Annotated in this window: 45 protein-coding genes and 1 rRNA gene; 19 read left to right on the forward strand and 27 right to left on the reverse strand. The window is 66.8% G+C overall.

What is annotated here, in order from left to right:
- Window positions 1-448 precede the first annotated feature (448 nt).
- The 4 genes from AC5P9F_RS18425 to AC5P9F_RS18440 are packed head-to-tail and all read right to left on the reverse strand — an operon-like array spanning window position 449 to window position 7269.
- Window positions 449-1162: a M15 family metallopeptidase gene (locus AC5P9F_RS18425; protein ID WP_049440784.1), complete on the reverse strand. Its 714-nt coding sequence runs from the start codon at window positions 1160-1162 to the stop codon at window positions 449-451.
- Window positions 1095-2648, reverse strand: a complete 1554-nt coding sequence (locus AC5P9F_RS18430; protein ID WP_111173663.1) for a serine hydrolase domain-containing protein — start codon at window positions 2646-2648, stop codon at window positions 1095-1097. The genes AC5P9F_RS18425 and AC5P9F_RS18430 overlap by 68 nt, the downstream gene beginning before the upstream one ends.
- Before the next feature lie 55 nt (window positions 2649-2703).
- Window positions 2704-5727 (reverse strand): TonB-dependent receptor, encoded by a 3024-nt coding sequence (locus tag AC5P9F_RS18435; RefSeq protein ID WP_062606938.1) that lies wholly within the window; start codon window positions 5725-5727, stop codon window positions 2704-2706.
- A gap of 51 nt (window positions 5728-5778) precedes the next feature.
- A complete protein-coding gene (locus AC5P9F_RS18440) occupies window positions 5779-7269 on the reverse strand; it encodes a transglutaminase-like domain-containing protein (protein ID WP_111173664.1) in 1491 nt (496 codons plus the stop codon).
- Between the two features lie 132 nt (window positions 7270-7401).
- Here AC5P9F_RS18440 and AC5P9F_RS18445 point away from each other — a divergent pair, with 132 nt between their 5' ends.
- The 6 genes from AC5P9F_RS18445 to AC5P9F_RS18470 all read left to right on the forward strand — a co-directional run bounded on the left by AC5P9F_RS18445 (window position 7402) and on the right by AC5P9F_RS18470 (window position 13796).
- Window positions 7402-8838: a C40 family peptidase gene (locus tag AC5P9F_RS18445; RefSeq protein WP_308679728.1), complete on the forward strand. Its 1437-nt coding sequence runs from the start codon at window positions 7402-7404 to the stop codon at window positions 8836-8838.
- Entirely contained in the window at window positions 8839-9933 is a 1095-nt protein-coding gene (locus AC5P9F_RS18450) for a dipeptide epimerase (protein ID WP_005412042.1), read from the forward strand.
- A 505-nt stretch (window positions 9934-10438) separates the two neighbouring features.
- Complete coding sequence (locus AC5P9F_RS18455; protein WP_100438297.1) at window positions 10439-11287, forward strand: MurR/RpiR family transcriptional regulator; 849 nt, start codon at window positions 10439-10441, stop codon at window positions 11285-11287.
- Window positions 11288-11302: 15 nt separating this feature from the next.
- Window positions 11303-12064: a L,D-transpeptidase family protein gene (locus tag AC5P9F_RS18460; RefSeq protein WP_495232016.1), complete on the forward strand. Its 762-nt coding sequence runs from the start codon at window positions 11303-11305 to the stop codon at window positions 12062-12064.
- Complete coding sequence (locus tag AC5P9F_RS18465) at window positions 12061-13362, forward strand: APC family permease (protein WP_005407814.1); 1302 nt, start codon at window positions 12061-12063, stop codon at window positions 13360-13362. Before AC5P9F_RS18460 ends, AC5P9F_RS18465 begins: the two co-directional genes overlap by 4 nt.
- 110 nt (window positions 13363-13472) lie before the next feature.
- On the forward strand, window positions 13473-13796 hold the full coding sequence (locus AC5P9F_RS18470) for a hypothetical protein (protein WP_005412038.1): 324 nt from the start codon (window positions 13473-13475) through the stop codon (window positions 13794-13796).
- 87 nt (window positions 13797-13883) lie between these two features.
- Here the strand turns inward: AC5P9F_RS18470 and yiaA are convergent, their stop codons facing one another.
- A complete protein-coding gene (yiaA, locus tag AC5P9F_RS18475) occupies window positions 13884-14336 on the reverse strand; it encodes an inner membrane protein YiaA (RefSeq protein WP_012478947.1) in 453 nt (150 codons plus the stop codon).
- Between the two features lie 168 nt (window positions 14337-14504).
- Here yiaA and AC5P9F_RS18480 point away from each other — a divergent pair, with 168 nt between their 5' ends.
- Window positions 14505-15674 carry a PQQ-dependent sugar dehydrogenase gene (locus AC5P9F_RS18480; protein WP_043035504.1) on the forward strand — a complete coding sequence of 390 codons (1170 nt, stop codon included), beginning with the start codon at window positions 14505-14507 and terminating at the stop codon, window positions 15672-15674.
- Window positions 15675-15738: 64 nt separating this feature from the next.
- Here AC5P9F_RS18480 and AC5P9F_RS18485 read toward each other — a convergent pair whose 3' ends face one another.
- The 4 genes from AC5P9F_RS18485 to folB form a co-directional block, all read right to left on the reverse strand.
- Complete coding sequence (locus AC5P9F_RS18485; RefSeq protein ID WP_062606927.1) at window positions 15739-16284, reverse strand: hypothetical protein; 546 nt, start codon at window positions 16282-16284, stop codon at window positions 15739-15741.
- A gap of 130 nt (window positions 16285-16414) precedes the next feature.
- Window positions 16415-18589, reverse strand: coding sequence for a glycoside hydrolase family 3 N-terminal domain-containing protein (locus AC5P9F_RS18490; RefSeq protein ID WP_043035501.1), 2175 nt, complete (start codon window positions 18587-18589; stop codon window positions 16415-16417).
- Between the two features lie 128 nt (window positions 18590-18717).
- On the reverse strand, window positions 18718-19989 hold the full coding sequence (locus tag AC5P9F_RS18495; protein WP_005407808.1) for a mechanosensitive ion channel family protein: 1272 nt from the start codon (window positions 19987-19989) through the stop codon (window positions 18718-18720).
- 91 nt (window positions 19990-20080) lie between these two features.
- Entirely contained in the window at window positions 20081-20434 is a 354-nt protein-coding gene (gene folB / locus AC5P9F_RS18500) for a dihydroneopterin aldolase (RefSeq protein ID WP_164225541.1), read from the reverse strand.
- A 356-nt stretch (window positions 20435-20790) separates the two neighbouring features.
- Here folB and AC5P9F_RS18505 point away from each other — a divergent pair, with 356 nt between their 5' ends.
- Complete coding sequence (locus AC5P9F_RS18505; protein WP_062606925.1) at window positions 20791-21456, forward strand: hypothetical protein; 666 nt, start codon at window positions 20791-20793, stop codon at window positions 21454-21456.
- A 33-nt stretch (window positions 21457-21489) separates the two neighbouring features.
- Here the strand turns inward: AC5P9F_RS18505 and tsaD are convergent, their stop codons facing one another.
- The gene (gene tsaD, locus AC5P9F_RS18510; protein ID WP_043035499.1) at window positions 21490-22515 is read right to left on the reverse strand and encodes a tRNA (adenosine(37)-N6)-threonylcarbamoyltransferase complex transferase subunit TsaD; all 1026 of its coding nucleotides are present in this window, start codon (window positions 22513-22515) and stop codon (window positions 21490-21492) included.
- Window positions 22516-22681: 166 nt separating this feature from the next.
- Between tsaD and rpsU the strand changes: the two genes are divergently transcribed.
- The 6 genes from rpsU (at window position 22682) to AC5P9F_RS18540 (ending at window position 27833) form a co-directional block, all read left to right on the forward strand.
- Window positions 22682-22897: a 30S ribosomal protein S21 gene (rpsU, locus tag AC5P9F_RS18515; RefSeq protein WP_002808376.1), complete on the forward strand. Its 216-nt coding sequence runs from the start codon at window positions 22682-22684 to the stop codon at window positions 22895-22897.
- Between the two features lie 134 nt (window positions 22898-23031).
- On the forward strand, window positions 23032-23475 hold the full coding sequence (locus AC5P9F_RS18520) for a GatB/YqeY domain-containing protein (protein WP_005412032.1): 444 nt from the start codon (window positions 23032-23034) through the stop codon (window positions 23473-23475).
- Between the two features lie 105 nt (window positions 23476-23580).
- Window positions 23581-24501 (forward strand): YihY/virulence factor BrkB family protein, encoded by a 921-nt coding sequence (locus AC5P9F_RS18525; protein WP_049396179.1) that lies wholly within the window; start codon window positions 23581-23583, stop codon window positions 24499-24501.
- 60 nt (window positions 24502-24561) lie between these two features.
- Window positions 24562-26301 carry a DNA primase gene (dnaG, locus tag AC5P9F_RS18530; protein ID WP_033833640.1) on the forward strand — a complete coding sequence of 580 codons (1740 nt, stop codon included), beginning with the start codon at window positions 24562-24564 and terminating at the stop codon, window positions 26299-26301.
- Window positions 26302-26329: 28 nt separating this feature from the next.
- Window positions 26330-26830 (forward strand): protein tyrosine phosphatase family protein, encoded by a 501-nt coding sequence (locus AC5P9F_RS18535; protein ID WP_076739838.1) that lies wholly within the window; start codon window positions 26330-26332, stop codon window positions 26828-26830.
- Window positions 26831-26861: 31 nt separating this feature from the next.
- Window positions 26862-27833 carry a bile acid:sodium symporter family protein gene (locus tag AC5P9F_RS18540; protein WP_043035496.1) on the forward strand — a complete coding sequence of 324 codons (972 nt, stop codon included), beginning with the start codon at window positions 26862-26864 and terminating at the stop codon, window positions 27831-27833.
- A gap of 116 nt (window positions 27834-27949) precedes the next feature.
- Here AC5P9F_RS18540 and AC5P9F_RS18545 read toward each other — a convergent pair whose 3' ends face one another.
- The 5 genes from AC5P9F_RS18545 to AC5P9F_RS18565 all read right to left on the reverse strand — a co-directional run bounded on the left by AC5P9F_RS18545 (window position 27950) and on the right by AC5P9F_RS18565 (window position 32366).
- The gene (locus AC5P9F_RS18545; protein ID WP_043035495.1) at window positions 27950-28756 is read right to left on the reverse strand and encodes a hypothetical protein; all 807 of its coding nucleotides are present in this window, start codon (window positions 28754-28756) and stop codon (window positions 27950-27952) included.
- A gap of 146 nt (window positions 28757-28902) precedes the next feature.
- On the reverse strand, window positions 28903-29796 hold the full coding sequence (gene cyoE, locus AC5P9F_RS18550; RefSeq protein ID WP_043035494.1) for a heme o synthase: 894 nt from the start codon (window positions 29794-29796) through the stop codon (window positions 28903-28905).
- Window positions 29797-29800: 4 nt separating this feature from the next.
- Entirely contained in the window at window positions 29801-30964 is a 1164-nt protein-coding gene (locus tag AC5P9F_RS18555; protein WP_005407797.1) for a COX15/CtaA family protein, read from the reverse strand.
- Between the two features lie 10 nt (window positions 30965-30974).
- Window positions 30975-31544 (reverse strand): redox-active disulfide-containing membrane protein, encoded by a 570-nt coding sequence (locus AC5P9F_RS18560; protein ID WP_005412027.1) that lies wholly within the window; start codon window positions 31542-31544, stop codon window positions 30975-30977.
- Window positions 31545-31652: 108 nt separating this feature from the next.
- Window positions 31653-32366 (reverse strand): SURF1 family protein, encoded by a 714-nt coding sequence (locus AC5P9F_RS18565; RefSeq protein WP_024958179.1) that lies wholly within the window; start codon window positions 32364-32366, stop codon window positions 31653-31655.
- Window positions 32367-32423: 57 nt separating this feature from the next.
- On the opposite strand from AC5P9F_RS18565, the gene AC5P9F_RS18570 reads away from it, so the two are divergent.
- A complete protein-coding gene (locus AC5P9F_RS18570) occupies window positions 32424-32642 on the forward strand; it encodes a twin transmembrane helix small protein (RefSeq protein ID WP_005412025.1) in 219 nt (72 codons plus the stop codon).
- A gap of 20 nt (window positions 32643-32662) precedes the next feature.
- On the opposite strand, the gene AC5P9F_RS18575 is transcribed toward AC5P9F_RS18570, so the two are convergent.
- Genes AC5P9F_RS18575 through AC5P9F_RS18600 form a run of 6 tightly spaced genes read right to left on the reverse strand, consistent with a single transcriptional unit; the run spans window position 32663 to window position 37489 of the window.
- On the reverse strand, window positions 32663-33538 hold the full coding sequence (locus AC5P9F_RS18575; RefSeq protein ID WP_005412024.1) for a cytochrome c oxidase subunit 3: 876 nt from the start codon (window positions 33536-33538) through the stop codon (window positions 32663-32665).
- 13 nt (window positions 33539-33551) lie between these two features.
- Window positions 33552-34142, reverse strand: a complete 591-nt coding sequence (locus tag AC5P9F_RS18580; RefSeq protein ID WP_005412023.1) for a cytochrome c oxidase assembly protein — start codon at window positions 34140-34142, stop codon at window positions 33552-33554.
- Window positions 34139-34369 carry a hypothetical protein gene (locus AC5P9F_RS18585; protein WP_005407791.1) on the reverse strand — a complete coding sequence of 77 codons (231 nt, stop codon included), beginning with the start codon at window positions 34367-34369 and terminating at the stop codon, window positions 34139-34141. The genes AC5P9F_RS18580 and AC5P9F_RS18585 overlap by 4 nt, the downstream gene beginning before the upstream one ends.
- Window positions 34370-34377: 8 nt before the next feature.
- Window positions 34378-35985 carry a cytochrome c oxidase subunit I gene (ctaD, locus tag AC5P9F_RS18590; RefSeq protein ID WP_005407790.1) on the reverse strand — a complete coding sequence of 536 codons (1608 nt, stop codon included), beginning with the start codon at window positions 35983-35985 and terminating at the stop codon, window positions 34378-34380.
- A gap of 59 nt (window positions 35986-36044) precedes the next feature.
- Window positions 36045-37001 (reverse strand): cytochrome c oxidase subunit II, encoded by a 957-nt coding sequence (gene coxB / locus AC5P9F_RS18595; protein ID WP_161771875.1) that lies wholly within the window; start codon window positions 36999-37001, stop codon window positions 36045-36047.
- A gap of 11 nt (window positions 37002-37012) precedes the next feature.
- On the reverse strand, window positions 37013-37489 hold the full coding sequence (locus AC5P9F_RS18600; RefSeq protein ID WP_014035721.1) for a DUF2244 domain-containing protein: 477 nt from the start codon (window positions 37487-37489) through the stop codon (window positions 37013-37015).
- A gap of 274 nt (window positions 37490-37763) precedes the next feature.
- Between AC5P9F_RS18600 and putA the strand changes: the two genes are divergently transcribed.
- Window positions 37764-40982: a bifunctional proline dehydrogenase/L-glutamate gamma-semialdehyde dehydrogenase PutA gene (putA, locus tag AC5P9F_RS18605; RefSeq protein WP_111117860.1), complete on the forward strand. Its 3219-nt coding sequence runs from the start codon at window positions 37764-37766 to the stop codon at window positions 40980-40982.
- A 117-nt stretch (window positions 40983-41099) separates the two neighbouring features.
- Here the strand turns inward: putA and AC5P9F_RS18610 are convergent, their stop codons facing one another.
- The 3 genes from AC5P9F_RS18610 to AC5P9F_RS18620 all read right to left on the reverse strand — a co-directional run bounded on the left by AC5P9F_RS18610 (window position 41100) and on the right by AC5P9F_RS18620 (window position 44252).
- A complete protein-coding gene (locus AC5P9F_RS18610) occupies window positions 41100-42173 on the reverse strand; it encodes an AAA family ATPase (RefSeq protein ID WP_111117861.1) in 1074 nt (357 codons plus the stop codon).
- Window positions 42160-42759 carry a nicotinamide riboside transporter PnuC gene (gene pnuC / locus AC5P9F_RS18615; RefSeq protein WP_164225540.1) on the reverse strand — a complete coding sequence of 200 codons (600 nt, stop codon included), beginning with the start codon at window positions 42757-42759 and terminating at the stop codon, window positions 42160-42162. Before pnuC ends, AC5P9F_RS18610 begins: the two co-directional genes overlap by 14 nt.
- A gap of 140 nt (window positions 42760-42899) precedes the next feature.
- Window positions 42900-44252, reverse strand: a complete 1353-nt coding sequence (locus AC5P9F_RS18620; RefSeq protein WP_049417761.1) for an outer membrane protein transport protein — start codon at window positions 44250-44252, stop codon at window positions 42900-42902.
- A 228-nt stretch (window positions 44253-44480) separates the two neighbouring features.
- Here AC5P9F_RS18620 and AC5P9F_RS18625 point away from each other — a divergent pair, with 228 nt between their 5' ends.
- The gene (locus tag AC5P9F_RS18625; RefSeq protein ID WP_005407784.1) at window positions 44481-45173 is read left to right on the forward strand and encodes a rhomboid family intramembrane serine protease; all 693 of its coding nucleotides are present in this window, start codon (window positions 44481-44483) and stop codon (window positions 45171-45173) included.
- Window positions 45174-45256: 83 nt separating this feature from the next.
- On the opposite strand, the gene AC5P9F_RS18630 is transcribed toward AC5P9F_RS18625, so the two are convergent.
- Together AC5P9F_RS18630 and AC5P9F_RS18635 are read right to left on the reverse strand one after the other, a co-directional pair.
- Window positions 45257-46705 (reverse strand): S41 family peptidase, encoded by a 1449-nt coding sequence (locus AC5P9F_RS18630; RefSeq protein WP_180881315.1) that lies wholly within the window; start codon window positions 46703-46705, stop codon window positions 45257-45259.
- Window positions 46706-46813: 108 nt separating this feature from the next.
- Window positions 46814-48115: a murein hydrolase activator EnvC family protein gene (locus AC5P9F_RS18635; RefSeq protein ID WP_099605582.1), complete on the reverse strand. Its 1302-nt coding sequence runs from the start codon at window positions 48113-48115 to the stop codon at window positions 46814-46816.
- A 94-nt stretch (window positions 48116-48209) separates the two neighbouring features.
- On the opposite strand from AC5P9F_RS18635, the gene AC5P9F_RS18640 reads away from it, so the two are divergent.
- Window positions 48210-48872: a DUF4097 family beta strand repeat-containing protein gene (locus AC5P9F_RS18640; RefSeq protein ID WP_005407780.1), complete on the forward strand. Its 663-nt coding sequence runs from the start codon at window positions 48210-48212 to the stop codon at window positions 48870-48872.
- 86 nt (window positions 48873-48958) lie between these two features.
- A complete protein-coding gene (locus tag AC5P9F_RS18645) occupies window positions 48959-50674 on the forward strand; it encodes a M28 family metallopeptidase (RefSeq protein WP_274850016.1) in 1716 nt (571 codons plus the stop codon).
- A 317-nt stretch (window positions 50675-50991) separates the two neighbouring features.
- Here AC5P9F_RS18645 and rrf read toward each other — a convergent pair.
- Window positions 50992-51069 (reverse strand): 5S ribosomal RNA (gene rrf, locus AC5P9F_RS18650); the annotation flags it as partial.

Consider the following 51069-nt stretch of genomic DNA (forward strand, 5'->3'; position numbering starts at 1 on the left):
GGCGGTTCAGGGAGAATCCGGCGTGGGGACCCAAGCTACTTCTCGGTCGCAAGACCTGGATCCACACGGTCGCCCACGCCGGGCTCTCGGCACCCAAGGTGCCAGATTGGCAAGAGATAAGATCCACGCCATGCGTGGATGAATCTCCATCGAAATCGAATATCGCGAGAATTGAACAAGAAGCAGCCGACGAACAAAGAGCAGCCGAGTATGGGCTCGGCTCTACAACGGACCGCGCGGGAAACTGTCAGAGGCTGGGCGGTGCCGGAGTGCGGGGTGTCAGCCGCATGGATGCGGCTGCCAAGCCTCCATGGACGGATTTACGGCGTCCCCGCACTCCGGCACCGCCCAGCCAACTCACGGAACGCACGCTGTTGCTGTTGCGTCTGATGTTGCCGGCCAGCGGCCGGCACTACTGCGGGTGCAGGGCGCAGCCCTGCCGATACCCCTACCGTACCGGGACGTCGTACGCGGTGCCAGGATCCGGTTCGGGCTGCAGGGTGTAGTGCCACCACTCCTGCGGATAGTTGACGAAGCCGTGGCGTGCCATCGCCTGCACCAGCTGCTGGCGGTTCGCCTGCTGCACAGTGCTCAGCCCGCTCGTCCGGGTATGCGCGCGCGGGCCGAAGAAATCGAAGTCGGTGCCCATGTCCAGCGGCGTGCAGGCGCCAGTGCGGCAATCCAGCAGGCCAAGATCAACCGTGGCGCCACGACTATGGCCAGAACGCTCGGCGATGTAGCCGTCGGCCAGCAGCCGTGGCTTGTCCAGGTCCGGGTACTGCTGTGCCTTGCGCGAGAGTTCGCGCGGATCGTTCACCCAGGCCATGAAGGCCTGCACCGAGCGCACCGGCCGGTAGCAGTCGTAGAGGCGCAGGCCAAAGCCCTGCGCGCGCAGATCCTGTTCTACCTGCGCCAGCGCTTTCGCCACCGGCGCCAGCAGGTAGCAGGACGGCGCCTCATAGCCGGGCACGCGCGCGCCGGTGAAGTTGTTGGCATTGGCGTAGCGGATGTCCATGTCGATGCCTGGCGACAACGTGCGGATCTCCACCAATCCGGCGCTGGCCGCATCGGTGGCCGGCGAAACGCGCGGTGGCTCAGCGGCGTTGGCGGTCGCCGCCAGGGCAGTCGCCAGTACGAGTGAAATGCAGGTCCTGGAAGTCATAGCTGAAGTCGATGTCCGGATCGATGGCGCGCAGGTCCAGTGTCGGCGCCGGGCCCTGGCCCGGCTGCAGCCACGCCTGCGCCTCGTCACCCAGCGTATCCCAGCGCAGCAGCCAGCGCCCCTGCAATTGCAGCACCGAGGCCTGCAGCCGGGGCGACTTGTCCACGCTGAAGCGCAGGCCATCCTTGCCCGGGCACAGCGAAGCCGGGCCCAGCCAGGGGTCGGAGTAGCGGCCCTGCCAATGCGGCAGGTCATTGCCGCGTGCCGGCTGTGCGGCGGTGGTCGCTGGCCGTTGATGGCCAGATGCTGCCTGTGCTGCCCGGTCAGCCTTCAGTTCGGCCAGGTACTCCATCGCAGGGGGCGCATCGTCTGGTGCGGTGAAGCGCTTCAGCGTGGCCTGCATCAGCGCCGTGCGTGCATCCTCGCCTTCGCCGTTGATCAGCATCACCACGCCGACCCTGCGATCAGGAAGCAATGCCAGCGACGAGTACATGCCCGACAACGTGCCGGTATGCGCCACCTTCCACTGCCCGTCCATGTCCGACACCCGCCAGCCATATCCATAGCCGTAGAAATGCGCGTTGTCCCAGCGCCGCTGGCGTTCACCCAACGGCATCGGCATGTGCAGGGTCCACAGCGTGCGCCGCTGCTCGCTGCCCAGCCAGTCCGGCACCAGCGCGGGATCGAGCAGCACCTGCATCCAGCGTGTCATGTCGCGCAGCGAACAACGGATGCCTCCCGCCGCCATCGAGGGCAGGTCCGGGCTGATCGCAGCATCGGCGTTCACCACCTCGTTGCGTTCACCACGCCAGGCATGCGGCTGTGCCACGTTGCCCACGCGTTTCACCGACCACGCACCCACCTGGCAGCGCGTCATGCCCAGTGGTTCGAACACCTGCTCGCGCATCAGCTGGTCATACGGCTTGCCACCCGCTGCCGCCGCCACTTCGCCGGCCACCACATACATCAGGTTGTCGTAGGCGTAGTGACTGCGGAAGCTGCTGACCGGCTTGAGATGCGCCAAGCCGGCGATGATGTCGGCGCGGGTGAACGCGTTCGGCTCCGGCCACAGCATCAGGTCCCCGGCGCCCAGGCCAAGGCCACTGTTGTGGATCAGCAGGTCGCGCACCTGCATCTGCTCGCCCACCCACGCATCGTGCATGCGGAGGCCCGGCAGATGCCGCTGCACCGGATCATCCCATCGCAGCGTGCCCTGCTGCACCAACCGCGCCAGCAACGCAGCGGTCATCGCCTTGCTGTTGGAAGCGATCTTGAACAGCGTGTCCTCGTCGATGCGGCCGCCATCGCCGCGCGCCCCCTCTGCATGGCGATGGACCAGCTGTCCGTTCTCGACCACCGCCAACGCCAGCCCGGGCAGATGCTCGGCCCGGACCACGGTCGCGATGTCGGCCTCGATGGCTGCACTGTCGGCCGACGAAGCGGACGGTGCGGCCAGTGCCGCCGCGAGGATCAGCAGGTGGTGCATGCGGGCAGCCCCTCCATTGCCCGCGCCGTCACGGTGGACGGCGCGGATCGTGGCCTCAGAAGTTCCAGGTCACCACCAGCTGGGTGTAGCGCGGTGCCTGCCAGCGCGTACCGGTAGCGAACGTCGCCTCGCGATACTGGCCGGGCTGCGCCTCGTAGCGCTGGTGCACGTTGATGGTCTTCTGGTTGTTGAACAGGTTGTACACCGACAACCGGGCGCTGAGGTCGATGCCCTCCACCGGCAGGCGCCAGGTGACGTTGGCGCCCATGGTCCAGGTCCACGGCAGGCGACCAAACGCGCCGCGCGGGCTGTACTCGAACTGGCGCTGGTTGTACGGGCCCGAACAGTTGGCCACGCACAGCCAACCGGTGCCACCACCACTGCCTTCACTGGACGTGCTGCCACCGGCGATGGAGTCGTTCGGCCACATCACGCCGTAGGCGGTGATCGGGCCACCGGACTGCACCTGCAGCGTGGTGCCGAACGACCACTGCTTGTTCAGCGCATACGCGGCACGCAGCTTGAACTGATGGCGGAAATCGTTGAACAGAACACCATAGCGTTCATTGGTGGCCGGGTGGTCCCAGAACTGCACCATGCCGGTGTCGCCGTAGTTGGTATCGGAGTTCACCGGGCCTTCGAAGTTGCCCTCGCTCTTCGACCACAGGTAGGACGCGTTGAACATCCACTTCTCGTCCCAGGCGCGGTCGATCTGGAACTCCAGCGCCTTGTAGGTGCGCTTGGGCTTGGAGTAACCGATCACCTCGCCGCTGCCGCCCTTTCGATAGCCGCTGTTGGCGGTGTCGATGGTGATCCAGCCCTCGTTGGCGCAACCGATGCTCTTGTCGCCCCAGATCGTCAGGCTCTCGCCCGGGTTGGCGATCGGCCACAGCGTGCTGGGGGTCGGTCCGCACGGGGTGTAGTTGATGCGGATGTCATCCAGCGCGCGGGTCATGCGCCGGTAGGTGGCGTTGACACCCCACGACCAGGCCTGGTTGATCATGTTCTGGAAGCCCAGGATGTATTCGTCCTGGTAGACCGCCTTCAGGTCGCGGTCCACGCTCTGGCGCAGGTCGGCACCGCCGGTGTTCATGCGGGTGTCGGTCGGCCCGATCTGCTGGCCGACGATCGGTGCCATGTACGGCGAACCGGTCGGCGAGGTTTTCTGCTCCCAGCCGTTCAGCACGTAATAGCTGTATTCGTCGGTCAGGCCACCGGCGAAGTTCACGTTGATGTTGTTGGTGACCGGCAGGTAATAGCGGCCGGCGTTGCCGAACAGCTTGGTGCTGCCATCGCCGCGCATGTCCCACGAGAAGCCGACGCGTGGCGCGATCAGGTCGTCCATCTTGATGAACGCCTTGCCGGCGGCGGTGCGGTTCTCGAAGCGGTCCCAGCGCACGCCGAGGTTCAGCATCAGGTTCGGGGTGATGTTCCAGATGTCTTCCAGGTAGAAGGCATTGGCCTCGGTCTCGAAGGTGCCGCCGGAGCGGCGGTTGCGAGCGCGCAGCATCTCGGTGACGCCAGCCGGTACGTAGGCGTTGGCGCCATCCCACACTTCATCGCCGGGGCGCGCCACGTAGGCGGTGTAGCTCAGCTCGGTCGGCCCTGGGTAACGGGTGGACTGCTTGGTGGTCATCAGTTCGCGGTCGACACCGAAGCGCAGCAGGTGATCACCGAGCTGCCATTCGAAATCCAGGCGCGCGACATCGCGGGTGTCATCGCGCTCGGCCACCGCCGCGCCGGTCGGGTGGCAGCCCGCGCGCAGCCCCTGCAGCTTGCCCAGCCGCGGGCCGTAGGTGCTGTCGGTGAACACCGGGCTGCAGGCCTGGTCCAGCGACGAATTGGTGAAGGCACGCTGCTTGTTCTGGCCGACCATGGCGCGCGCGGTGAAATTCTGGCCGAAGTGGCCGGTGTAGGTGGCCGACCAGTTGCGGCCGCCGGTCTCGGTGACCGAGTCGCCGCCCCAGGAACCGATCCGGTCCGCATTCCAGTTGTAGCCGTACGACGCGTTGGTGACATCGCCCTCGTCGGAGAACGCCAGCAGCGCCAGGCTGTGGTTGTCGTTGATGTTCCAGTCCAGCTTGGTGCCCCAGAAGCCGTTGCCGGAGTCGTTCTTGAACCAGGTACTGCCATCGGACGAGGTGTTGTGGCCCTTGTCGCTGCGGTCCTCGTACATCGCGAACAGGAACAGCTTGTCCTTGACGATCGGCCCCGAGCCCCAGACGTTGGTCTTCAGGAAGGAGTTGTTGTCGCGGCTTCCGTAGGAATGCGGGGTGCCGTCGCGGTGGAAATGATCGCCGCCACTGGCGCGCCACGCACTGGGCTCGGCGGTGAGTTCAACGCCGCCTTCGAACTCGTTGCTGCCCGAACGGGTCACTGCATTGATCACGCCACCGGTGGAGCGGCCGAACTCGACCGAGTAGCCACCGGTCTTGACCTGGAATTCCTTGAAGAAGGCGAACGGCGCGGTGCTGAAGCCACGACGGGTATACATGTCGGTGACATTCAGGCCGTTGATGAAGACCGCATTCTCGGCCACCGATGAACCGGCGAACGACAGGCCTCCGAATGACGAGTTGCCGCCGACCACGCCCGGCGCCATCAGCGCGACCGCGGACAGGTCCTGCGCTACCGGCAGCCGCGAGATCTCCTGGCGGTTGATGTTGAACGAGGTTTCGGTGGAGTACACATCCACGCGGTTGACCACGCGGGTGCCAACCACCTGCAGTGCATCCAGGTTGGTGACACCGCCGCCGCTGCCCAGGTTGACCGTGGTGGTACCGCCGACGGCAACGCTCACCGACACCTGATCGCCCAGCTTCTGGCCATCGCGGCTGAGCTGCAGCTGGTAGTCGCCCACCGGCAGCTGGCCGAGGCGGTAGCTGCCATCGGCACCTACGGTGACGGTACGGGTCAGGCCGGTGCTGCTGCTGACCACGGTCACCTGGTCACCGGCGGTTGCACGGCCGGCGACTGCACCGCTCACGTTCTGTGCCATCGCGATGCCGGGCAGCACTACGCCCAGACACGCCCCGAGGGCGACGCACAACGCCGCCCGCTTGATGCTGTAAGCCTTCATCCCCTGCTCTCTCCTGCAAGAATTGAATGGTGTGGAATGCGATGTGTCGCGCTAGCGTTGCCTGGCTGGCAGTACCCGCCACTGGAAGTCGTAGCTCCATTGGTCGAAGTACAGGTTGCCGCCTGCCCACTCGGCCTCGCCGCGCTGCGAGTCGACCGTTTCCGAGCGGAAGTGCTGCTTGGCCGGCACGAAGGGCTGGCCGAAATCGTCGTTGAAAGCAATGCGGTAGCCGTCGAGGCCACCCAGATAGAAATCGCGCAGTGCAGGCACATCGCTGGCAAGCGCGCCGGTGGTCACGTCCATCGGCAGCCAGCCGTATGGCGCCAGGTAGACCTGTCCCCAGTCATGCAGGTTGTTGTAGCCGCTGCCATCGTCGGAGAACACCATGCCCGACTGCCAGCGTGCAGGAATGCCGTTCATGCGCAGCAGCGCAATCAGCAGCAGGGTCTGCTGGCCACAGTCGGCATGGCCGGCGCGCAGCCCGTAATCGCTGATGTTGCTGAGCGTCGAGTATTCGCGCGCACCGGCCCATGGAATGCGGTCCACGGCAGCAAACAGCTTGCGCACCACTTCATAGGGGCGAGTCTCGCCCTGCAGCACCTGGTCGGAGAACAGCTTCAGCGCCGGGGTGAAGCGCACATGTGGCAGCTGCTCGGCCAGATAGGGCTTCAATGCGGGATCATTCGGGGTGGCCTGCACCTTCGCGGGATCGATCGCGGTGTGTCGCGCGAAGACCGTTACCGCATAGCGGATCTCGAACCGGGTCGGCTTGCCGGCTACGGCTTTGGCTTCCAGATAGGCGGTGCGCTGCAGGGTACTGGCCGGTGCCACCCGTGCCTTGGCCGGGGCGCTGCCCAGCCACTGCACCTGTTCCTGCTGGCCCGGGATCTCGCGCGGGTATGGAATCCAGGCGCGTACGGTTTCACCCGCCGGGACGGCATCGGCTTTCACCGTGAGCGACTGGGTGAACTCAATGCGCTGCGGCAATACGGACGCCTGGCCACTCTGTTCGGCTGCGGCAAGCACGCGCGCGTGGTGCGCGTTGAGCACTTCGTTCGGGCCCGGCGCCGGCATCGGTGCATCCGCGCGGCGGCGTGCGCGTGCTTCGTCACTGAGCAGGAACAGGTTCGACGGTGCGCGCTTGAAATACCGACGCGTACCATCGATATCGAGATGCTCGATCAGGCCGAGTTGATCCCAGCGCGCGAACTCCTCGGCGGTCAGGTCGGGAATCCAGCGGCGCACGGCCGCCTTGGCGGCGGTTTCGTCGAGGGAAAAATCCAGGCGGATGCGGCGCATGCGTTCTTCCTGGAACGCGATGTCGTCGAAACTGACGCCAGGCTCCGCCGCGTCGGCGGCCGACCAGGTGTTCAGTTCGCTGTGAGCTTCAAAGAACCGTCCCGCGTCGATCATCTGCACGACGCGCGCAAACTGGACGGCCGAGGGCGGCGGTTCCGCTCCCGCCGACCACACCCACAGCAGCAGCGCGGCACACAGGCCGGCAGCAGCAGGCAGACGCGGTTTGCGAACGGCAGACTCCACAGCGACACTTCCCCAGCGCGGGTGGTAACGGCTGTGTAACACGGGCCGGGATGCCGGTCAATAATTTATTCTTGCTTTCGATGCCAAAAGGAATAAATATTCCAACAGGCATTCGAGGAGGGTGTGCACCGCATGAGCCTGGCTTCCCGCGAACCGCACCGGCGTTGGCCGCGCCGGTTGACCCTGGCCCTGTGCCTGCTGGCCGCACCAGCCTTTGCACAGGCGGCACCACCGCCCGACCCGGGTGCGCCGCTGCCCTATGTGATCGGCCTGCACGAGGCCTACCTCACCCCGCAGTACTGGGCCGCGCGCCTGGACAACGCTGATGCGCAGATTCTGGATCGCGCGCAGATCGAGGCGCAGAACGCGCGGATGCGTGCGCAGGACAGCCATATCCAGGACATCGCCACACTGCCCGCCCAGCTTGATGCGGCGACGGTGCGTGCCAGCATCAGCGCGCTGTCCAGCTGGCCCACGCGTGCACTGTTCAACGAGACGGGCCAGGCCATCGCCCCCGCGCTGCGCAGCGGCATCGAAGCCAACCTCGGCCTCGATGCGATTCCTGCCCAGGTGGCACCGGCCTATGGGCTGGTGGTGAAGCGCGCGGCACTGCGTACCTTCCCCACCCGCGAGCGCGTCTTCAGCACCGCCGGTGACACCGACATCGACCGCTTCCAGGAATCGGCGCTGTTCCCCGGCGACAAGGTCGCGGTGGTTCACCGCAGTGCCGACGGCCGCTGGCTGTTCGTGCACAGCGAGCGCTACAGCGCGTGGATCGAAGCCGACGCCATCGCCAGCGGCGACAAGGCCACGGTGCTCGGCTATGGCGCGAAGGGCCCGTACCGCATTGTCACCGGCGCCACCGCGCAGACCGCCTACACCCCGGAGGAACCGCGCGTATCGCGCCTGCAGCTGGACATGGGCGTACGCCTGCCGGTGCTGGCCGACTGGCCCGCTTCAGAACCCGTGAACGGCCAGCAGGCGCATGCCTCGTGGGTGGTGCAGCTGCCGGTGCGCGAGGCCGACGGGCGTCTGAAGCTCGTACCGGCGCTGCTGCCGCGCTCGCAGGACACCGCCGCCGACTACCTGCCGCTGACCCCGCGCCTGCTGCTGCAGCAGGCCTTCAAGTTCCTTGGCGAACGCTACGGCTGGGGCCACGACTACGACACCCGCGACTGCAGCGGGTTCGTCTCCGAGATCTACCGCAGCTTCGGCGTGCTGCTGCCGCGCAATACCAGTGCACAGGCGGTCAGCCCGGCACTGGATCGCCTGCCGTTCACCGACAAGGTCGGCAAGGCCGCGCGCGACCGTGCGGTCACCGAACTACAGGTCGGCGACCTGGTCTACATCCCCGGCCACGTGATGATGGCCATTGGCCACGTCGACGGCCGCACCTGGGTGATCCACGATACGGCGGGCGGCAGCTGGTTCGGTGCCGACGGCACGCGCGTGCAGGCCCATCTCAATGGTGTTTCGGTCACGCCGCTGGAGCCGATGATGGCCAGCGATACCGTCCGCTACATCGACCGCATCACCAACATCCAGCGCCTGCGGGCCAAGACCCCCTGAATGAAGATCACTGCCATCGAACTGGGCATGCTGCGCGTGCCGCTGAAGACGCCGTTCAAGACTGCCCTGCGCACGGTGGAAACCGTGGAAGACGTGGTCGTACTGATCCGCACCGACACCGGCAACACCGGTTACGGTGAAGCCCCGGCCACCGCGGTGATCACCGGCGATACGCACGGCTCGATCATCGAAGCGATCCGCCACTTCATCGCCCCGCGCCTGATCGGCCAGGACGTGGTCAACCTCAACCATCTGTGCACGCTGGTGCAGACCGCGATGGAGCGCAACACCAGCGCCAAGGCAGCGGTGGAGATCGCGCTGTACGACCTGTGGGCGCAGCTGCACGGTGCGCCGCTGTACCAGATGCTCGGTGGTGGCGACCCGGTGATCACCACCGACATCACCATCAGCGTGGACTACATCGACAAGATGGTGGCCGATTCGCTGTCGGCCATCGAGCGCGGCTTCGAGTCGCTGAAGATCAAGGTCGGCAAGGACATCGGCCTGGACATCGAACGGGTCAAGGCCATCCATGCCGCCGTGGAAGGCCGCGCCCTGCTGCGCCTGGATGCCAACCAGGGCTGGACCGCCAAGCAGGCGGTGCATGCGATGCGTACGCTGGAAGAGGCCGGCGTGGTACTGGAGCTGCTGGAACAACCGGTGAAGGCGGCTGACATCAGCGGCCTGAAGTACGTCACCGATCGCGTCAACACGCCGGTGATGGCCGACGAGAGCGTGTTCAGTCCCAGCCAGGTGATGGACCTGATCCAGCAGCGCGCGGCCGACATCATCAACATCAAGCTGATGAAGACCGGCGGCCTGTCCAACGCGATCCGCATCGCCGACATCGCCGGCATCTACGGCGTGCCGTGCATGATCGGCTGCATGATCGAGTCGAGCATCAGCGTGGCCGCCGCCGTGCACCTGGCCGTGGCCAAGAGTGATGTGATCACCAAGGTTGACCTCGACGGTCCCTCGCTGGGCCAGTTCGACCCGGTTAGCGGCGGCGTGCATTTCAACGAATCGGAGATCAGCATCAGCGACGTGCCGGGGCTGGGCATTACTGAGGTGCGTGGGCTGGAGATGCTGGGGTGATTTGCGCCTTGCGGCTGGCTTGGTCCTCAACTGATCCTGGGTCGCGCGTTACTTTTCTTTCCGCGGAAAGAAAAGTAACCAAAAGAAACGCTCCGCCGGCCGCGAGCCGACGTGCTGCGCACGCCGGTACCCTGCGCTCCTCGGTCCGTCGAGGGACGGCGCGGAACTCGCTGCGCTCAAACACCCGCGCCTCTTCGCCCTCGCCGGACCTGCGGTGCTCGGCTCGCTTGAAGGCGGACTCAACGACAGCTCCGGGTAGATCCACGCCACGCGTGGATGCTCCTGCTTCTGCTCTACCTCGTATCCTCTTCGCGGCTGGCACGCGCGCGATCTGTCCGGGGTCGGGCGGGCGGGGCTTGCGGGGGTGTCCGCCGCATGGATGCGGCGGCCAAGCCTACACGGACGTACTTGCGGCGTCCCCCGCAAACCCCGCCCGCCCGAGCCACCACATAATCTGCTCTATGCTGCCAACCGCAACGCGCCTACACATGCCCGGACACCCCGCATGCCGCCCCTGCTGAAGATCCGTTCCGAGCGCGGGCAGATGTCGGCCATCGAGCGCCGCATCGCCGACTTCATCCTCGACAACGCCCACCTGCTGCGCGACTACTCGTCCCAGCAACTGGCCAGTGCGCTCGGCATCAGCCAGTCCAGCGTGGTGAAGTTCAGCCAGAAGCTTGGCTTCAAGGGCTACCCGGACCTGAAGTACTCGATCGGCCAGGACGTGGCTCGCGCCGGTGTCGATCCACAACAGGCCCCCAGCGAACCCGACAGTGGCGATGACTACCTGCGCCTGGGCGACGCCCTTCGCCGCAGCAAGGCGCAGGCTGAGGAGGAAACCCGCCAGGCCAACCCACGCGAGGAAATCGAGCGCATCGTGCAGCTGCTCGACGGCGCTCCCAAGCTGTTCGTGTACGGCCTGGGTGACGACGGCCTGTATGCCCGCGAGTTCGCCATGCGGCTGTCGCTGCTCGGCCTGCTGGTGGTGCCGCATACCGACCCGATCCTGATGCTGGCCAACCTGTCGGCCGCGCGCCCCGGTGATGCGCTGCTGGTGTTCTCCGAATTCGGCAACCTGCCTCAGCTTTCGCAGCTGTCGCGCCAGTTCCAGGACATGGGTGGCAAGGTGATTTCCATCACCCGCCATACCGCCAACCCGCTGCGCGCGCATGCTGACGCAGCGCTGGTGGTGTGCGCGCACGAGCGCACGCCGCAGGTCGCGCAGCTGCTGTACCGTAGCGCCATGCACGCCCTGCTCGACTTCCTGTTCGTGCTGCTCTGCCACACCAATCCGGACCGCCAGCAGCAGCTGGCGGTGAACCTGGAGCGGATCGACCACCTGCTGGATTCCTGACCGGAGCACCTGTTGATGAAATCGCTGGTCCGTCTCGCTACCGCTGCACTGCTGCTTGCCGCGGCGGCATCCGTCCACGCTGCGCCGCTGCAGGGTGCGCGCCAGCTGATCGTGGTCACCAGCGAAAGCTGGGACAGCACACAGGGCCAGCTGCAGGCCTATGTGCGTGATGGCGAGGGCTGGCACGCACATGGAGAGGCGTTCCCGGTGGCACTGGGCCGCACCGGCAGCGCCTGGGGCCTGGGCCTGCACCCGGCGCAGGCCGATGGCCCGCAGAAGCAGGAAGGCGATGGCCGCAGCCCGGCAGGCGTGTTCGCGCTCGGCAGCGCGTTCGGCTATGCCGTCACCCGCCCCGGCACCGCCATCCCCTACCAGCCGATGCTCGACAGCAGCTACTGCATGGATGTGCCGGCGTCGCCGTTCTATAACCGCATCGTCGACGCGAAGAAGGTCGGCAAGGCAGCTGTGGAAGGCTCCACCGAGCCGATGCGGCTGGATCTGCACAACAAGGGCGACGTGCGTTACCAGGAGGGCTTCGTGATCGCCCACAACCCGGACAACCAGCCCGGCAAGGGCAGCTGCATCTTCGCCCATCTGTGGCGCCAACCCGGTGAGGCCACGGCCGGCTGCACCGCCATGCCGCAGGCCCGCATGCAGGCCCTGCTGGACTGGTTGCGGCCGCAGGATGCGCCGCGCTTCGTGCTGCTGCCGCGCGCCGAGTACACGCGCCTGCAGGCCCAGTGGCAACTGCCCGCACTGCGTGGAGACGCCCGTTGAGCGCGCAGGACGAACCGCAGCTGCAGCGCGCGGTCAGCCGCTGGCAGATCGTCGGCTTGTCGATCAACGATGTGATCGGCAGCGGCATCTACCTGCTGCCGGCCGCCACCGTCGCCCTGCTCGGCCCTTTCAGCCTGTGGGGCGTGGTCGCTGCCGGCATCGTGGTCGCCCTGCTGGTGCTGTGCTACGCGCAGGCCGCCAGCTACTTCGATGAACCCGGTGGCAGCTACCTGTATGCACGCGAGGCGTTCGGGCGCTTCGCCGGATTCGAGATCGGCTGGATGATCTGGCTGACCCGCATCAGCTCGGCGGCCGCACTCAGCAACGCGCTGGCCGATGCCGTCGCGCGTTTCTGGCCGTGGGCCGGTGCCGGCATGGGGCGCATCGCGGTGATCGTGGTGTCGCTGGGCTTCCTGACCGGCGTCAACATCATCGGCGTGCGCTCGGCCGCGCGCACCGGCGTGGTGCTGGTGATCGGCAAGATGTTGCCGCTGCTGCTGTTCGTGGCCATCGGTGCGTTCTACATCGACCCGCAGCTGGCCTTCTCCGGCCAGCGCCCCGACCCGCACGACCTGCAGCGCATGGGCGAGGCCGCGTTGCTGCTGCTGTACGCCTACGCCGGCTTCGAGAACATCCCGGCCGCCGCCGGCGAGTACCGTAATCCGCGTCGCGATATTCCGTTCGCGCTGATCACCATGATCATCACCGTCACCGTCATCTACGGCGCGGTGCAGGTGGTGGCACAGGGCACGTTGGCCGGCCTGGCCAGCTCGGCCACGCCGCTGGCCGATGCCGCTGCCGGCTTCGGCGGCGAAGCACTGGCGCTGATCCTCACCGTAGGCGCGACCATCTCCATCCTCGGCACCAACAGCAACACGATGATGATGGGCCCACGCTTCCTGTTCGCACTGGCCCGCGATGGCTATGGGCCGAAGATCCTGGCGCAGGTGCATCCGCGCTTCCACACGCCGGCCGCGTCGATCCTGTGCCAAGGCCTGATCGCGCTGGGCCTGGCCCTGTCCGGTTCGTTCGTGCAGCTGGCCCTGCTGTCGATGACCACGCGCCTGTTCGCCTACATCGGAACGGCCGCTGCGGTACTGGTGCTGGCCAAGCGCTACGCGGACCGGCCGGGCGCACTGAAACTGCCGGGTGGCCCGCTGATTCCGGTACTCGCGCTGCTGCTGTGCCTGGCGCTGTTCGCCAGTGCCAGCTGGCAGAACATCGCTGCTGCGCTGGTGGCGTTCGCCATCGGCGCGGTGATCTACAAGCTGCCGCGAAAAGATGCCGACGCCGGATGACCGATAGCGCCGGGCCATGCCCGGCGGATTGATCTGGTGATCACGCTGCCGGACCGGGCCGTTAACCGCCACGCAGGCAGGATCAGGCTTCGTCCACAACGGAGCCTTCCATGACCGAGTACCAGATCCCCGGCCGCGTACCGGACGACAGCACGCCGCGCGATGCGGTCAGCAACTACTGGCGCGAACGCTACACCGCCGAACCGTACTACGACGACCAGCTGTTCTTCGAGGACTATGAACCGGCCTACCGCATCGGCCATGCCGCGCGTGCGCAGGACATGATCCGCGCCTACGAACAGGTCGAAGCTGAACTGGAGTCGCGCTGGGCCAGCGAGCGTGGCCGCAGCCGGCTGGAATGGGCGCAGGCACGCAATGCCGTGCGCCGTGGCTGGGAGGACGCGCAGCAGGCGGATCCGCTGTTGAAGCGATAGCGCCACGCTTTTGTCGGGCCGAGCCTACGCTCGGCTCGACTCAACAAACGCCGCAGGACAGCCGAGCATGGGCCCGGCTCTACACATTCACTCCTGTTCCGGCAGCGGCGGCGCGACCGCGCTGCGCTTGCTCTCACCGCCACCGGCGGCGATCAGGTCGCGGGTGTTCTTCTGCACCGCCACCGCGCCGAACAGCGACAGTGCATACGCCATGCCGTAGAAGCCCTTCTCGCTCGGTGCCAGCGTGGCATTCCACAGGCCAACCAGCAGCAGCATCAACGCCGACAGCAGTGCGAACCAGCACAGCGCGTAGTACAGGCCACTCACCGGAATGCCCTCGACGCGGTCACGCACGCTCTTCTGCAGCGACACCGCCGCGAACAGGCCGAACAGCAGCAGGGTCAGGTAGTAGCCCTTTTCGTTGAGCGCCATCGTGGCGTTGAACAGACCGATCAGGTAGGCCGCCGCACCCAGCAGCAGGGCCACCCATGAGGCGGCGATGAAGGCGGTAGAGGGCTTGTGGGGCATGGCAGTGTTCATTGCAGATCCTTGGCAGGCAGACGGGCACGCTTTGCCCGGGCGTGCCCACCCTAGACGATCCCGCCGCGCTCGCACAGGGGTCGCAGGACCTTCGGGCCACGACGCTCACGGCGCCGGTGGTATACAAGGGACAGCCCGGCCATCCGCATCCCCGCACTGGAGATACCCATGACCCGCACGCCCCTGCTGCTCGCCCTCGGCCTTGTGCCGATCCTTGCCACCTCCGCCTGCAATGCCGCCGACCCGGCCGCCAACGGCGCCCAGACCGCAGCGCCCGCAGCCTCCACCACTGCCGACCAGCGCCCGTTCACCGCCACCGAAATCAGCCGGTTCGACCAGCCGTGGGCGATGACCTTCCTGCCGGACGGCAGCCTGCTGGTCACCGAAAAGCGCGGCAAGCTGCAGCACCTGGACCTGGCCAGCGGCCAGAAGCACGAGATTACCGGCGTTCCGAAGGTCGCTTACGGCGGCCAGGGCGGCTTCGGTGACGTGATCCTGCACCCGCAATTCGCGAGCAACCACGTGATCTATCTCAGCTATGCCGAGGAAGGCACGCTGGACACCCGCGGCGCTGCCGTGGCCCGTGCCACGCTGGCGCTGGATGCCAACGGTGCCGGCCAGCTGAAGGACCTGAAGGTGATCTGGCGACAGAGCCCGAAGGTGAGTGGTGAAGGCCACTACGGCCATCGCCTTGCTTTCGGCCCGGACGGCAAGCTGTGGATCAGCTCCAGCGAGCGCCAGAAGTTCGATCCGGCGCAGGACATGGGCGGCAACCTCGGCAAGATCATCCGCCTCAACGATGATGGCAGCCTGCCCGCCGACAACCCATTCGCCTCGCAGGGCGGCGTGGCCGCGCAGGTGTGGTCACTGGGCCACCGCAACATCCTCGGCATGGCCTTCGATGCCAACGGCAAGCTGTGGGCACACGAGATGGGCCCGGCCGGCGGTGACGAACTGAACCTGATCGTGCGCGGCGCCAACTACGGCTACCCGATCGTTTCCAATGGTGACCATTACGACGGCCGGCCGATTCCCGACCACAGCACCCGCCCGGAATTCGCCGCGCCGAAGGTGACCTGGACGCCGGTGATCTCGCCGGCCGGCTTCGTGATCTACAGCGGCAACCTGTTCCCGCAGTGGAAGGGCAGCGGCTTCATCGGCGGCCTGTCCTCCACCTCGCTGGTGCGCGTGGCCTTCGACGGCGACAGCGCGCGCGAAGCCGAACGCTTCAACATGGGCGAGCGCATCCGCGAAGTGGAACAGGGCCCGGATGGCGCCCTGTGGCTGCTGGAAGACGGCAGCAAGGCGCGCCTGCTGAAGCTCACCCCGAGCACCTGAGGTAGTGCCGGCCGCTGGCCGGCACGTTTGTCCGCAACGGCCCCGCACGCGGGGCCGTCTGCGTTCATTGGATGGTGATGACCTTCACCTCGGTCTTCGTGCAGGCCTGGTCCAGGCACTGCCCGTTCAACCACACCTGGCCGCTGCCGATCATCACGCCCTGCTGGTTGACGAACACCTTGCCGAAATCCTGCTCGGACACCGCCTTGACCACCGCCGGGGTGATGATCTTCTCGTAGTTGCGCTGGAACTCACCGGGGCCGGTGATCTTCTTTCCGCCACCGACGTTCAATGGAAAGCGCACTTCCTCGACCACCGCAGCGCGATCGCCGCCAACCACGGCGGCCTTGAACGCATTGAAGACCTTCTCGAACTGCGCCGCATCGCCAAGCAGCGTTTCGATGCGTGCGCGTGCGTCTTCGGCGGGCGCTTCCGCTGCGGCCGCGGCCGGTGCCGAAGCAGCGGGTTCAGTGGCAGATGCCGCAGGCGTTGCCGGGGCGCTGGCCTCCATCGGCGGCGGTGCATCCGCCGCAGGCTCGGCCGGCGGTGCCGCCGGCTGCGAACAGGCGGCCAGCATCAGGGCGGGAATCAGACAAGCCATCCGGCGCATGCGCGCACTCCATCGAAACAGGGAGCCCGATGGTAGCGCCGCCGCGGTGAGGACAACAAAAAGGGGACGGAGGGGATTAAGTCGTCAGTGGCACAAACGACTTAATCCCCTCCGTCCCCTTTTTCTTCGATCAGGCCTTCAGCAGCTCGAACTGCACGGCTTGGCCGGCCGCCGAGGACGCGCAGACCCACAGGTCAAAGTGGCCCGGTTCGGCACGCAGCACGCCGTCGCGGCCGGTGAAGGCCAGTTGCTCGCGGGTGAGGGTGAACACCACGTCGGTCGACTCGCCTGGCTGCAGTGCCACCTTGCGGAAGTCCTTCAGTTCACGCACCGGACGCACGCGGCTGGCCACGCGGTCGTGGATGTACAGCTGCACCACTTCCTCGCCGGCCACGTCGCCGCTGTTGGTCAGCGTGGTGGTGATAGTCAGGGTGTCGTCCCAGCCGAGCTGCGCCGCACTCAGCTGCGGCACGCCGTAGGCGAAGGTGGTGTAGCCGATGCCGTGGCCGAACGGGTACAGCGGCTCGTTCGGGATCTCGCGCCAGCGAGCCTTGAACTCCGACATGGTCGGCAGTTCCGGGCGGCCGGTGCGCGGGTGGTTGTAGAAGTACGGCTGCTGGCCGGACACCTGCGGGAAGCTGACCGGCAGGCGGCCGGACGGGCTGTAGTCGCCGAACAGCACATCAGCCACGGCATGGCCGGTCTGCGTGCCCAGGTACCAGGTGACCGCCACCGCGTGCGCGTTGCGCACCGCGCCCTGCAGTGCCAGCGCACGGCCGTTGCGCAGCAGCACCACCAGCGGCTTGCCGGTCATCGCCACCGCCTCGGCCAGTGCCTGCTGTGCCGGCGGCAGGGTGATCTCCACGCGCGACTGCGCTTCACCGCTGTAGCGCTGCGGTTCGCCCAGCGCCAGCACCACCACGTCGGCGCGCAGCGCGGCAGCCACCGCTGCTTCGGTGCCGCCCGGAATGGCAGTTTCCAGTTCGCAGCCCGGCACGATCTCCAGCAGCGCTTCATCGCCGATGGCGGCGCGCACGCCGGTTTCCAGGTCCACGTAACGCTGCTTGTCGCCGAACAGGGTCCAGCAGCCTTCAATGTTCTCGCGGTCCTGCACGAACGGGCCGATCAGCGCGATCTTCTGCCCGGTCTTCTGCAGCGGCAGCACGTTGTCACGGTTGTTCAGCAGCACGATCGAACGGCGCGCGGCATCGCGCGACAGTTCGTCATGCGCGGCGAGGTACGAGGTATCGGCTTCGCGCGCCGGGTCCAGCGAACGGTACGGGTCGTCGAACAGGCCGATGGTTTCCTTCAGCCACAGGATGCGGCGCACGCCCTCATCCAGCACCGCCATCGGCACCTCGCCGCTCTCGACCAGGCCCGGCAGGTGCTCGGCGTAGAAGCCGCTCTGCATGCTCAGGTCCAGGCCGGCGGTGAACGCCTTGGCAGTGGCATCGCGGTCGTCGGCGGCATAGCCGTGCGCGACCAGTTCCATATCGGCGGTGTAGTCGGAGATCACCACGCCCGGGAACTTCCATTCACCGCGCAGGATGTCGGTCAGCAGTTCGGCGTTGGCACTGGCCGGCACGCCGTTGATGTCGTTGAACGAGGACATCACGGTGATCGCGCCGGCGTCGAAGGCGGCCTTGAACGGTGGCAGGTGCACGTCGCGCAGGGTCTGCGGCGAGATGTCCACCATGTTGTATTCCATGCCGGCCATCACCGCGCCATAGGCGGCGAAGTGCTTCGGCGTGGCCAGCAGCGAATCGGCGGCGCGCAGGTCGCTGCCCTGGAAGCCGCGCACGCGGGCGGCGGCAAAGGCACAGCCCAGCACCACGTCCTCACCGGCACCTTCGGCGCCACGGCCCCAGCGCTGGTCGCGGGCGATGTCCACGGCCGGGGCATAGGTCCAGTGCAGGCCAGCGGCCGTGGCCTCGATGGCGGTGGCGCGCGCGGTGCGCTCGGCCAGCGCCGGCTCGAAGCTGGCGGCCTCGCCCAGCGGGATCGGGAACACGGTGCGCATGCCGTGGATGACGTCGGCCGCCAGGATCACCGGGATGCCCAGGCGGCTCTCTTCGGTGGCGACCTGCTGGATCCGGCGGCCCAGTTCGGCGCCCACACCATTGAACAGCGAGCCGACCTTGCCCTCGCGCACCTGCTGCAGCACCTGGTCGGCATTGCGCACGTTGGCTTCCGGGTTCACGTCCGGGGCGAACGGGCGGACCATGTCCGCGAAGACACCCAGCTGGCCGACCTTTTCCTCGACGGTCATCTGGGCAATGAGGGATTCGATGCGATCGGAGGCCACCGGCAGTCCTTGATGAAAACGTTTACAAGCCCGGCATTCTAGCGATCCCGGACGATTTGGCGAGGGGTTTGTTCATTCAGTTTCAGCCACCAGCGGGGTCCGTATGGCCCCGCCGGGGGCACCGCAGCTTACTCCGAGCCAGCCAACTGGCGCTGCCCGGCCATCAACATGGCGTCGCTGGAGGCCTGGAACACCCGCAGGCCGAAGGCCGGTAGGATCGCCAGCAGGTGGTCGAAGATGTCCGACTGCACCGCCTCGTACTCGCCCCAGGCGGTGCTGCGGGTGAAGCAGTACAGCTCCAGCGGCAGGCCTTCGGTGGTCGGCTGCAGCTGACGTACCAGCAGGGTCATGTCGGTATGGATGCCCGGGTGGCTGCGCAGGTAACGCTCCACATAGGCCCGGAAGGTACCCAGGTTGGTCACCCGGCGGCTGTTGACCTCGGCCACGCCCTGCTCGCGCAGGCGCCCGTTCCACTGCCCCAGTTCCTGCTCCTTGGCCTGCAGGTAGTCGCGCAGCAGCGCGAATTCACCGAGGAAGGCCAGGTCGCCCTCATCCAGGAAGCCGACGCTGTGCTGGTCCAGGTACAGCGCGCGCTTGATCCGGCGCCCACCCGCCTCCTGCATGCCGCGCCAGTTCTTGAACGACTCGGTCACCAGCTTCTTGGTCGGGATGGTGGTGATGGTCTTGTCGAAGTTCTGCACGGTGATGGTGTGCAGGGCGATGTCGATCACATCGCCATCGGCGTTCTGGCTGGGCATCTCGATCCAGTCACCGATGCGCACACGACCATCGCCACTGATCTGTACGCTGGCCACCAGCGACAGGATGGTGTCCTGGAAGATCAGCATCAGCACTGCGGTGGCGGCGCCGAGACCGGTGACCAGATAGCGGAGGTCGACGCCGGCCAGGGTGGCAACGATCGACAGGCCGGCGATCACGAAGATGACGATCTTGGCGACCTGCAGGTACCCCTTGATCGGCTTGTTGCGTGCCTCGGGGCGGCGCTCGTAGAGATCATTGGCCGCATCCAGCGCATGCGAGATGGCCAGCACCACGGTCAGGATCGCCCACGCCTGGCAGGCGCCGATGATGAAGCTCACCAGCCCCGGCGGCAGGTCCGGCACGATGCGGATGCCCGAGGCGATCACCTGGCTGGGCACCACATTGGACAGACGCGAGATCACCCGCATCAGGTGGCTGCCGCGGCCGGTATCAGCGCCCGGCAGGCGGCTGAGCAGGCGTCGCAGCCCGCGCAGCAGGATGCGCTTGGTCACCCAGTTGGCCAGGCCAGCGGCGATCAGCAGCGCCGAGATCATCAACGCCAGGTAGGCGCCAGGATAGGGTTCCAGTGTGTTCTGCAGCCGTTCCAGCCACTGTACCGCCACCACCGCGTCCACCATCGGTTGTCTCCTGTCTGTTTCGTTGTTGCCAAGGTTGCCGGCCAGCGGCCGGCACTACCGGGGTTGCCGGCCAATGGCCGGCGCGACCGGGTCAGTCCCGCGTGCGTTCGATGATCACGCCCACCGCACGCGCGCCGCGCACCGCGCCCGGCTTGCTCAGCTTCAGGCGCAGCCACTTCACGTCGAATTCGTCCAGCACGATCTGCGCGCAACGTTCGGCCAGGGTCTCGACCAGGCCGAACTCCGACTCGCGCACGAAGTGTTCCAGGCGCTTGCTCACCGCCTTGTAGTTCAGGGTGTGGGCGATGTCATCGGTGGCTGCGGGGCGACGGTTGTCGAAGCCCATTTCCAGGTCGAACACCAGGTCCTGGCGGATCCGCCGCTCCCAATCGTAGATGCCGATCAGGGCGTCGATCGTCAGCCCCTCGATGAAAACCTTGTCCATTGCGGTTACCAGCCGAATACAGACGGCCATGGTACCGGCACGGCGGTGAGCCTGCCCGGAACGGGCGGCGGGCCACCGGCGTGGGGCGGTCCGGAAAAAACAAAGGGCCCTGCTAGCGGGGCCCTTTGGTACTACCGTTTGTCCCCGGGGGGAGCTGAAATCCAGCCGCGAGTCCCGGTGGCGCAGGCACGCAGATTAGGCAAGGACCAGATCGCCGGTCAAGGCCAAATCCGACAGGACAGGTCAGGTATTCGTCCGAGGCAAAACGCAGAAAATCAGCCGCGCGGACAAGGACGTTCCCTGATGGTCGCCGCCGCCCACTCTCGCGAACATCGATTCCTCCTTCACCACCGCACATGACGATGGCTCCATACGATGTACTGCGGCGCGCGTTGTCAGCGGAGCGTCTGTCTACTTACGAGAGAATCGCATCGAGCTGCAGCCCCGACGTCACAGCCGAATCCCTGTACCTGTGGAACATGCGGATGTGCAGTGCACTGATGATGCCGGTCCATCTGTGCGAAGTGGTCACCCGCAACGCCGCTGCAGCTGTGCTCGCCAGGCAGCATGGCCCGCGTTGGCCCTGGAATAATGCCTTCCGACGGAGGCTGCCAACCTCATCCAGTACTTCTCCGCGCACGGTACTGGAACAACTTGCCAGCCGCGTAACCGATACACCTGGGATCGTCGCCAACCTGCCGATGGTGTTCTGGCAGCAACTCTTTACCTGTCGCTTCGACTCCACGCTTTGGATACCCGCACTCAGCAGGGTTCTGCAGCATGCTCCCTCTGCTCATCCCAGTGCCGTCAGGAAAGCCATCCATGCGGATATCGGACGCATCCGCCACCTGCGCAACCGCATCGCCCATCACGAGCCCATCCTCGAGCGCGACATCGGCGCCGACCTGGCCGCGATCGGGCGGCTGATCCATGCCCGCTGCCCACACACGCTGGGCTGGCTGCAACGCCATGAGCGGGCGACGACGGTGTTGGCCGCGTCGCCGTTGGCAGTGCATTGGTAATGCGTCCGCCGGCCGTGGCCCGGCGCAACCGGTTCACACCGCCGGCAGGGTCGCCATGTCCCAGCGCGGGGTCACATCCACTTTCGGCGGGCTGTGCTGGCCGGCCTGCAGGCGCAGGGCGCCGGCGAAGGCGATCATCGCGCCGTTGTCGGTGCACAGCGCCGGCCGCGGGAAACAGGCGCGGCCGCCGAGGCGCTCGGCCATCTGCTGCAGGCGGGCGCGCAGGCGCTTGTTGGCGCCGACGCCACCGGCCACCACGATCACGTTGGTCCCCGCCGCGTCCAGCGCGCGCTCGCACTTGATCGACAGGGTCTCGACCACCGCATCTTCAAAGCCCCGGGCGATGTCGGCACGGGTCTGCTCGCTCTGGTCGCTGTCGCGCCAGGCCATCAGGACCTGGGTCTTCAGGCCGGAGAAGCTGAAATCCAGCCCCGGGCGGTCGGTCATCGGCCGCGCGAAGCGGTACGCGCCCGGCGTGCCCTGCTCGGCCAGCCTGGCCAGCTGCGGGCCGCCCGGGTACGGCAGCCCCATCAGCTTGGCGGTCTTGTCGAAGGCCTCGCCGGCCGCATCATCCAGGGTTTCGCCCAGCAGGCGGTACTGGCCAATCGCATCCACCGCCACCAGCTGGGTATGGCCACCGGACACCAGCAGTGCCACGAACGGCGCTTCCGGCGGGTCGTCTTCCATCAGCGGGGCCAGCAGGTGGCCTTCCATATGGTGTACGCCCACGGCTGGTACCTCCAGCGCCCAGGCCAGCGAACGCGCCACGCCCGCGCCCACCAGCAGCGCGCCGACCAGGCCGGGACCGGCCGTATAGGCCACGCCATCGATATCGTCTACCCCCAGACCGGCTTCGGCCAGGGTCTGGCGCACCAGCGGCAGAAGCTTGCGGACGTGGTCGCGGCTGGCCAGCTCTGGCACCACACCACCGTATTCGGCGTGCAGGGCGATCTGGCTGTAGACCGCATGGGCGCGCAGGGCCGCGCTGCCGGACAGGCCGGTGTCATACACCGCCACGCCGGTCTCATCACAGGAAGATTCGATGCCAAGGACTCGCATGCCTGCTATTATGACGCCCCTGCCGCCCCCTCGGGGGATGTGCAGATCTCACTGCTTTCGAACTTCCGGCCCGTATTCAGGGTTGGCCGCTTGCAGTTTGTCTATTCGCCGCTATAATGTGCGGCTCGCCGGGCGTGACCCGGTTCTACTGTGTCCCGGAGATTCCATGCCCAGCGTCAAAGTCCGCGAGAACGAGCCCTTCGAGTTTGCTCTTCGCCGCTTCAAGCGCACTTGCGAAAAGGCCGGTGTGCTGGCCGAAACCCGCAAGCGCGAGTTCTACGAAAAGCCGACCCAGGAGCGCAAGCGCAAGGCCGCCGCTGCTGTGAAGCGTCAGCTGCGCCGCTCGTCGCGCGACGTCACCAAGCGTCAGCGCCTGTACTGATCGGACGCATCTTCATTGCGGCGGGCCTGCCTGTCGCGATGGAGCCGAAGCCGGCACGCGCGAGCGTCGCCGGCTTTTTGCGTTTCCGGGTTCGGGCATCCGCCCCCGCCCCACCTACCACCACGAGGTTCCTCATGAGCATGAAGCAGCAGCTCACCGAAGACATGAAGGCCGCCATGAAGGCGGGCGAGAAGCACAAGCTGGGCGTGATCCGCCTGATCAATGCCGCCATCAAGCAGCGCGAAGTGGACGAGCGCATCGAACTGGACGACACCGCCGTGATCGCCGTGCTCGACAAGATGGTCAAGCAGCGCAAGGACTCGGTCAGCCAGTACGAAGCCGCCAACCGCGAAGACCTGGCCGAGATCGAGCGCGCCGAGATCGTGGTCATCGAAGCCTACCTGCCGGCCAAGATGGGCGAAGCCGAGATCGTGGCCGCCATCCAGGCCGCCATCGCCGAAACCGGCGCCTCCGGCCCGGCCGACATGGGCAAGCTGATGGGCGCACTGAAGCCCAAGCTCGCCGGCCAGGCCGACATGGGCCTGGTCTCCAAGCTGGTCAAGCAGCTGCTGGCGTAATCCAGCACTTGCGGTCGGATCCCTTCCGCGACGCGGAAGGGCTCTGACCCCATTGATGCACCCGCTTCACCGCACCTTCGTCGGTCGCCTGCTACAACCGCACACATGGTTGAACCCGAGCCCAACGTTCCCGTGTCACTGCACAAGTACATCAAGCGCCTGCAGGACAGCTTCCCGATGGCGGTGGCCAAGCGCTTCATCGACGTCGACGTGCTGACCCAGGCAGCTTCCGTCTCCTTCTACGCCCTGCTGTCGATGGCACCGTTGCTGGTGCTGCTGCTGTGGCTGACCGCCTCGCTGTACCCACCGGCCCAGCAGGCACTGATCGACCAGATCAGCTCGGTGGCCGGCAGCAGCGCGGCCACCGTGGCCGAAACCGTTCTGAAGAACGCCGACAACCAGCCGGATGTCGGCTCGCTGGCGGGTGTGTGGAGCACGCTGCTGCTGTTCGTCGGCGCCACCGCCGTGTTCGCCCAGCTGCAGAACGCACTGAACCTGATCTTCCGCACCAGCGGCGAGCGCCTGGAAGGCCTCAAGGCCTGGCTGCGCAAGCGCGTGTTCTCGTTCGGCGTGGTGCTGGCGCTGGGCTTCCTGCTGATCCTGTCGATGACCGCCACCACGGTGCTGCAGGTGGCCTTCGCGCAACTGCCCTCGATCCTGCCCGCGCTGGGGTACGTCACGAGCCTGCTGCTGTACGCAGTCGGCTTCGCCTTCATGTACCACTACCTGCCCGACCGTCGCGTGGCGTGGCGCCAGGCCTTCATCGGCGGCGTCATCACCTCGGCACTGTTCGCACTGGGCCGGTACGGCATCGGCGTCTACATCGCCACCGTGGCCCCCGGCAGTGCCTACGGCTCGATGGGCGCGCTGGTGATCTCGCTGGTCTGGATCTACTACGCCACCGTCGTGTTCTTCGTTGGCGCCCTGATGACGGCGGTGATCGATGAGCGCCTGCGCGCGCGTCATCACCTGGCCGCAGCCGGCATTGATCCGGCAACCGCCAGCCAGGTGCCCGACAGGGGGTAAACTAGGCCAACCGCCCCGGTTCCGTCACGTGGTCCTGCACCGCGCCCTGCCCTGTTGCCCATGGCCCGTATCCCCGACGCTTTCATCGACGACCTGCTCGCCCGCACCGACATCGTCGAGGTGGTGGGCAGCCGCGTGCCTTTGAAGCGCCAGGGCAAGGAGTACGCCGCGCGCTGCCCGTTCCATGACGAGCGCTCCGCGTCGTTCACGGTCTCGCCCACCAAGCAGTTCTATCACTGCTTCGGCTGCGGCGCGCACGGCACCGCGATCAGCTTCCTGATGAACTACGACCGCCTCGAGTTCCTCGACGCGGTGGATGAGCTGGCCAAGCGCGCGGGCATGGAAGTACCGCGCAACGAGAACCCGCGCAGCCCCCAGCAGCAGGACGACAGCCGCGAGCTGTATTCGGCACTGGATGCCGCCGCCCGGTTCTTCCAGAAGAACCTGGAAGGCAGCGACAAGGCACGCAGTTACCTTGATGGGCGTGGCGTGGACGAAGAGAACCGCGCGCGCTTCCAGATCGGCTATGCGCCGGATGGGTACAGCGGCCTGCGCGATGCACTGGGCAAGGACGAGCGGCGCATGAAGCTGCTCGACCGCGCCGGCCTGTTCTCCAAGAACGATCGCGGCCATGTCTACGACAAGTTCCGCGACCGGGTGATGTTCCCGATCTTCGATCGTCGCGGCCGGGTGATCGCCTTCGGCGGCCGCGTGTTCGAGAAGGACGACGGCCCCAAGTACCTCAACTCGCCCGAAACCGCGCTGTTCCACAAGGGCCGCGAACTGTACGGCCTGTGGCAGGTGCGCCAGGCCAACCAGAAGATCGAGCGGTTGATCGTGGTCGAGGGCTACATGGACGTGGTCTCGCTGTTCCAGTTCGGTGTCACCCAGGCGGTGGCAACACTGGGTACCGCAACCACGCCGGACCATGCCGAGCTGCTGTTCCGCAACGCGCCGGACGTGTTCTTCTGCTTCGACGGCGACGCCGCCGGCCGCCGCGCCGGCTGGAAGGCGCTGGAGTCGGTGCTGCCGCGCATGAAGGATGGCCGCCAGGCCTTCTTCCTGTTCCTGCCCGATGGCGAGGACCCGGACACCATCGTGCGCAAGGAAGGCGCCGAGGCCTTCAACGAGCGCCTGAAGCAGGCCACGCCGCTGTCGCAGTTCTTCTTCGACGAACTGACCCGCGAGATCAACCTGGGCACGCTCGATGGCAAGGCACGCCTGGCCGAGCGCGCAAAGCCGATGCTGGCGCAGATTCCCGACGGTGCCTTCGGCGACCTGATGAAGCAGCAGCTGGCGCAGCTGACCGGGCTCGGCGGCAACGCCCAGGCTGCACGCACGCCGATGCCGCAACGCCAGCCTTCGCGCACGATCCAGCCGGTGGCCAGGCGCAGCCTGGTGCGCGGCGCGATCGCCGTGCTGCTGCAGCAACCCTCGCTGGCGCTGACCCTGGGCGGCAAGCATCACTTCCAGGGCCTGCGCCTGCCCGGTGTGGAACTGCTTCTGGAGCTGCTGGGGCTGGTCGAACAGCGCCCGGACATCAGCACCGGCGCCCTGCTGGAACACTTCGACGGCCGCGAGGAACAGGCCTCGCTGCATACATTGGCCGCACAGACGCTGCCCGGCACCGAAGCCAGCTGGACCCAGGAACTGCACGACGCAGTGGCCCAGCTGGAGAAACAGCTGCTGGTGCAACGTCTGGAGGAGTTGTTGGCAAAGCAGCGCCAGCAGGGTCTGGACGATACTGACAAATACGAACTGCGCGAGCTGCTGAAGGCCCGCGCCGGGCTGCGCCTGTAGCAGCAGAACGTTTCACGGAGAGAGGACCATGCTGCTGCGCCTGACCTGCCTGCTGTTGTTGTCACTCTGCCTGTCACTGACGGCCCTGGCCGAAGACACGCCCCTCAACGAAGTCCGCTCTGGCCTGTATGCCGGCGGCCAGCCCAGCGCCGCACAGCTGCAGGCCCTGGCCGCGCAGGGCGTGCGCACGGTGATCGACCTGCGCCAGCCTGGCGAGGACCGGGGCTTCGATGAAATCCACGCGGCCGAATCGCTGGGCCTGCGCTATGTGCGCATTCCGGTGGCCGGCGCCGAGGGCCTGGACGCGGCCAATGTGCGCGCCGTGCACCAGGCCCTGCAGCAGAGCCAGGGGCCGGTGCTGCTGCACTGCGCCTCCGGCAACCGCGCCGGTGCCGTGCTCGGCCTGGTCAATGCCCGCTATGAGCATGCCAGCCCGGAGCAGGCGCTTCAGCTCGGCCAGCGCGCCGGCCTGAAGTCGCTGGAAGCCGCCACCCGCCAGCGCCTGGCCACACCGGTCACCTCGCCCTGAACCACCCTCCGCACCAAGGACTCTGCCCACCATGACCCGCTGGTGGTCGCGCCTGCGACCGGACAACTTCACCCTCGCCCTGCTGTGCACCGTCGGCCTGGCCTCGCTGCTGCCGATGAAGGGCGCCGCCGCCATCGTGCTCGACGATGTCACCACCGTCGCCATCGCCGCGCTGTTCTTCCTGCATGGCGCGCGCCTGCCGCGCGAGTCGATCATCGGCGGCATGCTGCACTGGCGGCTGCACCTGACCATCCTGGCCTGCACCTTCCTCCTGTTCCCGCTGCTGGGGCTGATGTTCAAGCCACTGTCGGGCTGGCTGCTGACTCCGGAGCTGTACCTGGGCGTGCTGTTCCTGTGCACCCTGCCGTCCACCGTGCAGTCGTCCATCGCGTTCACCTCGATGGCCCGCGGCAACGTGCCGGCAGCGGTGTGCAGCGCCTCGCTGTCGAGCATCCTCGGCGTGTTCCTGACCCCACTGCTGCTGACCGCGCTGGCCGGCACCTCCGGCGGCGTGCATGACCCACTGCACGCGATCGGCGGCATCATGCTGCAGCTGCTGGTGCCGTTCGTGGCCGGCCACCTGCTGCGGCCGTGGATTGCCGGCTGGGTGGAGAAGCAGCGCGCGCTGCTGCGCTACACCGACCAGGGCACGATCCTGCTGGTGGTGTATTCGGCGTTCGGCGAAGCGGTGACCGAAGGGTTGTGGAGCAAGACACCGCTGCTCTCGTTGCTGGCCGTGGCCGTGGTGGCTGCCGTGCTGCTCGGCATCGCCATGCCGCTGATCACCTTCATCGCCCGCCGGCTGCGCTTCAACCGCGAGGACGAGATCGCCATCGTGTTCTGCGGCTCGAAGAAGAGCCTGGCCACCGGCGTGCCGATCGCCAAGGTGCTGTTCGCCGGCGGCAGCCTGGGCGCGATCGTGCTGCCGGTGATGATCTACCACCAGATCCAATTGATCGTCTGCGGCGTGATCGCGCAGCGCTATGCGCGGCGCACGCCCTGACAGGGCGCGCGGGTTGTTCCGGGTAGACCATCCACGCATGGCGTGGGTCTACTCCAAACCACGGATGGCGTGAACCACCAGTAGATCCACGCCATGCGTGGATGGGTTGCCTGACGCTACGGATCCACGAGCGTGCCGACGCTCAGCTCCGGCATCCACACCCACAGGTCGTACGCCCGTTCCGCATGGGTATCGCCCCGCAGCCGCGGGGCCACCTGCTCTGGAAGTGGCCGCGCCATGCAACGGTCCGCGCACGCCCACGCCTGGCCACGCAGCGCACCCAACCGCACGCTGTAGATATCCAGGTCCCGCAGCTGGGAGGCCATCGGCTGCCTCTGCATTTCCGGCGGCATACCTTCCGGCCGCCGCAGCATGGCGTGGACATTGCCAGTCAGCACCAGCATGCGTGCATTGTCTGGCAACCCTCGATAGAGCCGTCGCAATTCGGCTGCCATGAAGTCATCGCGCGCCTGGTTGCCGCCACTGCTGGCATTGACGTCATAGCCAACCACTTCGATCACGCGCCCCTGCGTCTTCAGCACACGCAGGCCTTCGATCATCGCCAGCATGTCGCGGCTGCGGCGACCATCATGCTGGTCATCGCGCACGGTCCAGAACGCGCGGCCGTGCAGGTGCCGGCGCGCCCTGGCCCCGCCATCGGATTCCAGATAGTCGCGCAGCACAGGGTTCTCGGCACGTGGCAGTTCCAGCGCCAGCAGGACCGGGCCGTTGCGGCTGTAGTCGTCCACCAGCTGGCGTACCAGCAACGGGGTCTCGCGGGTGCCGTGGAATTCGCCCAGTACCAGCAGGCGGTGCTCACCGGCATGCTGGCGGATCTGCGCGGCGGTGTCATCGGCATGCGCGGTGAGGGCCACACCCAGCGCCAGCAGCAGCGCGGTGGTCCAACGGAAGATCGAATGCATCCCTGCGCCTTCCTTTCCTTTGCGGTCAGGAACAGCAATGGCGACGCAGCAACCGCGGTTCAAGTAGATCCACGCCGTGCGTGGATGCTCCCGCCATCAGACCGGGCCTGAGTCGAGCGTGGCTCGACTCTACAAAGGGCAGCCCCTCACAACCAGGGCAGGATCCAGTGGTCCACAAGCAGGAAGGCGAACAGCGCCATCAGGTACACGATGGAGTAATAGAACATCTTCATCGAGAACAATTCGTCCGGCGGGTTGAGCATGCGCCAGGCATACCAGAGGAACACCGCGTTGAGCACGATCGCGCCGCCCAGGTAGAACGCACCGCTCATGCCCACCAGGTACGGCAGCAGGCAGACCAGCGCCAGCACCACCGAATACACCATGATCTGCTTGCGGGTATGCACCACGCCGTGGGTCACCGGCAGCATCGGGATCTCCGCCTTGGCGTAGTCCTCGCGGCGGAAGATCGCCAGCGCCCAGAAGTGCGGCGGGGTCCAGATGAAGATGATCAGCACCAGCAGCGACGAGTACGCCCAGTCCGACGAACCCTGCATGCCGGTCACTGCGGCCCAGCCCAGCATCGGCGGCATCGCGCCGGCCAGGCCACCGATGACGATGTTCTGCGAGGTCGCACGCTTGAGGTACACGGTGTAGATCACCGCGTAGCCGATCAGCGAGGCGAAGGTCAGCACGGCGGTGATCAGGTTCACCCACAGCACCAGGATGGTCATCGACAGCACGATCAGCACGCCGGCGAACACCAGCACCTGCCACGGCTTGACCTTGCCCACCACCAGCGGACGCCACGAGGTGCGCGCCATCTGCGCATCGATGTGTGCGTCCAGGAGCTGGTTGATGGCGGCGGCAGCCGAAGCAGCCAGCCAGATGCCGAGGAAACCGAGCACGCCGGCGCGCATCTGCTCCCAGCTCGGCACGCCCGGAATGGCCAGGACCATGCCGACCAGGGCGGTGAAGACGATCAGGGCAACGACCTTGGGCTTGGTCAGGTCCCAGTACTGGCGGTAATTGGAAAACATGGAATCAGTCCGGTGCGCGCAGGCGGGCCAGCAGGCTGACCAGCACGAACAACAGGGCAACGGCCACGCCGTTGTGGGCCACCGCCACTTCCAGCGGCAGCGCCAGCTTCACGTTGAGGATGCCGAGGGTGACCTGCAGCACCAGCAGCGCGATCAGCGCGCTGGCCCAGCCACGCATGCTCGGCAAGCGGAACAGGCGCACGCCCAGCCACAGCAGGTAGACGGCCACCACCACCGCGAACAGCCGGTGCGCCATCTGGATGGCGATACGCGAGGCGCCATCCAGCACGCCGCCTTCGTAATCCACGCCGATGCCGCGCCACAGGGTGAAGCCTTCGACGAAGTTGTGCTGCGGCCACCACTGGTTGGCACAGCGCGGGAAGTTGTCCAGCGAGGCGCTGCCGCCGCCGCAGGCCAGCGCCGCATAGTTGGCACTGACCCATCCGCCCAGTGCGATCTGGGTGACCAGCACCGCCACGCCGATGCGCAGCACCCACTTCAGCTTCGGTGCTTCGGCCAGGGTGATCGGCATGTGCGTGGCGCGCCAGGCCATCCAGACCAGCAGCGCGAACATCAGCATGCCGCCCAGCAGGTGCCCCATCACCACGATGGGCTTGAGCAGCAGGGTCACCGTCCACATGCCCAGCAGGGCCTGGAAGATCACCACGGCCAGGGTCAGCAGTGCAGCGCGCGCCAGGTCGATGTTGCTCCAGCGCAGCGCGGCGATCAGCAGGATCGCCTCGCCGATCAGAGCCAAGGTACTGGCGGTGCCATGCCAGCCCATCATGTACAGGGGTATGCCGGCGGCCACCAGCACGCAGGCGGTCACCACCGCCGTGCTTCCGAATCGCCGCTTGCGCGTGGCCAGCAGCGCCAGGGTCAGGATCTCGATGCCCAGTGCGCCGGCCAGGAAGCGGTGCACCTGTTCACGCCAGGCCTTGTGGGTCTCCAGCGGGCGGATCTCCGCCGCCGGGTGGCCGATGGTCTCTTCCACGTGCTGCGGCCAGGTGGCCTGGCCATAGCAGGTCGGCCAGTCCGGGCAGCTCAGGCCGGCATCGGACAGGCGCACGAAGGCGCCGAACATGATCGTGCTCGCGGTCATGATCATGGCGAACCACGCCAGGCGGTGGAAATTGCGGTGCAGCGCCGGACGCGCGGAAAGGCTCATCAAACGGGACTCACTTCAGTTTCAGCAACGTGGCCATGTCCTTGCGCAGGCCACCGAGGTCGGTGCCCGGGGCATGACGCATGATCACGAAGCCGTTCGGATCGATCACGTAGACCGGCAGGCCAGCCGGATCGTCGACGCCGGGCAGGGCCGCGCGCAGTGCTGGCGACGGAGCCAGCGGCCGCAGCGCGGGCAGCGAGGCGATCGACGCCGGTGGCGTTCCCAGCCACAGGATTTCGACATTATCGGCGTTATGGCCGAACAGCTGCCACACCTTGCCCAGTCCCTGCGACAAAGTGACGCACTGGGCGTCGCAGGCACCGGCCGGCGCCACCAGCAGGCGCCAGGTACGGGCTTCGGGGTTCCACGGGTACGGCTGGCCGTTGGCCAGGGTCGGCGCCTGCTGGCGCAGGTCCACAGGCGGCTTCAGCAGCTGGCCGGCATTGCGGTGCCCGGTGGGCTGCCAGCCAGAGAAGCGCAGCACGGCGGCCAGCGCCATCGCCCCGAAGAACACGGCAAACAGCAGCACCAGGGTCCGGCGGCCGGAGCCGCGCGCCTGCGGGGACGTAGCAGTGTTCATGCGGGGCATTTTCTCATGGTTGGGTGAGGGATGCGGGTGTGACGCCGCGGTAGCGCCGGCCGCCGGCCGGCATCCAGGAATGCGGGGGTTGCCGGCCAGCGGCCGGCACTACCGGGCAGCACGTCGCCTGCGCCACTCCAGTACCAGCGCGACCACCAGCACGGTCAGGGCCAGGCCGAACCACTGCACGGCGTAGCCCAGGTGGCGTTGCGGCGGCAGCGTGTTCGGCAGCAGGTCCAGGTCGCGTTCGTCGCCGAAGGGCAGCGCCGGGTCCAGCCGCAGGACGCGATCAGGCAATCCCGGCAGGCCAAGCGCCGCCGCCAGGCCCTCGGCGGGCAAGCGGCTGGCAAGCCAACGCCCGGCCTCATCGGTAGCGGAGAACGCCGGGCCCAGGGCCAGCCCCGCCGACGGCGGCGGCGCCAGCAGGCCACGCACCGCCACCGGCGAAGGCGGTGCCGGCACATCCGGCAGCCTGCGATCGGGCGGCAGCGCGCGCCAGCCCAGATCGACCAGCAGCACGCTGCCCTCGTCACTGCGGAACGGGCGATAGATCTTCACGCCCGCGCGGCCGTGCCGGGTCTGGTTGTCCAGCAGCACCACGCCGGGCAGGAAGCGACCGTGGTCGGCCACGCCGTGCAAGGCGCCAGGTGCAACCAGAGCCTGCGCCAGTGGCAGCGCCTGTGCCACAGCTGGACCTTGTGCATCCAACATTGCCTGTTTGGCATGCATGCGCTGCAGCTGCCACAGCCCCAATGCGGTGAAACCAACCATTGCCAGCACCGCCAGCAGCCATCCGATCACGCGCGTGTGCTGGCGCATCATGACAAGTCCGCGCAAACGCGGTCAGATAGGCGCATCCACCCTGCCCTCGAGCCGCGCATGAGTGATTCGCTGAAGACCCTGCTGGTAATCGCGTTTCTGATCGTCATCGTCTGGAATCTGGGCGCCGGCCTGTATTACCTGCTGGTCGACCGCGGCCAGACCAAGCGCACGGTCAACGCACTGACGCGCCGCATCGCGGTGTCGGTTGCGTTGATCCTGCTGGTGATCGTGAGCATCTACATGGGCTGGATCAAACCGCACGGCATCGGCGGCTGAGGCCACCGATGCGTGCGCGGTCAAAGCACGTAGACGAACATGAAGAGCATCAGCCACACCACGTCGACGAAGTGCCAGTACCACGCGGCCGCTTCAAAACCGAAATGGTTGTCGCGGGTGAAGTGTCCCTTGGCCGAACGCAGCCACATCACGATCAGCATGATCGTGCCCAGCAGCACGTGCGCGCCGTGGAAGCCGGTCAGCATGAAGAACGTCGAACCGTAGATGCCCGAGCCGAGCGTCAGGTTCAGTTCCTTGTAGGCGTGGATGTACTCCTCCGCCTGCAGGGTCAGGAAGCCCAGGCCGAGCACCACGGTCAGGCCCAGCCAGATCAGCAGCTGGCGGCGGTTGCCGGCCTTCAGTGCGTGATGGGCGATGGTCAGAGTCACGCCGGAGGTGAGCAGGATCAGCGTGTTGATCAGCGGCAGGCCCCAGGCCGGGATGGTCTGGAACGCGCCGCCGATCGCCGCGGGGCCGTTGGTCGGCCAGCCGGCGGAATAACCCTGCCAGAGCAGCTCGTTGGTCATCACCCCGCGGCCTTCGCCGCTCAGCCACGACAGCCCCAGGTTGCGGGTGTAGAACAGCGCACCGAAGAAGGCGCCGAAGAACATCACTTCGGAGAAGATGAACCAGATCATCCCCATCCGGAACGAGCCATCGACCTGGTGGTTATAGTTGCCCGCCTGCGACTCGCGCACCACGTCGCTGAACCACCAGAACAACGTCAGCACCAGCATCGCGATGCCAATGTAGAAGGTCCAGCGTCCCCAGCTGGCATCGTTGAGCCAGCTGGCCACGCCCACCATGGTCACCATCATCGCGATGGAACCCACGAACGGCCATTTGCTCTGGGCCGGGACGAAGTACACGTTGGCGTCGGTCGGTGTCTGGGCCATGTCGGTATCCGGGTCAGGGTGCGGCGTGCGCGCCTTCCGAAGTGGCGGCCGGGGCCAGCCGATCGGACAGCGCGTCGTTGCGATAGAAGGTGTAGGACAAGGTGATCGTCTTGATCTCCGGCGGCAGGTCCGGATCGACGATGAAACGCACCGGCATGTCGCGCTTCTCGCCAGCCTGCAGCGTCTGCGCGGTGAAACAGAAACATTCGGTCTTGCTGAAGAAGCCCGAGGCACGCGCCGGCGCCACGGAAGGCACCGCACTGCCGACCACCGCCTGCTGGCTGTCGTTGCGGGCGAAGTACAGCGCTTCGTTGAGTTCGCCGGGAACCACGTCCATGGTCAGCTGTTCGGGATGGAACGACCACGGCAGGCGCGAATTGACGCCGCCATCGAACTCCACGCGCACGGTGCGCTTGCCGGTGGCGGCGCCTGCACTGGCTTCGCCACCGGGGCCGCGTTCCAGGCGCACACCGAACACCTTCTCGCAGGCGATGCGGTACAGCGGCACCAGCGAGAACGTGAGCAGGAACACCGCCACCGCCACACCGATCAGGCGCGGCAGCCCCGCACTGCGTGACGGTGTGCTGGCTGGCGCCTCGCTCATCGGCCGATCACCCCGCTGAGGATGAAGCCGACGTAGACCAGCACGGCGATGGCGCCGACCCACATCGCCGTGCGCCTGGCGCGCTGCCGTTGCTGTTCGATGCCGTGGCGTTGGGCTTCGGTCTGGCTTTGGCTTTGGCTTTGGTAGAGCCGACTGTTAGTCGGCTGCACTTCGCGAGTCGACTGACAGTCGACTCTACCGATCGGCAGCGGGCTCTCGTTATGCATGCCTCACCTCAATGCGTGATGTCGTCATGCGCCAGATCTCCCGGACGGATGGTCGGCGGCGTGGTGAAGGTATGTGCCGGTGCTGGCGACGGCAGCGTCCACTCCAGGCCGCGCGCGCCTTCCCAGGAACGGGCCTCGGCCTTCTCGCCGTTGCGCAGGGACGACAGCAGGATCGCGGCCATCATGAACGGGGTGACGAACATGCCGAACGCACCGATCGAGCTGATCAGGTTCCAGTCGGCGAAGGCCACGCTGTAGTCGGGAATGCGACGCGGCATGCCGGCCAGGCCGAGGAAATGCTGCGGGAAGAACAACAGGTTGACGAATACGATCGACCACCAGAAGTGCACCTTGGCCCACTTCTCGCTGTACATCCGCCCGGTCCACTTCGGCCACCAGTAGTACACCGCGGCGATCAGCGCGAACACCGCACCGGTCACCAGCACGTAGTGGAAGTGCGCGACCACGAAGTAGGTGTCGTGGTACTGGAAGTCGGCGGCGACGATCGCCAGCATCAGGCCGGAGAAGCCACCGATGGTGAACAGGATGACGAAGGCCACCGACCACAGCATCGGTGCCTCGAACGTCAGCGAGCCACGCCACATGGTGCTGACCCAGTTGAACACCTTCACCCCGGTCGGGATCGAGATCAGCATGGTGGCGAACATGAAGTAGATCTCGCCGCCCAGCGGCATGCCCACGGTGAACATGTGGTGGGCCCAGACGATGAACGACAGGAACGCGATCGCGGCGGTGGCGTACACCATCGCCTGGTAGCCGAACAGCGGCTTGCGGCTGAAGGTCGGGATGATCTCGCTGACCACGCCGAAGGCGGGCAGGATCATGATGTAGACCTCGGGATGGCCGAAGAACCAGAAGATGTGCTGGTACATCACCGGGTCACCGCCACCGGCGGCATTGAAGAAGCTGGTGCCGAAGAACTTGTCGGTCAGCAGCATGGTCACCGCGCCGGCCAGCACCGGCATCACCGCGATCAGCAGGAAGGCGGTGATCAGCCAGGCCCAGCAGAAGATCGGCATTTTCAGCAGGTCGATGCCCGGCGCACGCATGTTGAGCACGGTGGCGATGATGTTGATCGCGCCCATGATCGAACTGATGCCGGCCACGTGGATGGCGAATACGCTGAAGGCAACGTTGTAGCCGCCCTGCAGCGACAGCGGCGGGTACAGCGTCCAGCCACCGGCCGGTGCACCGCCCGGCAGGAACAGGGTCAGCAGCAGCAGGCTGAAGGCCACCGGCAGCAACCAGAACGACCAGTTGTTCATGCGTGGCAGCGCCATGTCCGGCGCGCCGATCTGCAGCGGGATCATCCAGTTGGCCAGGCCGACGAAGGCCGGCATCACCCCGCCGAAGATCATCACCAGCGCATGCACGGTGGTCATCTGGTTGAAGAACTCGGGCTTGACGAACTGCAGGCCCGGCTGCGCCAGCTCTGCGCGGATCACCACGCTCATCGCCGCGCCGATGATGAACATGATGAAGCTGAAACCGAGGTACAGCGTGCCGATGTCCTTGTGGTTGGTCGAGAAGAACCAACGTTCGAAGAAGCTCTGGTGGTGATGGTGATCGTCGTGCCCAACTGCCGAGTGCGCCATTGCAAAACACCTCTCAGAATCGGTTGTCACCGCGGCCGCGAACGGCCGCGGGCTTTACATCACGCTCCGCTGGCCGCGGTGGCAGGCGCGCTGCCGGCTTCTGCAGCAGCAGGCGCGGCCGGTGCCTCGCCCGTCGGTGCAGTCGGTTCGGCCGGTGCCGCAGGCGTGGCGGGCTCGGCGGGCGGCGCCGGCTTGCGCTGCGCCAGCCACTTCCTGAAGTCCTCCTTGGACACCGCCTCGACCACGATCGGCATGAAGCCGTGGTCCTTGCCGCACAGCTCGGCGCACTGGCCGCGGTAGACACCGGGCTGCTCGATGCGGGTCCAGGCTTCGTTGATGAAGCCGGGGATGGCGTCCTGCTTCCAGCCCAGCGCCGGTACCCACCAGGCGTGGATCACGTCGTCGGAGGTGATGACGAAACGCACCTTGGTATCGACCGGCAGCACCAGGCGGTTGTCGACATCCAGCAGGTAGTGCGGATGGCTTTCGCGGGTCGGCACGATGCCGCTCTGCCGCACCCGGTCGGACTCGCGGTCCAGGCGGCTGGTGAAGGTGACGTTCTCGCCCAGGTATTCGTACTTCCACATCCACTGGTAGCCGGTGACCTTCACCGTCATCTCGGCATCGCGGGTGTCGTACATCTTGATCAGGTTGGCCGTGGCCGGCCATGCCATCACGATCAGGATGATCACCGGGATCACTGTCCAGATGATCTCGGCCTTGGTGTTGTGGCTGAAGGTGGCCGCGACCGCGCCCTTGGATTTGCGGAACTTGAAGATGGCGTAGGCCATCGCCCCGAACACGATGACGCCGATCACCGTGCAGATGATCAACGACAGGTTGTTCGATTCCCAGGCCAGGCGCGAGGTCTGGGTCACCCCCTTGCCCATGTTCAGCTGCCACGGCTTCGGATCGGCCGCCTGGGCCCAGGCCAACGCCGGCATCAGTCCCCCGGTCGCCAGCATCGCGGCGACCGCGTTCACGCACTTCGTGCCCCACCTGCTGCTTTGCTTCATTGCCTAGACCCTTAGCGTCGTCGGTTGCCGCCATCGCTGGCGGCGAGCAAGCTTTCAAGTGTCTCTGCGAGCGTCTGACGTTCGGCCGGCGCGAGGAAACTCCCCACCTCCACCTGCCGGCCGCTGGATGCCAGCCGGACCCTCTCATCGTCGGTGAGCAGGCGCACCCAGTGGGGATGGGCCCGGAACACCGGCGATCCACCGGGTACGGGGATGACCTCCACGTACGCCGGCACTACCCGGATCTCCTCCTGCCGTTCACCGCTGCGCCACAAGGCACGCAGCGCCGCCGCCAGCACCAGGCTGTACAGCAGCGCGAACAGGGGGGCGAATGCATTGCCGGCCAACCACCCGAAGGCGGACACCAGCCACATCGCACCCGACAACACGGTGAACAACAGGACGAACTGCCGGGCATCGAGCGCCCGTGGGGGACGCAGCCGCAGCTGCGTACCTGACCCATCCGGAGCTGGAAGCACCTCGATCATGTCGCAACCGCGTTCCTGCCGCGGGAAACGTCTCGATGGTAGCCCTGCCCTCTCGCCGGTAGCAAGGGTGCATTCACACATTTTCCGATGCTGCAACACAGCATGAGGTCGGCGGTACGAATGACGAATTCGGCATAAATTCCTCCGCACTTGCTGAACACGCTGAATCCACCGCAGCTATTGGCTATCAGCGCTTCACGAAGGTGGCTGCTGGGCACTTCCGCAACCCGCAAAAATGATTAAAATCGCCAAGTTTTCCACTGGCCGGACCGGCATGAACGCACCTTCCTCCTCCCCTGCAGCCCACGACGCCCCGCGTCCCGGCGCGTTGCTGTCGCCGGAACTGCCGGCGCCCCCCAACCCGTTCCGCCAGGCCATCACCGACGCCTGGTTGAAGGACGAGGCCACCCACGTGCGCGAGCTGCTGGCGCAGGCCCGCCTGCCCGCCGAAGAACAGGCCAAGGTGCAGGCGCTGGCCGCCGACCTGGTCGGCCGCGTGCGCGTGCGTGCCAAGGACCAGGGCGCGATCGAAGCCTTCATGCGCCAGTACGACCTGGGCAGCGAGGAAGGCGTGCTGCTGATGTGCGTGGCCGAGGCACTGCTGCGTATTCCGGACCAGGACACCGCCGACAAGCTGATCCGCGACAAGCTGGCCGATGCCGACTGGGAAAAGCACCTGGGCGGCAGCGACTCGGTGCTGGTCAATGCCTCCACCTGGGGCCTGATGCTGACCGGCAAGCTGGTGCAGATGAACGACGCCACCCGCGCCGATGCGCCCAGCGCGTTCAAGCGCCTGGTCGGCCGCGTCGGTGAGCCGGTGGTGCGCCTGGCCGTGCGCCAGGCGATGAAGATCATGGGCCACCAGTTCGTCATGGGCCGCACCATCAGCGAAGCGCTGGCGCGCTCGCACAAGGGCGACAACGCCAGCTACCGCTACTCCTTCGACATGCTCGGCGAAGGTGCGCTGACCATGAAGGACGCGCTGCGCTACCTGGAAGACTACCGTCGTGCGATCCACGCCATCGGCGGCGATCACAAGGCACGCGGCGGCCGTCCGGACGGCGACGTCAACAATGCCCCGGGCATCTCGATCAAGCTGTCGGCGCTGTACCCGCGCTACGAGCACGCCAAGCGCGAGCGCGTGCTGAAGGACCTGGTGCCGGGCGTGCTGGAACTGGCGCAGCTGGCCAAGAGCTACGGCATCGGCTGCACCGTCGACGCCGAAGAGTCCGACCGCCTGGAACTGTCGCTGGACATCATCGAGCAGGTGTTCTCCGACGCGTCGCTGTCCGGCTGGGATGGCTTCGGCGTGGTCGTGCAGGCCTACCAGAAGCGCACCCCGTACACGATCGACCACCTGGCCGACATGGCGCGCCGCGCCGGTCGCCGCCTGCAGGTGCGCCTGGTCAAGGGCGCGTACTGGGACGCCGAGATCAAGCGCGCGCAGATCGAAGGCTACCCGGGCTACCCGGTGTTCACCCGCAAGCAGAACACCGACGTGTCCTACCTGGCCTGCGCCAAGCGGCTGTTCACCCATGCCGACGCGATCTACCCGATGTTCGCCACGCACAACGCGCACACCATCGCGGCCGTGCGCAGCATCGCCAACGGCGGCGTGTACGAGCACCAGAAGCTGCACGGCATGGGCGACGACCTGTACGCCGAAGTGGTGCCGGCTGACCGCCTGGGCCTGCCCTGCCGCGTGTATGCACCGGTCGGTTCGCATGAAGACCTGCTGCCGTACCTGGTGCGTCGCCTGCTGGAAAACGGCGCCAACTCCAGTTTCGTCAACCGCATCACCGACGAGCGCGTGCCGATCGCCGACCTGATCCGCGACCCGGTCGAGATGGTCGCCTCGTTCGCTTCGATTCCGCATCCCAAGATCCCGCTGCCGGTTGACCTGCTGCGCAGCCAGAACCACGACAGGAAGAACTCCATGGGCGCCAACCTCGCCAACGACAACGAACTGCGCGCCCTGGCCGAGCAGATCAACGCGGCTGTGAAGCCCTGGCAGGCCGCGCCGCTGGTGCCGGGCGCCAACCCGGCCTGCGCCGCGCTGCCGGTGACCAACCCGGCCGATACCCGCGAAGTGGTCGGCCAGTGGCTGGCCGCAGACGCCGCCACCGTGCAGAAGGCGCTGGCCAATGCCGTGGCCGCGCAGCCGGCCTGGAACCGCACCCCGGCCGCCAGCCGCGCCGCCATCCTCGAGCACGCCGCCGACCAGCTGGAAGCGCGCATGCCGGAGTTCATGGCGCTGTGCGTGAAGGAAGCCGGCAAGAGCCTGCCCGACAGCATCGCCGAAGTGCGCGAAGCGGTGGACTTCCTGCGCTACTACGCCAAGCAGGCGCGCGAGCAGTTCAGCCACGCCGAGAAGCTGCCGAGCCCGACCGGTGAGTCCAACGAGCTGCAGCTGCACGGCCGCGGCGTGTTCGTCTGCATCAGCCCGTGGAACTTCCCGCTGGCGATCTTCCTGGGCCAGGTCGCTGCCGCCCTGGCCGCCGGCAACAGCGTGATCGCCAAGCCGGCCGAGCAGACCAACCTGATCGGCTACTACGCCGTGAAGCTGCTGCACGACGCCGGCGTGCCGGCCGAGGTGGTGCAGTTCCTGCCGGGCGACGGTGCCACCGTCGGTGCCGCGCTCACTGCCGACCCGCGCGTGGCCGGCGTGGCCTTCACCGGCTCCACCGACACCGCCCGTGCGATCAACCGCGCGATGGCGGCGCGTGACGCCGCCATCGGTGTGCTGATCGCCGAGACCGGCGGCCAGAACGCCTTCATCGCCGATTCGTCGGCGCTGCCGGAACAGCTGGTCAAGGACGCGATCGTTTCGGCCTTCACCTCCGCCGGCCAGCGCTGCTCGGCCGCGCGCGTGCTGTTCGTGCAGGACGACATCGCCGACAAGGTGATGACCATGCTGGCCGGTGCGATGAAGGAACTGAAGGTCGGCAACCCCGGCCTGCTGTCCACCGACGTCGGCCCGGTGATCGACGCAGATGCGCTGAAGATCCTGCAGGACCACGCTGAGCGGATGGACCGCGAAGCGCGCCTGATCGCCGCCGCCGAGCTGTCGGCCGAGGCCGCCAACGGCACCTTCTTCGCACCGCGCGCGTACGAACTGAAGGACCTGGGCCAGCTGCAGAAGGAAGTGTTCGGCCCGGTGCTGCACGTGATCCGCTGGAAGGGCGACCAGCTCGACGCGGTGATCGACCAGATCAACGCCACCGGCTACGGCCTGACCCTGGGCGTGCATTCGCGTATCGACGAGACCGTCGACCGCATCAGCAACGGCGTCCATGTCGGCAACGTCTACGTCAACCGCAACCAGATCGGTGCGGTGGTCGGCGTGCAGCCGTTCGGCGGCCAGGGCCTGTCCGGCACCGGCCCGAAGGCCGGCGGCCCGCACTACCTGCTGCGCTTCGCCACCGAAAAGACGGTGACGGTGAACACCACCGCCGCCGGCGGCAACGCCTCGCTGCTGACCCTGGGCGACTGATCGCCCGGTTGATGCAGTGAACGAAAAACCCCGCGAAAGCGGGGTTTTTTATGCCCTGCTTCCTGTAGAGCCGGGCCCACGCTCGGTTTGCCTCGCACAGCCGAGCGTGGGCTCGCTCTACAGAGGCTGGGCCACACTGAACCGATTGTCCGCCCGCTTCGCCAGCTCGCTCTGCACGCGCGCGATGCGCGTCTCCAGATCGCCTTCCAGCAGCACGTAGTCGACACCCCGCGCCTCCAGATCGCGCACGTACCACGCATGCTGCTGCGCCCGGAAGGCCTCGCCTACCCGCGTGCCGTCCTGGTCGAACGGGATATCCGGCGCACACAGGAACAGCAGGTCATACGGTCGCAATGCAGCCTGCCGCAGTGCCTCCGGCGCCGTACCAGACATCCAGCCGCTGTAGCCCAGCGTCACCAGCGGCGTGGTATCGCAGAACAGCCAGCGATGCGCATGCCGTGCGGTCTCGTCTTCGTGCTGCGGCTGTGCCATTGCGATGCGAAGCAGATCATCTGGCGTCAGCTCTCCGCCCTGCTGCTCCCATAGCGTGCGGCCATACTCCGGCACCCAGGCGGTCTGCAGTCGCTCGGCCATCACGCGCGCCAGCGTGGTCTTTCCGCTGGACTCGCCACCAATGAACGCCACGCGCTGCACATAGCCGGCATAGACCTGCGGTGCGAGGCCATGACGGTGCGCATGCGGATCGGCGCGCAGCTGGGTGCCACACGCCTGCCCGACGTCCAGTGCGCGTTCGAGCCGCTCATGGCGTACCGGCGCGCCGAAGTGCGTGGCCAGCGCCTGCGCGAAGCCGTCGCCGTAGTCCTCGCCGGCGTAGACCGCCTGCACCGGCCCGCCGAACAGGCTCAGGCACAGCCAGGCGGTGAACTCGCGCTGCACGTGCTCGTTGTCGCTGTCCTGCGGCAGCGTTCGCACGGGCAAACCATGCTGCGTGCACAATGCCGCCAGGCGCGCATCATCGAGCACCGCTACCGTCGCCTGTGGGAAGCGCGTACGCAGCCAGCGCTCGCGACGCTCGGCGCTGTAGCCGGCAAAGCCCGGCTGCGACCAGCCGATCACCAGCAGCTGCGTACAGCGCGTGGCGGCGAACTCGATCAGGTGTTCGTGACCCAGATGCAGCGGGCAGAACTTGCCCACCACCAGGCCGCGTGCAACGCGCTCAGGCAGCAGCATCGGCCGTCTTGGCCTCGTCACGCATCAGGTGCCGCCAGTGGCGCAAGGCCACCAGCGCATTGACCCAGAAGCCCACGTACAGGATCGAGGTCAGGTGCAGGCCACGGCTGTAGTACAGCGGTACCGCCACGGTGTTCACCAGCAGCCACACCCACCACGATTCCAGCTTGCGTCGCATCATCAGGATCTGCGCGATCACACTCAGTACCAGCACCGCCGAATCGATGTACGGCGCGTAGGCATTGGTCAGGCGGGTCAGCATCCAGCCGTAGCCGAAGGTGGCCACCACTGCCAGCGGTGCCAGCCAGGCCCAGGCGCGCGGCCGCAATGAAGTGATCGGCAACGGCGCGCCATGGTCACCACGCAGCCACTGCCACCAGCCCAGCACGCTGATGGCGATGAAGAAGAACTGCAGCACCATGTCCGCATACAGGTGCGATCGTTCGAACACCGCAGCAAACAATGCGCAGCCGACGATGCCCAGCCACCAGGTGTGCACGTTGTTGCGGCCGGCCAGCAGGATCGAGCCGGCGACGGCGATGTTGGCAGCCAGCTCCAGCTGGAAGTTCGGGTCGGACAGGTTCATGACGCTATTGTCATGGATTCGCCCCCTGCGTACACAACCGGGCGTAGCCACGCCCGACGTGGATGCCCTGGGCCGCACTGCAAAAAGAAGGCCCCGCTTACGCGGGGCCTTCCGTGTCTTGCTTCAGGCAATCGCCTGGATCAGAACTTGTACTGGAACGAAGCTGCCAGCACGTCGCCACGAACCTTGTACTTGCCAGCCAGCGAGTTGCCCTGGTTGTTGGTAGTCGGCTTGATGTTCACGTTCGGGTCGCTGGTGAACAGGTGGGTGTAGCCGAAGTTGTATTCGGTGTTAGCCGACGGGGTCCAGCCCACGCCCAGCGACAGCCACTTGCGGCTGGTATCTGGCACGCGCACATCGCGATGAGCGTCGGTAGTCGGGGTCTGGTCCAGCGCGACACCACCGCGCAGGGTGACGGTATCGCTCAGCTTGTAGTCCGCACCCAGCGACACGAAGGTGGTATCGCGATAGCCGAAGTCCAGCACAGAGTCCTTCTGGGCCGAAGCGTAGTCGATGGTGACAGCGTCGAATGCGGTCGACCAAGCGGTGCGGGTGACGTCACCCATCACAGTCCAGCGGTCGTTGACCTTGTGGGTCACACTGAGGGTTGCCGACGCCGGCAGCTTTACGGTTGCCTTCCCGCTGGTGCTGACGAACTGGCCCGGCTGAGTCTGTCCCAGGATGGTCGCGGTGCGGCCATTGTCGTTCGGCATCAGGAAGGTGGCATCGCCACCGGTGATCTTGTGCGTAACCTTGGAGCGGTAGCTCAGGCCGATGTGGGTATTCTCATCGATCGAGAACAGACCACCGACCGTCCAGCCCACTGCATTGTTGTCGCCTTCAACGGTCAGCTTGCCGTCGGCGCTGCCCGGGGCGTAACCCGGCACGCGGGCCTGGGCCAGCGCAGTACCGAAATCGATGTTGTTGCTCAGCTCGATAGTCAGGTGCTCGACGAACACCGACGCACCGAAGGAAACGTACGGGTTGACGTCATAGGATGCGGCGAAGCCGAGGTCGATCGCCTTCAAATCGGTCTTCAGGCCGCTGTAGCGACCCACCCAACCATTGTCGTACTGGGTCTTGAAACCAAACGGAGCAGTCAGCGACACACCGAAGTGCGCCTTCTCGCCGACTGGCATATGGAAGTATGCGGCCGGAACCGGGGCGATCATTCCAGCGTCGCCGCCGTCACCGCCGGTCTGCGCGGCGCCGGTCGGCTTACGGCCTTGGCCTTTGAACTCGGCCTTGAAGCTGATGGCGCTCAGGTCACCCTGAATCAGGGTGCCATCAAGCTGGCGCATGCCGGCCGGGTTGACGGCGATGATGGAGGCGTCGCCTTCGGCGCTGCCGGAGCCGGCGAACGCGCGGCCCAGGCCCTTGGCGCTGTTTTCCTTCAGCTGGAAAGCGGCAGCATTGGCATCGGCGGCGGCCAGCGCACCGGCAACGCCGACGGCCAGCAGGGTCAGTCGGGCAATGGTGGAAGCGGTTTGCATCGTAGTTCTCTCTCTCCGGTAAGCGGTGATGGTGCTCTGAGTGCGCCTGCGCCCGGCAGGCCCAGAGGCCCGTCGAAGCGCGCCGGATTCCCCTCCCGACATACGACGCCGTATGCGAGTATTACCCAGAGCCGTTAATGAAACAATAACGACGCAGGCGGTTTTTTCGTCTCAAAAGCTGAACAGGACAATCCCCGCCGCAAGCGCCCGCACGCTAGGCTATTGCCCATGTTCGTCTCCCTCCCGTCCCGCAAGAAGGCGGCCCTGCGCTGGGCCACGCCCGTGCTGTTTGCGGCACTATGGCTGGCGTTCCTGTGGTCGATCTCGCGCCCGGACGATGCCCGCGGCAGCCTCTGGCTGGACTGGGGCGCCCTGTCCACCGGCCTGACCCACCCGCTCGACTGGTGGGCGACGCTGCAGGACGGCAGCGTGCTGCGCCTGTTCACCGCCCTGTTCCTGCACGCGGACTGGTCGCATCTGCTGGGCAACCTGGTGTTCCTGTTGATCTTCGGCCTGCCCGCCGAGCGGGTGCTGGGGCCCTGGCGCCTACTGCTGCTGTTCCTGGTCGGCGGCGCGGTGTCCAACCTGGTGGCCATCTACACCATGGGCAGCCCGGACCAGATCATCATCGGTGCCAGTGGCGCGGTCTCGGCACTGATCGGTGCCTACCTGGCCCTGTTCCCGGGGGCGCGGCTGGGCGTGGTGATCCCGCTTGGCCTGTTCCTGGAATTCGTGCGTGCCCCGGCCTACCTGCTGATCGGCGTGTGGGCAGCGCTGCAGGTGGTGTTCGCCCATATCGGCCCGAGCTTCGGCATGGTGGCCTGGTGGGCCCACATCGGCGGCTTCGTGTTCGGCCTGGTGTACGGGGTCTACGTGCGCGCGGCGATCGCCCGCCGGCTGCGCAAGCGCCACGGCTTCTGAGGCCCAGATAGTGCCGGCCGCTGGCCGGCATTTGGTTTCTTCTTCCGCCCTTGAGCCGACGCCGGGTATGGCCCGGCGCTACCTCACGGCTTCGCTGGGGCCGGTGCGGGCTTTGCTTCCGGCTGTGCTTCCGGCTTAGGTTCGACCTTCGCTTCCGGCTTCGCCGCAGCGGCCTTCGCGGCCTTGGCCGCATCCGCCTTCGCCGCTTCGGCCTTCAAGCGTGCAGCCACCGAACCCGGGTTCTTCAGCTCGGCCAGCGCGTCGTTGATCGGGCCATCGCCCGGCAGCACCGCACCGGCGTGGTAGCCCTCGGTGCCTTCGTCATCGCCGCGCAGATGGCCTGGCAGGGTCGCTTCGCTGTAATCGCTCAGGCTGGCCGGCAGTGCCCCGTCTTCCGGGCGCGCCGCAGGCTTCAGTTCGACCTCCGGCACGATGCCCGTGGCCTGGATCGACTTTCCGCTGGGCGTGTAATAACGCGCGGTGGTCAGCTTCACCGAATCACCGTTGTCCAGCGGCAGCACGGTCTGCACCGAACCCTTGCCGAAGGTGCGGCTGCCGACCACGCGGGCGCGCTTGTTGTCGCGCAGTGCGCCGGCCAGCACTTCCGAGGCACTGGCCGAACCCGCATCGACCAGCACCACCACCGGTGCGCCCTTCAACAGATCGCCCGGCGTCGCATCGAACCGTGCATCACTGATGCTGATGCGGCCGCGGGTGCTGACGATGTTGCCCTTGTCGAGCAAGTCGTCGGCCACCTGCACCGCGGCAGTCAGCAGCCCACCCGGGTTGCTGCGCAGATCCAGCACCAGGCCCTTGAGCTGGCCACCGGACTGCTTCTGCAGCTGCTGCAGGTGCTTCTGGAAGTCCGACCCGGTGTCGGCCTGGAAGGTGCTCAGGCGGATGTAGCCGTAGCCCGGCTCCAGCAGGCGGCTGCGCACGCTGGTCACGCGGATGGTCTGGCGGGTGAGGCTGACGTCGAACGGCTTCGGCTTGCCCGCGCGCACGATGGTCAGCACCACCTTGCTGCCGGCTGGGCCACGCAACGGTTCGCTGGCATCAATTGCGCTGATCGGCTTGCCGTCGATGGCGATGATCAGGTCACCGGCGAGGATGCCGGCCTTGGCCGCCGGCGTGTCGTCGATCGGCGAGATGACCTTCATGCTGGCGTTGTCGGGCTGCTGCTGCAACTCCACGCCGATGCCCTCGTAGGCGCCGTTGGCCTGCTCGTCGAAGGCCTGCGCGTCTTCCTTGTTGAAGTACGTGCTGTGCGGGTCGAGGTCGAGCAGCAGGCCGCGCACCGCCGACTGCATCAGCTTCTTGTCATCGACCGGGTCGACATAGGCCGCGCGCACCGCGTTGTACACGGCGACGAAGCGGCGGATGTCCTCCAGCGGCACCTTCGAGGTCACCGCCTCCTCGCTGTTCGCTGCCTGCCCGCTGGTTTCCTTGCTCGGGGCGGGCGCGGTCTGCTGCGCCCAGGACAGCGCCGGCAACAGGGCCAGCAAGAGGGTGGCGGTACGGGCTGCGCGCATGGATCACTCCTGTCGACGTTGGCATCGTGCCCAAGGCACATGCGTCGATTATGCGCGAAGCACAGCTAAATTCCCGTTGAATCCGTCCGCCACGCGACAGCGCCGGATTCAGCGCCGCTGCAGCCAGCTGTCCGGGTTGACCGGCTGCCCGCCCCGGCGCAATTCGAAGTACAGCGCAGTCACGCCCTGGCCACCGGAATTGCCGACCTTCGCCACCGCATCGCCGCGGCTGACCCGGGCACCCGCATCCTTCAGCAGGGTGTCGTTGTGCGCGTACAGGCTCATGTAGCCGTTGCCGTGATCGACGATCAGGATCATGCCGTAGCCGGTCATCCAGTCGGAGAACACCACGGTGCCGTCGGCCACGGCGGTGACGGTGCTGCCGGCGGGCGCGCCGATCAACACACCACTGCTGGTGCGGCCGTCGGGCAGCTTTCCGCCGTAGCGGGCCAACAGGTTGCCCGACAACGGCCAGCCCAGGCCACCCACCTTCGGCGCCGGCGCAGAGGCAACGGCAGGCGGGACCTTGGTGGGCGGCGGTGGCGGGCGGCCCTGCGCGGCGGCCTGGCGTGCGGCACGCTCGGCGGCGGCCTTTTCAGCGGCCGCCCGCCGTGCCGCGGCGCGGCGCTCGGCTTCGGCCCGTGCCGCAGCGGCACGCAGGTTGGCCAGCAGCGTTTCCAGTGCCTTGGCGTCTTGGCCCAGCGCCTGTTCCTTCTCGCGCTGGTCCTTGAAGCGCTCATCCAGCGAGGCGACGGTCCTGGCGCGATCGCGACGGTCGGCTTCCAGCGCCGCAGCCTGCTGCTTCTGGTCCTGCTGCGCACCCTGCAGCTTCTGCTTGCGCTCGGCGATCTGCGCCTGCAGCACTTCCAGCTCTTTCAGGTCGGCTGTCAGCGTGGTGATGCGCTGTGCCCGCTCGCGTTGCAGGTAGCGGTGGTAGGCCAGGGCACGATTGGCATCGGCCACCGTGTCCTGCGACAGCAGCAGCTTCAGAGGTGCATGGTTGCCCAGCTGGTAGGCCGCACGCAGCAGGCCGGCCAGCTCGCGATGCTGCTGGGCGAGGTTGGCCTGCAGCGCGCTGCGGCGTTGTTCGGCCTCGGCCAGGGCCCTTCCCTGCTCGCGCAGCGCAGTTTCAGTCTGCGCAAGCGCACGGCCGGTGCGGGCCACCTTCTCGTCCGCCTCACGCAGCTGCTGCGAGGCCTGGCCCCGCTGGCCCTCGATCTGCCTGCGCTCCTGCGCCACGCCCTTCAACTCGCTACGCAGCTTCTGCAGCTTGCGCTCGGTCTCGCGGGTGGTCTGAGCGGCGCCCGGCAACGGCAGCGCCAAGGCGATGGCCAGCCCCAACAGCAGGCAGCGCCCGCCGCGGATGGCGGCGATGTGATGTCGGCGTGATGGGAAGGCGTTGTCGCGCAAGGGCTTTCCAGTGACTTCAGGCAGTTGCAGGGGGTACCGGGGAATGGTGACATCTCCGCACGCGGCCTGCCAGCCGCACATCCATCGAGGTCCCATGAAAACTCTTTCCATTCCGCTGTTGTTGGGCGTCCTGCTCGTTGCCGGCCCCGCCGGTGCCCAGGACAACATCAGCAAGGTCAACGGCAGCATCAGCGCCGAGCCTGGCCAGCGCTACGGCAAGCTGGATACCGTCAACGGCGGTATCCGGGTTGGTGAAGGCGTCGAGACCGGCAGCATCGACACCGTCAACGGCGGGGTCAAGGTGGCCGACCGTGCACGTACCGGCAAGATTGAAACGGTCAACGGCGGCGTACGCCTGGGCCGCGAGGTGATTGCACACGGCAGCGTCAGCACCGTCAACGGCAGCATCTTCACCGATCGCGGCAGCCAGATCGAAGGCGGCGTCGAAACCGTGAACGGTGGCATCGGCCTGGTCGAAAGCCGCGTCGGCAAGGACGTGGAGACCGTCAACGGCGATATCACCGTCGGCATCGGTTCCCAGGTCAACGGCGGTGTGCACGTGCGCAAGCCGAACTTCAGCGTCTCGCTCACCGCCAGCCGCAAGCCACGCGTGATCGTCGGCCCGAATGCCGTGGTCAACGGCCCCCTGCAGTTCGAACGCGAGGTGGTGCTTTACGTGCATCGCACCGCGCGCATCGGTCCGGTCACCGGCGCCGAACCGATCCCGTTCGACACCGAAACCGCCCCGGCGGACTGAGCGCACCGGACCGCCTGGTTCGGTGATACTCGCTGATACCGGCCGTGCACGACGTGCGGCCGCCCTTTGTTTTCCAGGAATCGACGATGCCCCGCAAACTCCTCCTGTGCCTGGCCGCCGCGGCCGCGCTCAGTGCCTGCAAAGGCGAAGACACGCCGGCCACCGCACCGGCGTCAGCCACCGACACCGCTGCCGCGAAGCCGGCGGCTCATCAGTTCTCCCCCGAGATCAACGCCGGCGACTTCGCCGAGATGGTCAAGACCCTGGCCTCGGATGAATTCGAAGGCCGCGCGCCGGGCAGCAAGGGCGAGGAACTGACGGTCAACTACATCCGCGACCAGATGCAGCGCATCGGCCTGCAGCCGGGCAACGGTGACAGCTGGTTCCAGGACGTACCGATGACCGAGACCACGGCCGACGCGTCGACCGTGCTGAAGATCGCCCAGGGTGGCAAGACCACCGAGCTGAAGTTCGGTACCGACATGGTGGTCGGCACCCGTACCGGCCAGGCTGAGGTGAAAGTCGATGCCAGCGACCTGGTGTTCGTCGGCTATGGCGTTGATGCGCCGGAGCAGAAGTGGAACGACTATGCCGGCCAGGACTGGAAGGGCAAGACGGTCGTGATGTTCGTCAACGATCCGGGCTTCCATGTTGACGACGCGAAGCTGTTCGACGGCAAGCGCATGACCTACTACGGCCGCTGGACCTACAAGTTCGAAGAGGCCGCGCGCAAGGGCGCCGCCGCGGCGCTGATCGTGCACGACACCGCCGGCGCTTCCTATGGCTGGGACGTGGTGAAGAACTCCTGGGCCGGCCCGCAGTACGACCTGCCGGCCAAGGATGACCCGGAAGCCCGCATTCCGGTGCAGGGCTGGCTGAGTGCCGACGCCGCCAAGGCGCTGTTCGCAGGCGCCGGCCTGGACCTGGCACAGGCCTACAAGGACGCCAGCAAGCGCGGCTTCAAGCCGGTGCCGCTGAAGGCCACCGCTACGGTCGACCTGAAGAGCCAGATCGCGCAGAAGCAGTCGCGCAACGTGGTGGGCGTGCTGCCGGGCAGCAAGCGTGCCGACGAGGCCGTGCTGTACATGGCGCACTGGGACCACCTGGGCAAGCATGAGGGTGAAACCGGCGACAACATCTACAACGGTGCGGTCGACAACGCGACCGGCGTGGCCGGCATCCTTGAGGTGGCCGAAGCCATGGCCCAGCAGGATCCGAAGCCGGAGCGCTCGGTGGTGTTCCTGGCGGTGACCCTGGAAGAGTCCGGCCTGCTGGGTTCGAAGTACTACGTCTCCCACCCGACCTTCCCACTGGACAAGATCGCCGGTGTGATCAACATCGACGCGATGTCGGTGGCCGGCCGTGCCAAGGACGTGACCGTCACCGGCTTCGGCAGCTCGGAACTGGAGGACATCCTCAAGCCGCTGGCTGCAGCCCAGGACCGCACGCTGCATGGTGAGACCTCGGTGCAGAGCGGCTTCTACTTCCGCTCGGACCACTTCAACTTCGCCAAGGCCGGCGTGCCGGCCCTGTACGCCGATGGTGGCGAGGACCTGCGCGAGGGTGGCGTGGACGCAGGCCGCAAGGCCGCAGCGGACTACGGCGCCAACCGCTACCACGGTCCAAAGGACGAGTTCGACGCGTCCACCTGGAAGCTGGACGGGACTGTCGAGGACCTGCAGCTGATGTACGGCGTCGGCAAGGAACTGGCCGGTGGCGATCGTTGGCCGAACTGGTACGAAGGCAACCCGTTCAAGGCAGCCCGCGACGCGATGATGAAGGACAAGGCTTCGGCAAAGTAAAGCCGGGCCATGCTCGACTGAACATCGTTGAGAGCAGAGCGGCGCCCCACGGGGCGCCGCTTTTCTTTTGCGTACCGTCGGCGGCAGATCCACGATTGGTGTGGATCTGCCGGTAGTGCCGGCCGCTGGCCGGCAATCGATTGGTAGCGGCCAACCTTGGTTGGCGCCATGCTTCTTCGCAGAGGACCTCCACGCATGGCGTGGATCTACCGGGCCATGTAATGCCATCGGGTTGCCGGCCAGCGGCCGGCACGACCCGCATTTACTGCGCACAAAGAAAAACCCCGCTGCGTGAGCAGCGGGGTTTTGGGTGTAAACCCTGGCGATGACCTACTCTCGCATGGCTTGAGCCACACTACCATCGGCGCAGCTGCGTTTCACTTCCGAGTTCGGGA

The sequence above is a fragment of the Stenotrophomonas sp. YJH_SMC_4 genome, from assembly GCF_059371575.1.

Bases quoted from the DNA above. Each gene is read 5' to 3' on its own strand.
- AC5P9F_RS18575 (WP_005412024.1), bottom strand. From the start codon at position 33,538: ATGGCCCAGACACCGACCGACGCCAACGTGTACTTCGTCCCGGCCCAG.
- AC5P9F_RS18425 (WP_049440784.1), bottom strand. From the start codon at position 1,162: ATGACTTCCAGGACCTGCATTTCACTCGTACTGGCGACTGCCCTGGCG.
- AC5P9F_RS18640 (WP_005407780.1), top strand. From the start codon at position 48,210: ATGAAAACTCTTTCCATTCCGCTGTTGTTGGGCGTCCTGCTCGTTGCC.
- folB (WP_164225541.1), bottom strand. From the start codon at position 20,434: ATGGACAAGGTTTTCATCGAGGGGCTGACGATCGACGCCCTGATCGGC.
- AC5P9F_RS18620 (WP_049417761.1), bottom strand. From the start codon at position 44,252: ATGCAAACCGCTTCCACCATTGCCCGACTGACCCTGCTGGCCGTCGGC.
- AC5P9F_RS18645 (WP_274850016.1), top strand. From the start codon at position 48,959: ATGCCCCGCAAACTCCTCCTGTGCCTGGCCGCCGCGGCCGCGCTCAGT.
- dnaG (WP_033833640.1), top strand. From the start codon at position 24,562: ATGGCCCGTATCCCCGACGCTTTCATCGACGACCTGCTCGCCCGCACC.
- AC5P9F_RS18450 (WP_005412042.1), top strand. From the start codon at position 8,839: ATGAAGATCACTGCCATCGAACTGGGCATGCTGCGCGTGCCGCTGAAG.
- AC5P9F_RS18485 (WP_062606927.1), bottom strand. From the start codon at position 16,284: ATGCGCCGGATGGCTTGTCTGATTCCCGCCCTGATGCTGGCCGCCTGT.
- AC5P9F_RS18520 (WP_005412032.1), top strand. From the start codon at position 23,032: ATGAGCATGAAGCAGCAGCTCACCGAAGACATGAAGGCCGCCATGAAG.
- rpsU (WP_002808376.1), top strand. From the start codon at position 22,682: ATGCCCAGCGTCAAAGTCCGCGAGAACGAGCCCTTCGAGTTTGCTCTT.
- putA (WP_111117860.1), top strand. From the start codon at position 37,764: ATGAACGCACCTTCCTCCTCCCCTGCAGCCCACGACGCCCCGCGTCCC.
- AC5P9F_RS18585 (WP_005407791.1), bottom strand. From the start codon at position 34,369: ATGCATAACGAGAGCCCGCTGCCGATCGGTAGAGTCGACTGTCAGTCG.
- cyoE (WP_043035494.1), bottom strand. From the start codon at position 29,796: ATGTTTTCCAATTACCGCCAGTACTGGGACCTGACCAAGCCCAAGGTC.
- AC5P9F_RS18560 (WP_005412027.1), bottom strand. From the start codon at position 31,544: ATGAACACTGCTACGTCCCCGCAGGCGCGCGGCTCCGGCCGCCGGACC.
- AC5P9F_RS18545 (WP_043035495.1), bottom strand. From the start codon at position 28,756: ATGCATTCGATCTTCCGTTGGACCACCGCGCTGCTGCTGGCGCTGGGT.
- yiaA (WP_012478947.1), bottom strand. From the start codon at position 14,336: ATGAACACTGCCATGCCCCACAAGCCCTCTACCGCCTTCATCGCCGCC.
- AC5P9F_RS18555 (WP_005407797.1), bottom strand. From the start codon at position 30,964: ATGAGCCTTTCCGCGCGTCCGGCGCTGCACCGCAATTTCCACCGCCTG.
- AC5P9F_RS18565 (WP_024958179.1), bottom strand. From the start codon at position 32,366: ATGATGCGCCAGCACACGCGCGTGATCGGATGGCTGCTGGCGGTGCTG.
- AC5P9F_RS18470 (WP_005412038.1), top strand. From the start codon at position 13,473: ATGACCGAGTACCAGATCCCCGGCCGCGTACCGGACGACAGCACGCCG.
- AC5P9F_RS18430 (WP_111173663.1), bottom strand. From the start codon at position 2,648: ATGCACCACCTGCTGATCCTCGCGGCGGCACTGGCCGCACCGTCCGCT.
- AC5P9F_RS18630 (WP_180881315.1), bottom strand. From the start codon at position 46,705: ATGCGCGCAGCCCGTACCGCCACCCTCTTGCTGGCCCTGTTGCCGGCG.
- AC5P9F_RS18535 (WP_076739838.1), top strand. From the start codon at position 26,330: ATGCTGCTGCGCCTGACCTGCCTGCTGTTGTTGTCACTCTGCCTGTCA.
- AC5P9F_RS18625 (WP_005407784.1), top strand. From the start codon at position 44,481: ATGTTCGTCTCCCTCCCGTCCCGCAAGAAGGCGGCCCTGCGCTGGGCC.
- AC5P9F_RS18460 (WP_495232016.1), top strand. From the start codon at position 11,303: ATGAAATCGCTGGTCCGTCTCGCTACCGCTGCACTGCTGCTTGCCGCG.
- AC5P9F_RS18495 (WP_005407808.1), bottom strand. From the start codon at position 19,989: ATGGTGGACGCGGTGGTGGCGGTACAGTGGCTGGAACGGCTGCAGAAC.
- AC5P9F_RS18480 (WP_043035504.1), top strand. From the start codon at position 14,505: ATGACCCGCACGCCCCTGCTGCTCGCCCTCGGCCTTGTGCCGATCCTT.
- AC5P9F_RS18455 (WP_100438297.1), top strand. From the start codon at position 10,439: ATGCCGCCCCTGCTGAAGATCCGTTCCGAGCGCGGGCAGATGTCGGCC.
- AC5P9F_RS18505 (WP_062606925.1), top strand. From the start codon at position 20,791: ATGACGATGGCTCCATACGATGTACTGCGGCGCGCGTTGTCAGCGGAG.
- AC5P9F_RS18445 (WP_308679728.1), top strand. From the start codon at position 7,402: ATGAGCCTGGCTTCCCGCGAACCGCACCGGCGTTGGCCGCGCCGGTTG.
- tsaD (WP_043035499.1), bottom strand. From the start codon at position 22,515: ATGCGAGTCCTTGGCATCGAATCTTCCTGTGATGAGACCGGCGTGGCG.
- AC5P9F_RS18600 (WP_014035721.1), bottom strand. From the start codon at position 37,489: ATGATCGAGGTGCTTCCAGCTCCGGATGGGTCAGGTACGCAGCTGCGG.
- ctaD (WP_005407790.1), bottom strand. From the start codon at position 35,985: ATGGCGCACTCGGCAGTTGGGCACGACGATCACCATCACCACCAGAGC.
- coxB (WP_161771875.1), bottom strand. From the start codon at position 37,001: ATGAAGCAAAGCAGCAGGTGGGGCACGAAGTGCGTGAACGCGGTCGCC.
- AC5P9F_RS18570 (WP_005412025.1), top strand. From the start codon at position 32,424: ATGAGTGATTCGCTGAAGACCCTGCTGGTAATCGCGTTTCTGATCGTC.
- AC5P9F_RS18435 (WP_062606938.1), bottom strand. From the start codon at position 5,727: ATGAAGGCTTACAGCATCAAGCGGGCGGCGTTGTGCGTCGCCCTCGGG.
- AC5P9F_RS18580 (WP_005412023.1), bottom strand. From the start codon at position 34,142: ATGAGCGAGGCGCCAGCCAGCACACCGTCACGCAGTGCGGGGCTGCCG.
- AC5P9F_RS18610 (WP_111117861.1), bottom strand. From the start codon at position 42,173: ATGCTGCTGCCTGAGCGCGTTGCACGCGGCCTGGTGGTGGGCAAGTTC.
- pnuC (WP_164225540.1), bottom strand. From the start codon at position 42,759: ATGAACCTGTCCGACCCGAACTTCCAGCTGGAGCTGGCTGCCAACATC.
- AC5P9F_RS18525 (WP_049396179.1), top strand. From the start codon at position 23,581: ATGGTTGAACCCGAGCCCAACGTTCCCGTGTCACTGCACAAGTACATC.
- AC5P9F_RS18540 (WP_043035496.1), top strand. From the start codon at position 26,862: ATGACCCGCTGGTGGTCGCGCCTGCGACCGGACAACTTCACCCTCGCC.